Origin of the sequence: Bacillus sp. 17RED48, from assembly GCF_019837545.1 — a bacterium.
Lineage (GTDB): Bacteria > Bacillota > Bacilli > Bacillales > Bacillaceae_G > Bacillus_A > Bacillus_A wiedmannii.
Genome location: NZ_JADAXG010000002.1, coordinates 976,276 through 1,033,946 on the forward strand (window position 1 = coordinate 976,276; position 57,671 = coordinate 1,033,946).

General features: G+C 34.0%; 48 protein-coding genes and 4 pseudogenes (2 of these 52 only partly in view). 16 read left to right on the forward strand and 36 right to left on the reverse strand.

Annotation, left to right across the window (positions count from 1 at the left end; translation table 11 throughout):
• The 3 genes in view from ILT06_RS11890 to ILT06_RS11900 are tightly spaced (at most 8 nt apart) and all read right to left on the reverse strand, a layout consistent with a single transcriptional unit that may run on beyond the window.
• On the reverse strand, positions 1–739 hold the 5' portion of the coding sequence (locus ILT06_RS11890) for a MerR family transcriptional regulator (RefSeq protein WP_222655117.1). Its footprint begins 5 nt before the window's first position; the window shows 739 of its 744 coding nt (coding positions 1–739); it begins with the start codon at positions 737–739; the stop codon falls past the left edge of the window.
• A gap of 8 nt (positions 740–747) precedes the next feature.
• Entirely contained in the window at positions 748–999 is a 252-nt protein-coding gene (locus tag ILT06_RS11895; protein WP_222655118.1) for a hypothetical protein, read from the reverse strand.
• A 3-nt stretch (positions 1,000–1,002) separates the two neighbouring features.
• Positions 1,003–1,341, reverse strand: a complete 339-nt coding sequence (locus ILT06_RS11900; RefSeq protein ID WP_222655119.1) for a DUF4870 domain-containing protein — start codon at positions 1,339–1,341, stop codon at positions 1,003–1,005.
• Positions 1,342–1,528: 187 nt separating this feature from the next.
• On the opposite strand from ILT06_RS11900, the gene dndB reads away from it, so the two are divergent.
• Genes dndB through dndA form a run of 5 tightly spaced genes read left to right on the forward strand, consistent with a single transcriptional unit; the run spans position 1,529 to position 7,705 of the window.
• Positions 1,529–2,623 (forward strand): DNA sulfur modification protein DndB, encoded by a 1,095-nt coding sequence (dndB, locus tag ILT06_RS11905; RefSeq protein WP_222655120.1) that lies wholly within the window; start codon positions 1,529–1,531, stop codon positions 2,621–2,623.
• Between the two features lie 2 nt (positions 2,624–2,625).
• Positions 2,626–4,194 (forward strand): DNA phosphorothioation system sulfurtransferase DndC, encoded by a 1,569-nt coding sequence (gene dndC / locus ILT06_RS11910; protein ID WP_222655121.1) that lies wholly within the window; start codon positions 2,626–2,628, stop codon positions 4,192–4,194.
• A 15-nt stretch (positions 4,195–4,209) separates the two neighbouring features.
• Entirely contained in the window at positions 4,210–6,201 is a 1,992-nt protein-coding gene (gene dndD, locus ILT06_RS11915; protein WP_222655122.1) for a DNA sulfur modification protein DndD, read from the forward strand.
• Positions 6,198–6,578, forward strand: coding sequence for a DNA sulfur modification protein DndE (dndE, locus tag ILT06_RS11920; protein ID WP_001109534.1), 381 nt, complete (start codon positions 6,198–6,200; stop codon positions 6,576–6,578). Before dndD (ILT06_RS11915) ends, dndE begins: the two co-directional genes overlap by 4 nt.
• A gap of 5 nt (positions 6,579–6,583) precedes the next feature.
• On the forward strand, positions 6,584–7,705 hold the full coding sequence (dndA, locus tag ILT06_RS11925; protein WP_000966081.1) for a cysteine desulfurase DndA: 1,122 nt from the start codon (positions 6,584–6,586) through the stop codon (positions 7,703–7,705).
• Between the two features lie 126 nt (positions 7,706–7,831).
• On the opposite strand, the gene ILT06_RS11930 is transcribed toward dndA, so the two are convergent.
• Genes ILT06_RS11930 through ILT06_RS11945 form a run of 4 tightly spaced genes read right to left on the reverse strand, consistent with a single transcriptional unit; the run spans position 7,832 to position 12,610 of the window.
• Positions 7,832–8,296: a DNA phosphorothioation-associated protein 4 gene (locus tag ILT06_RS11930; protein WP_000091210.1), complete on the reverse strand. Its 465-nt coding sequence runs from the start codon at positions 8,294–8,296 to the stop codon at positions 7,832–7,834.
• The gene (locus ILT06_RS11935) at positions 8,293–10,311 is read right to left on the reverse strand and encodes an AAA family ATPase (RefSeq protein WP_222655123.1); all 2,019 of its coding nucleotides are present in this window, start codon (positions 10,309–10,311) and stop codon (positions 8,293–8,295) included. The genes ILT06_RS11930 and ILT06_RS11935 overlap by 4 nt, the downstream gene beginning before the upstream one ends.
• A 3-nt stretch (positions 10,312–10,314) precedes the next feature.
• Positions 10,315–10,488 (reverse strand): hypothetical protein, encoded by a 174-nt coding sequence (locus tag ILT06_RS11940; protein WP_002203413.1) that lies wholly within the window; start codon positions 10,486–10,488, stop codon positions 10,315–10,317.
• Between the two features lie 13 nt (positions 10,489–10,501).
• A complete protein-coding gene (locus ILT06_RS11945; protein ID WP_222655124.1) occupies positions 10,502–12,610 on the reverse strand; it encodes a DEAD/DEAH box helicase family protein in 2,109 nt (702 codons plus the stop codon).
• Between the two features lie 235 nt (positions 12,611–12,845).
• On the opposite strand from ILT06_RS11945, the gene ILT06_RS11950 reads away from it, so the two are divergent.
• Genes ILT06_RS11950 through ILT06_RS11960 form a run of 3 tightly spaced genes read left to right on the forward strand, consistent with a single transcriptional unit; the run spans position 12,846 to position 15,435 of the window.
• Positions 12,846–13,025 (forward strand): DNA modification system-associated small protein, encoded by a 180-nt coding sequence (locus ILT06_RS11950; RefSeq protein WP_001037504.1) that lies wholly within the window; start codon positions 12,846–12,848, stop codon positions 13,023–13,025.
• Positions 13,026–13,043: 18 nt separating this feature from the next.
• On the forward strand, positions 13,044–15,059 hold the full coding sequence (dndD, locus tag ILT06_RS11955; RefSeq protein ID WP_000897698.1) for a DNA sulfur modification protein DndD: 2,016 nt from the start codon (positions 13,044–13,046) through the stop codon (positions 15,057–15,059).
• A gap of 4 nt (positions 15,060–15,063) precedes the next feature.
• On the forward strand, positions 15,064–15,435 hold the full coding sequence (locus tag ILT06_RS11960; RefSeq protein ID WP_000013617.1) for a hypothetical protein: 372 nt from the start codon (positions 15,064–15,066) through the stop codon (positions 15,433–15,435).
• A gap of 31 nt (positions 15,436–15,466) precedes the next feature.
• Here ILT06_RS11960 and dptH read toward each other — a convergent pair whose 3' ends face one another.
• The 8 genes from dptH to ILT06_RS12000 all read right to left on the reverse strand — a co-directional run bounded on the left by dptH (position 15,467) and on the right by ILT06_RS12000 (position 29,486).
• Positions 15,467–20,629, reverse strand: coding sequence for a DNA phosphorothioation-dependent restriction protein DptH (gene dptH, locus ILT06_RS11965; RefSeq protein WP_222655125.1), 5,163 nt, complete (start codon positions 20,627–20,629; stop codon positions 15,467–15,469).
• Positions 20,610–22,007: a DNA phosphorothioation-dependent restriction protein DptG gene (gene dptG, locus ILT06_RS11970; RefSeq protein WP_001094290.1), complete on the reverse strand. Its 1,398-nt coding sequence runs from the start codon at positions 22,005–22,007 to the stop codon at positions 20,610–20,612. Before dptG ends, dptH begins: the two co-directional genes overlap by 20 nt.
• 3 nt (positions 22,008–22,010) lie before the next feature.
• Positions 22,011–24,278 carry a DNA phosphorothioation-dependent restriction protein DptF gene (gene dptF, locus ILT06_RS11975; RefSeq protein ID WP_222655126.1) on the reverse strand — a complete coding sequence of 756 codons (2,268 nt, stop codon included), beginning with the start codon at positions 24,276–24,278 and terminating at the stop codon, positions 22,011–22,013.
• A gap of 249 nt (positions 24,279–24,527) precedes the next feature.
• Positions 24,528–25,475 carry a helix-turn-helix transcriptional regulator gene (locus tag ILT06_RS11980; protein ID WP_000041044.1) on the reverse strand — a complete coding sequence of 316 codons (948 nt, stop codon included), beginning with the start codon at positions 25,473–25,475 and terminating at the stop codon, positions 24,528–24,530.
• A gap of 90 nt (positions 25,476–25,565) precedes the next feature.
• Positions 25,566–25,982: a hypothetical protein gene (locus ILT06_RS11985; RefSeq protein WP_000761576.1), complete on the reverse strand. Its 417-nt coding sequence runs from the start codon at positions 25,980–25,982 to the stop codon at positions 25,566–25,568.
• Between the two features lie 246 nt (positions 25,983–26,228).
• Positions 26,229–27,203: a tripartite tricarboxylate transporter substrate binding protein gene (locus ILT06_RS11990; RefSeq protein ID WP_222655127.1), complete on the reverse strand. Its 975-nt coding sequence runs from the start codon at positions 27,201–27,203 to the stop codon at positions 26,229–26,231.
• Positions 27,200–27,877 (reverse strand): response regulator, encoded by a 678-nt coding sequence (locus tag ILT06_RS11995; RefSeq protein WP_000921551.1) that lies wholly within the window; start codon positions 27,875–27,877, stop codon positions 27,200–27,202. Before ILT06_RS11995 ends, ILT06_RS11990 begins: the two co-directional genes overlap by 4 nt.
• Positions 27,878–27,896: 19 nt before the next feature.
• Entirely contained in the window at positions 27,897–29,486 is a 1,590-nt protein-coding gene (locus ILT06_RS12000; RefSeq protein ID WP_000749626.1) for an ATP-binding protein, read from the reverse strand.
• A gap of 224 nt (positions 29,487–29,710) precedes the next feature.
• On the opposite strand from ILT06_RS12000, the gene ILT06_RS12005 reads away from it, so the two are divergent.
• Both ILT06_RS12005 and blaIII read left to right on the forward strand, forming a co-directional pair.
• A complete protein-coding gene (locus ILT06_RS12005; RefSeq protein WP_064473741.1) occupies positions 29,711–31,033 on the forward strand; it encodes an MFS transporter in 1,323 nt (440 codons plus the stop codon).
• 516 nt (positions 31,034–31,549) lie between these two features.
• A complete protein-coding gene (gene blaIII, locus ILT06_RS12010) occupies positions 31,550–32,497 on the forward strand; it encodes a class A beta-lactamase BlaIII (RefSeq protein WP_088047922.1) in 948 nt (315 codons plus the stop codon).
• A 217-nt stretch (positions 32,498–32,714) separates the two neighbouring features.
• Here the strand turns inward: blaIII and ILT06_RS12015 are convergent, their stop codons facing one another.
• From ILT06_RS12015 to ILT06_RS12025, 3 genes are all read right to left on the reverse strand, one after another.
• Positions 32,715–32,873, reverse strand: coding sequence for a hypothetical protein (locus ILT06_RS12015; RefSeq protein ID WP_002087303.1), 159 nt, complete (start codon positions 32,871–32,873; stop codon positions 32,715–32,717).
• 150 nt (positions 32,874–33,023) lie between these two features.
• Positions 33,024–33,185 (reverse strand): hypothetical protein, encoded by a 162-nt coding sequence (locus tag ILT06_RS12020; protein ID WP_179194465.1) that lies wholly within the window; start codon positions 33,183–33,185, stop codon positions 33,024–33,026.
• Between the two features lie 287 nt (positions 33,186–33,472).
• On the reverse strand, positions 33,473–33,997 hold the full coding sequence (locus ILT06_RS12025) for a hypothetical protein (RefSeq protein ID WP_088047923.1): 525 nt from the start codon (positions 33,995–33,997) through the stop codon (positions 33,473–33,475).
• A 382-nt stretch (positions 33,998–34,379) separates the two neighbouring features.
• Here ILT06_RS12025 and ILT06_RS12030 point away from each other — a divergent pair.
• A pseudogene (locus tag ILT06_RS12030) lies at positions 34,380–34,777 on the forward strand (tyrosine-type recombinase/integrase); the annotation flags it as partial.
• Between the two features lie 83 nt (positions 34,778–34,860).
• Here the strand turns inward: ILT06_RS12030 and ILT06_RS12035 are convergent.
• The 8 genes and pseudogenes from ILT06_RS12035 to ILT06_RS12070 all read right to left on the reverse strand — a co-directional run bounded on the left by ILT06_RS12035 (position 34,861) and on the right by ILT06_RS12070 (position 39,374).
• Positions 34,861–35,142: a hypothetical protein gene (locus ILT06_RS12035; RefSeq protein WP_088047924.1), complete on the reverse strand. Its 282-nt coding sequence runs from the start codon at positions 35,140–35,142 to the stop codon at positions 34,861–34,863.
• Between the two features lie 21 nt (positions 35,143–35,163).
• A complete protein-coding gene (locus ILT06_RS12040; protein ID WP_000639128.1) occupies positions 35,164–35,355 on the reverse strand; it encodes a DUF4176 domain-containing protein in 192 nt (63 codons plus the stop codon).
• 113 nt (positions 35,356–35,468) lie between these two features.
• Positions 35,469–35,660, reverse strand: a complete 192-nt coding sequence (locus tag ILT06_RS12045) for a hypothetical protein (RefSeq protein WP_071759192.1) — start codon at positions 35,658–35,660, stop codon at positions 35,469–35,471.
• Positions 35,661–35,671: 11 nt separating this feature from the next.
• Positions 35,672–35,764: pseudogene (locus ILT06_RS12050) on the reverse strand (DUF4176 domain-containing protein); the annotation flags it as partial.
• 13 nt (positions 35,765–35,777) lie between these two features.
• Positions 35,778–36,445, reverse strand: a pseudogene (locus tag ILT06_RS12055) (hypothetical protein).
• 231 nt (positions 36,446–36,676) lie between these two features.
• Complete coding sequence (locus tag ILT06_RS12060; protein WP_098111177.1) at positions 36,677–37,654, reverse strand: ornithine cyclodeaminase family protein; 978 nt, start codon at positions 37,652–37,654, stop codon at positions 36,677–36,679.
• Positions 37,655–37,673: 19 nt separating this feature from the next.
• The gene (locus tag ILT06_RS12065) at positions 37,674–38,726 is read right to left on the reverse strand and encodes a proline racemase family protein (RefSeq protein ID WP_142289392.1); all 1,053 of its coding nucleotides are present in this window, start codon (positions 38,724–38,726) and stop codon (positions 37,674–37,676) included.
• Between the two features lie 186 nt (positions 38,727–38,912).
• On the reverse strand, positions 38,913–39,374 hold the full coding sequence (locus ILT06_RS12070; protein ID WP_088047929.1) for a VOC family protein: 462 nt from the start codon (positions 39,372–39,374) through the stop codon (positions 38,913–38,915).
• A 147-nt stretch (positions 39,375–39,521) separates the two neighbouring features.
• Here ILT06_RS12070 and ILT06_RS12075 point away from each other — a divergent pair.
• Positions 39,522–39,707, forward strand: a pseudogene (locus ILT06_RS12075) (YflJ family protein); the annotation flags it as partial.
• A 162-nt stretch (positions 39,708–39,869) separates the two neighbouring features.
• Here the strand turns inward: ILT06_RS12075 and ILT06_RS12080 are convergent.
• From ILT06_RS12080 to ILT06_RS12090, 3 genes are all read right to left on the reverse strand, one after another.
• A complete protein-coding gene (locus ILT06_RS12080) occupies positions 39,870–40,823 on the reverse strand; it encodes a TRM11 family SAM-dependent methyltransferase (protein WP_088047930.1) in 954 nt (317 codons plus the stop codon).
• Between the two features lie 141 nt (positions 40,824–40,964).
• Positions 40,965–42,554: an N-acetylmuramoyl-L-alanine amidase gene (locus ILT06_RS12085; protein ID WP_222655128.1), complete on the reverse strand. Its 1,590-nt coding sequence runs from the start codon at positions 42,552–42,554 to the stop codon at positions 40,965–40,967.
• A 240-nt stretch (positions 42,555–42,794) separates the two neighbouring features.
• The gene (locus tag ILT06_RS12090; RefSeq protein WP_088047932.1) at positions 42,795–43,844 is read right to left on the reverse strand and encodes a M42 family metallopeptidase; all 1,050 of its coding nucleotides are present in this window, start codon (positions 43,842–43,844) and stop codon (positions 42,795–42,797) included.
• 126 nt (positions 43,845–43,970) lie between these two features.
• Between ILT06_RS12090 and ILT06_RS12095 the strand changes: the two genes are divergently transcribed.
• On the forward strand, positions 43,971–44,150 hold the full coding sequence (locus ILT06_RS12095) for a hypothetical protein (protein WP_063263308.1): 180 nt from the start codon (positions 43,971–43,973) through the stop codon (positions 44,148–44,150).
• Between the two features lie 21 nt (positions 44,151–44,171).
• Here ILT06_RS12095 and ILT06_RS12100 read toward each other — a convergent pair whose 3' ends face one another.
• The 3 genes from ILT06_RS12100 to ILT06_RS12110 form a co-directional block, all read right to left on the reverse strand.
• Positions 44,172–44,498, reverse strand: a complete 327-nt coding sequence (locus ILT06_RS12100; protein WP_064473732.1) for a nucleoside triphosphate pyrophosphohydrolase — start codon at positions 44,496–44,498, stop codon at positions 44,172–44,174.
• Between the two features lie 17 nt (positions 44,499–44,515).
• Positions 44,516–44,833, reverse strand: coding sequence for a hypothetical protein (locus tag ILT06_RS12105; protein WP_088047933.1), 318 nt, complete (start codon positions 44,831–44,833; stop codon positions 44,516–44,518).
• A gap of 112 nt (positions 44,834–44,945) precedes the next feature.
• Positions 44,946–45,734, reverse strand: coding sequence for an enoyl-CoA hydratase (locus ILT06_RS12110; protein ID WP_088047934.1), 789 nt, complete (start codon positions 45,732–45,734; stop codon positions 44,946–44,948).
• Positions 45,735–46,042: 308 nt separating this feature from the next.
• On the opposite strand from ILT06_RS12110, the gene ILT06_RS12115 reads away from it, so the two are divergent.
• Complete coding sequence (locus ILT06_RS12115; RefSeq protein ID WP_088047935.1) at positions 46,043–47,422, forward strand: O-antigen ligase family protein; 1,380 nt, start codon at positions 46,043–46,045, stop codon at positions 47,420–47,422.
• 36 nt (positions 47,423–47,458) lie between these two features.
• On the opposite strand, the gene ILT06_RS12120 is transcribed toward ILT06_RS12115, so the two are convergent.
• The gene (locus ILT06_RS12120; RefSeq protein ID WP_088047936.1) at positions 47,459–47,767 is read right to left on the reverse strand and encodes a putative quinol monooxygenase; all 309 of its coding nucleotides are present in this window, start codon (positions 47,765–47,767) and stop codon (positions 47,459–47,461) included.
• A gap of 269 nt (positions 47,768–48,036) precedes the next feature.
• Here ILT06_RS12120 and ILT06_RS12125 point away from each other — a divergent pair, with 269 nt between their 5' ends.
• Together ILT06_RS12125 and patB1 are read left to right on the forward strand one after the other, a co-directional pair.
• Entirely contained in the window at positions 48,037–49,452 is a 1,416-nt protein-coding gene (locus ILT06_RS12125; RefSeq protein ID WP_088047937.1) for an MBOAT family O-acyltransferase, read from the forward strand.
• A 24-nt stretch (positions 49,453–49,476) separates the two neighbouring features.
• The gene (patB1, locus tag ILT06_RS12130) at positions 49,477–50,667 is read left to right on the forward strand and encodes a secondary cell wall polysaccharide O-acetyltransferase PatB1 (protein ID WP_088047938.1); all 1,191 of its coding nucleotides are present in this window, start codon (positions 49,477–49,479) and stop codon (positions 50,665–50,667) included.
• A gap of 104 nt (positions 50,668–50,771) precedes the next feature.
• On the opposite strand, the gene ILT06_RS12135 is transcribed toward patB1, so the two are convergent.
• From ILT06_RS12135 to csaB, 3 genes are all read right to left on the reverse strand, one after another.
• Positions 50,772–53,360, reverse strand: coding sequence for an S-layer homology domain-containing protein (locus tag ILT06_RS12135; protein ID WP_222655129.1), 2,589 nt, complete (start codon positions 53,358–53,360; stop codon positions 50,772–50,774).
• A 724-nt stretch (positions 53,361–54,084) separates the two neighbouring features.
• On the reverse strand, positions 54,085–56,526 hold the full coding sequence (locus ILT06_RS12140) for an S-layer homology domain-containing protein (RefSeq protein WP_088047940.1): 2,442 nt from the start codon (positions 56,524–56,526) through the stop codon (positions 54,085–54,087).
• A 685-nt stretch (positions 56,527–57,211) separates the two neighbouring features.
• Positions 57,212–57,671, reverse strand: the end of a protein-coding gene (csaB, locus tag ILT06_RS12145; RefSeq protein WP_064473724.1) for a polysaccharide pyruvyl transferase CsaB. It continues 638 nt past the right edge of the window; 460 of the gene's 1,098 nt are visible here — the last part of the coding sequence; the start codon falls outside the window, past its right edge; the stop codon is at positions 57,212–57,214.

Sequence of the window (57,671 nt, forward strand, 5' to 3'; positions counted from 1 at the left end):
GGTTAAACTGCTGGATTGCTTCTTTTATATAGTTTTCTTCTTCAGTTGTGAAGAGCGTTGGGAATTCGGATAGTGGGAGGTTTGATTTTTGGATTATACTCTCTATATCACTTGGAGGTGTATCAAGATAGTTTGTTACCTCTTCTATTACATTGAAAAATTCCTTCAAGGTAACTTGAACGTCTTGATGACCCGGATCCTTCTCTTCTCCCTTATACTTTTTCAACTTCCCTATCACATCCATAAATCGCCGATCAAACTTTTCTTTTAATTCCTTATTACTATAAAACGCTTGAACACACTCATTTGAAAAGTGTTCCTCTAACCATTCTTTATTTTCTTTCTCCCATATAAAAGTTTGCAGAAAAGAAGAAAACAAAGCAACATCCACTCGTTCTTCCTTTTGAAACTTCTTCGTCATCTCATCCATATGCGAAAGTACCTTCGCAATTCTTTCTTGCTCCGCCAAAAGCATCTCTCTTTGAAAATGCATTTGTCTTAAAAATTCTTCTGTCTCTATATCACGCTGTAATATAATATTTTGAATTTCCCCAAGCGAAAAACCGAGATGCTTAAACGATTGAATTTGCTGCAGCACATACAAATCATCTTTCGTATATAACCGATGCCCGCCCTCAGTATAATCGCTCGGCTTTAATAAATTAATCTTGTCATAATAACGAAGCGTCCGCACCGTAACATCCCCAACACCTGCAAACTCACTAATCATCCACGCCATATCATCACCTACTCCGATAACTTCTCTTGCACATACTGAAGGATATGAGGAAAACTCATCTCATTCTGCCTACAATATTGAAACAAACCTACAGCAAGCAATACAAAAGGAACATTCCCTCTATAACGATTTTCATACTCGCTAATACCATCATAAAAGTACTCATACTTTCTTTTTCGTAAAATAATATAAATCGCAATAAACAACACCGCGACCATAATAAAAATTCGCTTTCCCCTTACCTCCACTTCTTGTTTCATCACCTATTCTCCTTCCACTACATACTTATCTTCTTTAAATAAAGGAATTCGAATGAAATAACGATATGGCTCGTCGCGTGTTACTTTCCACGCAACAATGATCACTTGAATTACCTCAAAGATAAATACAATCCAAAACAAAACATCACTAATACGCGAACTAATATTAAATAGAAAAAAGATTAATAAATGAAAGTTGAACGCCTTTCGGCAATGGTATTTGTACACCTCATTTTTACGTGCCAGTGTGATGTACATGAGTAGTGGCGAAAAAATTCCTATTGCGGCTGAGAGTAGTAGCATGATGATGGTGTTTCTTTTTTCTTTTGTGGTGGTTTTCATGAATGGTTTGGTCCCCCCTTTTTGATTTGTCTTCTTTAGGTTAGGGGGTGACGTTGGGGGAGATTCAAGCACCATTAATGGAAAATATTAAATTTCATATAATCGAGTTACTATTCTTGCCGAACGTTTGTATCTATTTTATAATAAAAAATATAAATTACGTACGTAAAGAATGGAGATGTAATGAATGGATTATGGTTTTAGCTATAACTTCCCCGCTTTACGTGGAAAGCAAGGTGGTAAGGAGTACTTTGTTGTAATGTGCCCTTTACGTTTAATTCCTAAGATTTTTCTATTTGACGAGGAAGAAATCCCTGCTGAACATCGTGCGCAAAGGATATTAAATAAAATTAGAATCCCAGAAATCACAAATTATATCATTGAGAATCAAAATGATTATGTTTTTTCATCCCTAACAGCATCTATAGATGGTGATATCGAATTCCAGCCATTTAGTTCCGATCAGTCGTTTCAAGATTTAGGACAACTTCGTATCTCTCTGGATTCTAAGTTCCTGATTAATGACGGACAACACCGAAGAGCAGCTATTGAAGAAGCGATTAAACTTTCACCAGAGTTAGGACATGAAACAATTTCAGTTGTGTTCTATCATGATCAAGGTTTAAGAAATTCCCAACAAATTTTCTCAGATCTTAATCGACACGCAGTTAATACAACTTCATCTATCGGTATTTTATATGATCATAGGGATAAGTTAGCATTAGTTACAAAAGAAATTGTAGAGGAAAACAATTTATTAGTTAGGTATACCGATAAAGAAAAAGTAAACCTATCAAAGAATTCACCAAAGATTCTAGCGCTCAATCATATTTTCAATACAAACCTTCGACTGCTAGGAAAAACAAAAGGTGACCTAATTACAGAAAATGAAGAAAAATTCTTAAAAGAATTCTGGAACATTCTTTGTGATACAATAGTCGAATGGAATTTAGTTTACAAAAAAGAACTAAGCCCCCGTGAACTCCGAATGAACTATATTGTTGGACATGGAGTATTTATTGAATCTGTCGGTTTAATCGGAAGATATGCTTTTGAAAACTATCCACATGATTGGAAAAAATACATTTCTCTACTATCCAATATCGATTATAGTCGTTCTAATACTTCGGATTGGCTAGGACGAGCTTTTAATACAAATGGTCGTATACAAAAGACAAAAGAAACTGTCACTTTAACTGCAAACAAACTAAAAGAAAAATTAGGCCTTCCTCTAACAGAAGGAGAACAAAAGATAGAAGAGAAATTCCAGTTAGGAGCATGATAATGTTAAATAATCTCATTACTGATTTAATAAATAATAAAAATGATTTTGTCTCTGATGCAAAAGAGCACATAAAAAAAGTTTATCGTGCTGACGACCGTCCTTGGGTTGTTGGTTATAGTGGTGGGAAAGATTCCACAGTTGTCGTTCAGCTTGTTTTTGAAGCTTTAAGTGAATTACCTACAGAACAATTACACAAGAAAGTATACGTAATCTCATCAGATACACTTGTAGAAACACCTCTCATTATTCAATCGATCAATGTTACGTTACATCGGATCCAAGAAGAAGCTTTAAAACGCGATCTTCCTATCGAAACACATAAAGTAAAGCCAAAACACGAACAATCATTTTGGGCTAATATTATTGGAAAAGGCTATCCATCACCAAACCAACAATTTCGCTGGTGTACAGATCGCTTAAAAATTGAACCAGCAAATGCGTTTATAATGGACAAAGTTTCTACGTTTGGCGAAGTAATTATGGTCCTTGGTGTACGCGAAAATGAAAGTGCTACTCGTGATAACGTTCTTAAATCCCATACTGTTGAGGGTAAAGATTTAATGCGCCATTCTACGTTAACAAATGCATATGTTTTTGCACCGATTAGACAATTTAGTTTAAATAACGTTTGGGACTACTTACTAGAGAATCCGTCTCCTTGGGGGAACGATAACCATGAATTAAATAAGCTTTATCAAGATTCAAGTAGTGGTGAATGCCCTCTTGTTGTCGATAAAACTGTTAAAGAAAGTGCAGGTTCATGTGGAAACAGTCGCTTTGGTTGTTGGGTATGTACAGTAGTAAATGAAGATAAAGCATTAAACGGCTTCATTCTTAGTGGATCCGATTGGATGAAGCCTTTATTAGAATTCAGAAATTGGTTAGCTGGAATTCGTGATGATAGAACATTTCGTATGAAATACCGTAAAGGTGGTCAAATTTACTTTAATCCGCTAAAAACTGAAGTAAAAGATGATACTGAATACGTAATCATTCCGAAAAAATCTAGTCGCCCTAAACAAATGATTAAATTAGAAGAATTTACAATTTTAGAAAGGGATGAACTAAAATCTTATTTAGCAATAAACAATATTGATTTAAGTTCTCCTGAGGATCCAAAAATTTTAGTAAAGCTTGATAATAATCAAATCGGACAGCTTGGTTTAGGTCCCTTTACACTGAACGCACGAAAAGAAATCTTACGCAGACTTCTTATTGTCCAAAGAGATTTACAACATCCTGAAGAAGAGGATTTTGAATTAATTAAAGAAGAAGAATTACGTGTTATTCGTCGTTACTGGTTAGAAAATGGTGATTGGGAAGATTCTTTACCTAGTATTTTTAAAGAAGTAATGGGATATGACCTAAATTGGGAGTATGATGATCGTCCATTATTTGATAATGAACAAATTACAGATTTAGAATCATTATGCAGCAAACACAACGTAGACTTTAAAGCATTAAAAAAACTTATATCACTTGAAAAAGATTTTTCTGGTTATAAAGTTCGTCGTGGATTAATGAATGAAATTGAAAAAGTACTAAAGCAAGACTACTTACATTTGTAGGGTGAGGTTAAATTTATGTTAATTGAACAACTAGAATTAGAAAATATAGGAGCATATACGGAAAGAAATACCTTTGATCTGTCTATCTCCTCCCCAAAAAAGAAAGTAATTTTAATAGGTGGAGAAAATGGTGCTGGGAAAACAACATTTTTAAATTCCATCAAACTAGGATTATTTGGCTGTTTTGGTTATGGCTATAAGACAGAGAATAATGATTACTATAAGCGCGTCCATGGATATTTAAATGCTTCTGCTCGTAAAGATGAGACAAATCCTTTTAGTATTACAATTACCTTTAGTGAAGTAGAAAATTACAAACGCCATGTTTATACATTCAAAAGATCTTGGAACATTTTAAACAGCGCCATAAAAGAAAAATTCACTATAAAAAAAGATGGTCATTATTTAAATGATGCTGAAAAAGATATTTTCGAATCAAGACTGAGAGAAAATTTCCCGCCTAAATTATTTGATCTATGCTTATTTGATGGCGAAGAAATTTCAAAAATAATAAATGAAAATAAATTATCCTCTTATTTAAAAGAATTATCTACTGTTATATTCAACTTAGATTTATTCCGAAATTTAGAAGGAGATTTAACTAATTATTTACAACAAGAAATTGATCAAAAACACCTTTCTTCTATAGAAAGTGAAATCATTACCCTTCAACGTCAAGAAAAAGAACAATCTGTAAACATTAAAGATCTCGAAGACACAATCAAAGCCGCTCAACAACAAATAGAAGAATCAAAAGAATCTTATTCTTTATTGAAAAAAGATTTTGAAACACACGGCGGTTTAATTAAAGAAGAACGAGAAACATTCAATAGACAAGTCTTAGAAATTGAGGCACATCGCAAAGCTAATTCTGAACAAGTCCGAGAATTTATTCAAACTCTTTTACCTTTCTACCTAAACAAAAACTTGTTACTAGCTACTAAAAATCAATTACAAAATGAAGAAAAACTATCATTAGCAAACCAATTAACTTCAGAGCTAACTGAGGAACGCACTCTTGAATTAGCTAAAAGTTTACCTGGAGTCTCATCTCCTAATGATTTAGCAGCGGAATTAAGAAAACAAATTTTCAATATTATTAAACCTAATGATGCGGATGTTGAGTATATCCATAGGGTTTCACCAACACAACGCACACAATTTGAAGTGGTGGCACAGCAAGTTGAAAAAGAATCTCATGACACATATATTCAATTGCTTCAAGAAAATAGAGAAAGCTTACTTCGAGCACAAGAGTTAAGAAAGAAAATTTCTACTAATGATTCTACAAATGAGTTTACACGAATGTTAGAAAATATGACTCAAACACAAGAGAAAATCTTTAAGTTGGAAAAAGAAGTAGAAGAAAACTTGAATATTTTAGAAACACGCCAAGAAACTTTAACAGCACTAAAAAATACAATTGATTCAAAACAGCATATTGTACAACAAAGCAATAAGACGAGAAATACATTCTTAATTGCCCAAAGCATTATGAAATTAAGTACAGAGTTCCAAATGTTACAACATCAAAAGAAACTACAACAAGTACAAATCGAGGCTACAAAAATGCTGAATAAACTAATGCGTAAGCATCAATATATTTCTTCTTTACGCATTGACTCTAGCACGTTTGAAGTAACTTTATATGATAATAATCGCGATCATGTGGCAAAAGAGACCTTATCAGCAGGTGAGAAAGAAATTCTCTTACTATCATTAATTTGGGCAATGTTCAAATGTTCTGGTCGTCGTGTTCCATTTATATTCGATACACTTCTAGGCCGTCTGGATCAAGCACATAAACATAATATTTTAGTAGATTTCATCCCTGCATGTGGTGAACAAGTCTTAATCTTGTCAACCAACTCTGAAGTTGATGAAAAACATTATAATTTATTGAAAAACTTTGTATCCCATGGATATTTATTAGAATTTGATACAGACCTACGAAAAGTGAATGTTACAGACCAATATTTCAACTTTAATAAGGAGCAAGAAAAATGAACTACCGTTTAAAGATTTCTAAAAGAGTATCAGATAAATTAAAAGAATTACAAGCTCCTACTAATTTAACGCCAAACATTTTAGCTCGTTTAGCAGTTGGATTATCTTTAACTGATCCAACTTCACCTGAGATTTCAATTGATAAAGAAACCGGCGGATTAGAAATCAATCGCCACACATTAACTGGAGAATATGATTTTATTTATAAATGTTTAATCACTCAGCATGCGGGACGTGAAGTGTCTGATACTGAATACTTCCCTACCCTATTCAACGCTCACTTAGAACGTGGAATTAACTTATTAGACAGCGAATATAAACATGCTGGAAACAACGAGAAATTCACAATGAACTTGCTAAAATACAGTAAGGAGTGATTCCTATGCTTTATCTTGATAATAGTGCCACAACACAACTATTACCTGAAGTTAAAGAAGCAATATTACCCTATTTACTTGAAGAATTCGGAAATCCTTCAAGTAAATATTATGGATTAGCCCAAAATGCTAAAGAAGCTGTCGAAACAGCAAGAAAACATGTAGCTCAATTATTAGGCTGTGAAACTGATGAAGTAATTTTTACTAGTGGTGCTACTGAAAGTAATAACTTTATTTTGAAAGGCATCACTCATTATCATAAAGATAAAGGCAATCACATTATTACTTCTAAAGTAGAACACCCTTCTATTATAGAAACTTGTAAATTTTTAGAAGAGAATGGCTATACGGTCACATATCTTGATGTAGATCGATATGGAAGAATCAATTTGGAAGAACTAACTAAAGCTATTCAAAAAGAAAAAACTCTTCTCGTTTCAATTATGTGGGGTAACAACGAACTTGGTTCTCTAAACCAAATAAACGAGATCGCAAAAATCTGTAAAGAGAATGAAGTATTCTTCCATACAGATGCTACACAAGTAGTTGGAAAAGTACAATTCTCTCTTTCAGACATAGACGGTATAAACTTTTTATCCTGCTCTTCTCATAAATTTCATGGTCCAAAAGGTGTTGGGGTAACCGTAATAGGTAAAGATAATTTAGGATTACCAATCCAAATTACCCCACTACTGCACGGTGGTGGTCAAGAACGTGATATACGTAGTGGCACACTACCTGTCCATAATATTGTTGGAATGGGAAAAGCTGCAGAAATCGCATATATTAATTTGGAACAAAACATTTATAAATTAGAGCAACTAGAGGTCAAATTAGCTGATATTCTAAAAACCAAATTTCAAAATCATCTTGAATTTAACAATGATATTCAAGATAAAATACCTGGAATATTAAGTGTTATATTTAAAGGTGTAAACAACGAAACACTTGTGAGAACCCTTTCTCCAGTAGCTGCTGTTTCTACTGGATCGGCTTGTAGCTCAAGTAAACCAAGTCATGTATTACAAGCTATCGGATTATCTATGGATGATTTACGTTCTACTATTAGGTTCTCACTTTCTTCTACTACTAGTTTAGAAGAGTTGGATGTTTTTAATAGTCTATAATATTCCACATCAAAAGAAGCGATTCTCTTAACGAATCGCTTCTTTTTAATCATTACTAAAAGGATTTTTACAAGCCAATACATAATTAATGTCATCTATATATCAGTGCCCTTTCCTAAAAGATGTTTATATGGATAAAATATTATAAATGTCTTTTAGGTTTTTCTTTTCTATGGACACTTCTTTTTCCATGCTTTTTAGAAAATCGAAATAATTATCTAAAGCATACCTTGGATTCTCCATTATTTTATCATATAAATATTCAAGCCCACCGGCTGCATATTCTTCATAAATTGTAATTTTCCGATCAAAAGCCTCATCATCTGTATTAATAATTGTAAGGTCTCCTGTTTCTGCTAAAGCAACAGCATTAATAACCGTTTCATCCGTTTCCGAATTAAAAACATTCCAATGTATTTGCTCCAGAGAACTAGTGAATGTTTTTCTTTTCTTATTCATAAATCCTACTATACCAGCTAACATAAATATATCTTTGAAACTGGAGAATATTCCTCCTAGTTCATCTCGATCTGTTAATACTTTATACATCTCTTCCTGATCTTTAGGCCTTCTAATTCTCCTACGGCTCATCTATTTTCAACCTCCTCAACCTCAGTAAACTCATACTGTTGTTCCTTATTAGTACGTGGATCATTGTAGACTAATCTATACTCTTTTCCTATTTTCCCACCCATTCTTTCCTCTACTTCTCCTTTCCATTGAGAAGTAGAAACAATAACAATTACCTGATTCGATAAATCTGGTATTCCCTTTGCTATTCTTTCGCGATGGTCAGAGTCTAATGCTCCAAATGGTGAGTCCATTACAATCGGATAAATCCCACCCTCTTCGAATTTACTTACACCATTTTGGTTGAACTGTTCTCTAGCAATATCCACAATAGCTCCTATAAAAGATAAACTAGTAATTTGTCTCTCTCCTTGAGACATACCAACTTTATTTCCATTATTATTTATAACATCTAACTTATAATCATCAGACAATTTTATGTTATAACCTTTTCTTAAAAAGTTAGAGTAAACTTTTGAAACTCGTTCTTGTAGCTGCTCTTTTACAATTTTCTCACGTAGCTTGTAAATCTCCATCATTGTAACAATTAATTCATCACACGCTTTAATTCTTCTTTCTGTTAATGCTGCCTTTTCTGCTTTTTGGTTTAGCTTTTCTCGCTCATTATTTTTCTGCTCTAGTTTTTCACTTGCTTCATTCAACTGATGCAAGATAACACCTAACTTCTTATACGTATCCTCTTTCTTTACAATTAGTTGTTCTCTTTTATTTTCAAGACTCACAATTTCTTCAGAGTCTTTATCCGAAATTTTATTCCCAATTTCTTCGATTTCTTCATTTAATAACCTTGCTCTCTGTTTTGCATTATATTCTTGTAATCGTAATTCATCCATGCCTTCAAATAATTGCCGTTTCCGATCCCGAGTTACTTTAATATCACTTTGAAATTCTGCAATAGCATGTTCCAAACTTACTGGTGCTAAGTAGTTTTTTGTGCCAATAACCTTATTATATTCCACAGCTCCCTCATTTAAATGTGTACCACATATACATTCCTTTTGTTCAATCAACTGATCAATAAATGACGCATTAATTCCTGTATAAGTATCTGTATTTAATTTTTTACTAGCTAGCAAATCTTTAGCCTTTTCTATTGCTAAAAAACTGAATGCTAAATACCCCTGTTTACTCATCAACTCCGCTAACTTTTTACGTGTACTCATAAGCAGCTCTTCTGTAGTATGTAATTCTTTATTTTTCAAATCACGCTGTTCCTGTAGATGTTTTGAATCTTCTATCTGCCTTAATCTTTCTTCCAGTTCCTTTATTTGTTTTTCTATTAATTTACAATACTGCTGAAACTCTTTCTCTTCTTCACTTAAATTTTCCTTTTCTTTATGTAATTTTTCAATTTCTTCAACTAGATTTACAGTTTCTATATCTCCATATTTTTTTAATTCTCCCAAAAACTTTTTCTTTGCTCCTTCTGTATGCGAAATAGAACGTTCTAAAATCTCTAATCCCATCATGGTTTTTATAGCTTCTTTTACCTCTTCAGTTCCAGATTCTTTTGATAAATTATCAATTCGTTCCCCGTCAAAGAAAAAATAGGACGAAAGTTGCTCAGGTAAAATTCTGTTAATCTCGATCCCAATATTAGCAATTTCAAGTTTTGATTGTCCACCATCTTTATACTCTAACTTTACCTCTGGTTCGGAATAACTAATATTATTAGCACTAACTCTTTTTGCTTTTACGCTTCTAGTAAGTGAATAATGTTTTTCATATCCGCCTAAGTCCTTCACTTTCTCTTTAAATTTAATAGTGACATAGGCATTCACTTCTTCATTTACTTTTAATTCATTTAAAGCATGCTCATTAATAACGTTACTCGAATTAGGCAAATTAAGTTTCCCGTATAAGCACCAACTGAATGCATTAAGGAGGGCCGTTTTCCCCGCACCATTTTCTCCATGAATAACTGTTACATTTCGAGTATTAGATTGTGAAAATTCAATAGTTTGTGAGTCATAATACTGTCTAAAGTTCCTTAAAGTAATAGAATCTAAAATCATGTTTTACTTCACCCTCTCTTTAACAATGTCTACTATACTATTAATAATTCCAGTTCCCTGTAAATTTTTCCGGTGCAAAATACTCTTTTCTGCCTGCAAAATTTCACTTAAAATTAGTACACGTTCTTGCGATAATTTACCCAGAATTACATCCACCTGTTCTTTTTCTTTAACCATATTATCCTCCTTATTATATATCTAATAAATTGTATGATTTTTTTATCTCTACTAATTGCTCATGTGCCTGTGAACTATTACGTGCCAAATTAGCAAATTCTACAAACCTTGTTAATTCACGTTTCACCATTTTTCGTTCTATATTAAAAACGCTTGGCTCCAAATATTCAATCTCATCAATCTCTCTTGGAATAACAATAAAATCATGAATATATGAATACCGCTTATTAGGGTGTTTTCTTAATACCCTTCCTCTCCTTTGAATAAACTCTCTTGGATTAGTACTACTAGCAAGAATATAAGCATTCTGGGTAGCTGGTACATCTACACCTTCATCTAAACATTTTATAGCTACAAGCGCTTGGAGCTCTCCTAATTCAAACCTTTTTAATAACTCTTGTCTCTGTAAACTATTTTCATTAGATGTAAATGTATGAGCTCTCATATCTAATTCATTCCCCAACAATTTCACAACTGCACTAACCTGTTTTTCGTTATCTATTGAGCTATCTCCACAGTATATAATATTATATTTAGATTCTTTATTTTCTCCTATCAATTCTTTTAATTTAATAAGTTTATTTCTTGCACTATTTAAAATCCTCGCTCTTTCAATCAATAATTTTTGTAATCCCTCATTGTCCTTTAAATCTAATTCTCCATTAGGACTATAAAATTTCGATAGTTTCCTTGTAATTTCATAGTATTTTTCATTTTCATCTATATCTAGATAAACCACATGAGGATAATAATAATATTCTGTTAAAAATTCTCCTATAGCTTTTTTTAAACCAAACTCAAAAACTACTTTTCCTCCGAAATATTTTAGCAACGCTCCAGTGCCTTCCTCATCATACCAACGATTAGGTGTTGCAGATAAAGCTAAACGATATGGGAAATGCTCTATAAGATTCATTCTATTATTAATAGCACCTAGATGATGGGCTTCATCCGCTACAAATACAACTTCTCCTTTTAATTGAGATAATAAATCTTGCATCGTCTTGCTTGAAAAAGTTTTATTTGTGGTTATTAAACAAAAATGATTAATAATACCATTTTTAAACGCACTAATATTGAACCTCAAATCCTCTTCCCATAAATTTCGAGATTGTTTCGCGATCAATGGGTTCATATTAAATTTTTTAATTTCTTTTACCCATTGATCTACTAAATGTGTATACGGACAAACTATAATCACCGCTAACCTGCTTGATAACGCTTTCCATAAGAATGATACCGCTGACAATGCCGTAATAGTTTTCCCTGTGCCCGTTGCCATCTCGAGTAGACCTTTACATTCGTTTTCAAACCAACTCTTTATAGCTTCCTTTTGATAATCTCTTATTGTATACTCTTTAGGAATATCGGGAAAATAGCAACGTTGATTATCTTCCTTAATAACAATATTAGACTGGATTTCTGGATCAACCTTCTTGATTGTATATTCTTTAAAGCTTAATAATTTTTCCTTAGCAGCTTGAGGAAAATCGATAACCTGAACTTTATTTGTTTTATTCTGCCATAACAAATCAAAATCTCTATCTTTTCTCTCTACTCTTATTAACTCGTTTTTGTTCCACGAGCAAAATACATCAATAGATTCAAAATTATTATATAGACCACCCTCTGTTTCATTAGCAGATCCGGAAAAAGCTATTTTATTTCCTTCTCCATCCTCCATAATACCGATTTTCTCATGATATAAACCATAGGTAGCGCTATTTGATAGAGTAGCAATTTTTATCTCTAACCTTGCACTTGCTATTAACCATGCTAAATAATTTAGTCGTTCTTTAACAACTAAATCTACTGGCTGATTTAAAGCTCTTAATAAGGATTCCTCTATCACTTCATTACGTGCTTTATATCCTGATTCGATCGCTTCAATATCCGCTTTTTCAAGATATGGTGAAGCAATCAAGTACATTTTTCCGTTATTACTAATCATCTCATTTAACCCTTTCCCTACAATAGCTAAAGAAGAACTCGTAAAATAACCTACTGCGCGCTTATATATCTTTGTCTGAGATAACGTAGGTACATAAAAATCATTTACAATATCTTGTTCTTCATCACCAGATCTATATTGATAGCTAATATCTAAATCTTTGAAATTCATATTTTTCCTCCCTTCTAAAGAAGAATTTTACTTACTAAATTTATTTAAATGCAGAATTATAATATGCTTTATGTTCTCTAATATATTTTATCAAAAATTATCCTTCTCCACTATCTGTTCAATCACCTCTTTTGCAATAAAAGTTAGGTAGTATATCACTTAACTTTTATTGAAATATGTTACAATTACATACAGGGTATCCCTATACTTCACGCTCATATTAAAGGTGGTAAAAATGAATAAATTAAAAGAACAAGAGCTAGAATTACTAGCAAAAATTTGTAAAGAAAATGAACTATCAACAAAACTAGCATACGACTTGCTACGTTCTGCAGAAAAATTTTCATATGAAAACACGAGTGAAAATCATAGAAAAAAAGATTACCTAGATTTAATTGATTTTTATGCAAAATAAAGTAAAGGTGACTACATAATGTTATTTAAAAAACTTATTTTTGATAATTATAAAACGTATTATGGGCATCAAGAAGTTGACTTCTATATCCCAAAAGAGGTACGTGAAGAAGGCGAAAAAAACATTATTTTATTAGGCGGCCTAAATGGGGCTGGAAAGACTACAATTTTAAAAGCAATTTTATATGTTCTATTCGGAAAAAGAGGGTTCTCACCTGCCGAACATAAGCGTGTATTTTCTAATGTTATTAACAATACCTTCTTCGATGAAGGTGGGAGAGATTGTTCTGTAACTCTTGCTATTGAAACGGATAAAAATGAAGAATGGACTCTTAAAGTTAAATGGGGATTTGATCACAACAAAAGGTTGATTAGTGAAAACCGTGATTTAACTGTAAAAAAACCTGGCGCAATGATTGGTAAAACTGTACGTATTGATAATATAGATACTTTTAACCGCTTTATGGATAAAATGATTCCATATCATGCTGCACCATTTTTCATTTTCGATGGTGAAGAAATTAAAGACATCATCTTACGACAAAATAGTGAGGAAATGAAAGAAGCTATTCACAAAATTACTGGAATGGAAACCTATAAATTATTACTATCTGACCTCTCTTCTATTAAGACTGGCATAGAGAAGAATTTAGCAAAAGCGGTTGATCAAAACAAAATAAAAAGTTTAGATGCTAATTTAAAAGAATACGAAGAGCAAATCCAACATTTAGAAAAACGAAAAGAATTTATCTCTTCTGAACGAAAGAAATTAGATGATCTAATCAATGAAGTAAAAAAAGAACGTAATGAAAAAATTACAACTAATTCTAAATCAAGAGAGGTTGTTGTAAAAAAACAATCTGCTCTAGAAACTGAATTACGTTTAGCAAAAGAGACATTTGAAAACTATTTTAATAGCAACGCTGTGAATATAATTTTAAAAGAAAAAACTAAAAAACTTCAGGAACAATTAAAATCAGAATATAATATTCGTCAGAAGAAAATAATACAAGATGCTTCTTTAATGCCTTATGAAAAATTTATGGATGAATTACTAAACCAACCATTCACTCCTCCCCTTTCAAATGAACAATTAAATCAACTCAAAGAAATTGGGAGAGAAATTTGGGTTAAGGAAAATAATATCGAAAAAGATATACCTGAAAATCACATAGATATTCACGACATTTCAAATAAAGACTATAACTACCTTGTAAATCTCCCAGCTAGAAATAATAGTTATGTTATAGATTTAATAAATAAAGTTGAAAAACTGAACCTTGAATTAGAGGCATTAGAGATTGAAATTAGAAATGCACCTGAAACGGTTGATATTAGTCAAGAAAATGAACGTATTGATATCCTAACAAAAAAATTAGGAGAACTTAACTTAAAATATAAATCAATTATTGCTAAGTTAAATAAAATTAAAGAACAAAGAACAACCGCTGTAAACCAGCTAACTCGCCTTTCTGATCAAGGTGCTGATTATGATGCTCTAAACAAACGATTAATTTATGTCAAAAAGTTGATCCATACCATGAATTCATATGTACATGAAATGACTAAATTGAAAGCAAGCTTTATTCGTGAAGAGTTTTCTTCAATGTTAAGTCGATTATTCCGTAAACAAGATGAATTTGGAAAAATTGAATTCGATATTTCAACGTATACAGTGCGATTGTACAACGATCGTAATCAAGAAATTAGTATTCAAGATCGATCTGCTGGTGAAATGCAAATGATTTCCTCGTCACTAATTTGGGCCCTAACAAAAGCCTCTGATTTAGCTCTTCCTATGGTAATCGATACACCACTAGGACGTTTGGATAGTTATCATAGAAATCATTTAATTAATCATTACTACAAAGAGCTTAGCGAGCAAGTAATTATCTTATCTACAGATACAGAAATTACCCAAGACTATATTAATTTCATGCAAGAGCATTCATATAAGCAATATATGCTTGATTATGACCAATCAAAGAAATATACAGTTATTCGGGATGGATATTTTGATTTTATAAAGGTGTGATATTATGGCAAACAGAAGAATGAACCTCTCAGGAACAGGTAAAGAAACGCTTGACCTACTCTGTGAAGTACTTGAGATTGATCGACCACAAGGTATAAAAATAGCATTAGCAAAAGGTATCGCTAACGCTACTGGAAAAATAAATGATGACTTTAAAGATGGAAAAACAAAATGGACAATCCCAGATAATATTATTAAAGATAAAGAGTTTTTACTTTTTAAACATTTAATTATTAATGAAATGCAAGTTACTTTAAATGAAGATGAAATCACGCAAAGCATGATCCTTTATATAGAATACGGGCTAAAGATCATCAAACAAGAAATAGACAATTTATCTTCATTAGAAGATTATCGAATTATTGTATTAAATTAAAAATAAAAGGAACCACCGAGGTGGTTCCTTTTTATATTCGCTTAGATAAAGATATAATATCAACCACCGTTACAGTTGGTTGAGACAATTCACCATTTACTTGTAACACAGGGCCATGTACAATACACTGACCTTTTTTCAATGTTGAAAGTCTATTCTCCCATTCTTTTTTCTCTGAAGAATCGTTAGATAGACTAGTGGCAATTGTAGAAATCTCTTGTTCTGGTGGCGCAAAATAAACCTTCTGTGAGGCATTTTGTAGCCTTGCTAATTCATCAGTAGCCAATTGAGATTTTAAAAATTGAGTTGCATACCATGCAGACCATCCAAATTTACGTCCTTCTTGTAAAATTCGTGCAGAAGGTGATTTTTCCGTATGATCAAGGTTTTGTGCTTCATCCATTATGACAGGCATTGGATTATTTTTATTTCCAAACCTTACAGAATAATTCCAAAGGTCCCATAAAATAAATTCTGTAATCATTAATTGAACATCTCGAGGGTATCCAGTCAACTGAATAATAAAAATCTCACCATTACTATCTACAATATCTTTCCAATTTATTGTATTTTCATGGCTAAATGGATTACGATCAATAAGTGGTCGTATTTGAGATAAAGCCGTCTTAGCATAGCTAGAACCATCTTCTTCTAAACATTCTCTAAGCTTTATTAAGCCCATATCTTCTCCGTATTTCTCTAATCCATTAAGAGTACCTTCATAAATTGCATTTAATTGCTGCACACCTAACGTGCTATATACAGCAGCAAATACACTCTTAATCCTTTCAGCAACATCCGTATTAGATTCTGGAAGTGTAATCCCTCCAATATCTCTTTCATTCTTTTGAAACGGATTTATTGGGAGTTGCTCACTATATACAATCTTTTGTTTTAACTTTGTACCCATTGCTTGTATAAATTCATCTTCTAATTGATTTGGTAAAAATCCTTCTGTATAGTCAATAACAATACTTGGAATGCCTTGCTTCGATTTTTCTAATAACAAGCATTGCATGAAATATGTCTTACCTTGTCCGGATTTACCAGATATCAGCAAATGTCTATTCGCCAATCCTTTATTACCATATTCCCAATAAATCTCTCTATTCGAGTTCTCTGCCTTCCCAATTAGAATTCGAGATTTTTCTAGTTTTTGTGGCTCTTTTTCTTTTATTTCTTCACGAACTTCTATTGTATTTTCGCTTTCCTCATTAGAATCGATAAATTCAGGCTGTTCTTCTACCTCTACATCAATCACCAATTCATTTTCTTCTGAGTTTGCACTTTTTTCTTCACTATATACACCTGCATATTTATAAGAAAGTAACTCTTCCTTTATAAAATCACCTTCTGTTTCTTGTATCCAATTCTTCATATCTTCCATTGGTTGTATAAGACCACTATATCCATCAAACTCTGGAAGGCTTAATAAGGTAATCCCTTCATCCAGTTTAGCACTTCTATGATAAGCGTCTCGCTGGAAGGATAAAATAGCTCCTTCACCAATCGATGATTCTATTCCATTTGAAATTATAAATTCATCTTTCAGCAGTTTTTCAACCACTTCATTATTCAATCCATAATTTTTCTCTTCCCAGAATCTACTTTTGAATATTTTATTAGCATTAGAAATATAAAGTTGAGCAAAGAAATTACGATAGAAACGGCTAGCAAAAGAATTAGTTGTTAATGCATCATTGATTAATTTCTTCGTATGCTTAACTTGTTTTCTTGCTTTTTCTAATACATCATTTTTATTAGCGCCAATTTTCACTTCGACAGGATAAAAATGCATCATTAAATCATTCTCTACTTGTTCTAAACCTATTAAAAGTAAATCATCGCTATGAACGCCATTTCTTCCTAAGTTTTTAGTTGTAAATATACCATCTGCTTTCTTTAAATTAACAGTACCAGCCACTCTTAAAACTTCTTCCAAGGAAATCGGTACCCATAAAATATCACGATGTTCAAAGTAAGCTAAAGAAAACTTTATAGCAGAAATGATACTCAACTTTTCTCTAGAGTAATGGCCCTTACTGCCAATAACACGAAGTAACCATTCACCATTAAAAGTATTGAATGCTTTAATAGTACTCTCTACATTTTCTTTTTTACTCTCTACTTGTTTTTCCTTTAAAAATTCCTCAATAACAAAATGATATTGTTGCGATTTATCCGTTACAGTAATAGCATCATACCTACTTGAAGATGAATATTGATCACTATAATGAATAACGACTAGATTTTGCTCGTAATCATTAAAGAACTCCAGATCGAAACTTGGGTCTACAAATGTTACCCAATAAGATGATTTGAAAATTTCTTCTAGAGTTTCTTCATCAGCACTCGTTGTTCTAGAGAAAATCGCTTCACCTTTTCGATACGTATTATTTCCACCATTATGAAGGTTTGCGCACAATTCATTAAAATAATACGTTGTTTGTGTTAAGAGATTCTCTTCCTCTACAGCATATGCTTTAACACCGAAACCACTCTTATAATTTTCATTACTCTTCATTGAAGGTACTGTAGTGTATAACCCCTCAATTGCCAAACCTGATAACATTTCATCCATAGATTGTAACGCATATCGCTCTTGCGCCTGCATTTTATAGAAAGAAATATGTGCATACTTATATTCTTCGCCTATTTCTTTTTTATAATAAACTAGCTTTTCACGAATAAATCGTAATATATCCTGAGATTCATGCTGCTGTTTTGCGCCTAAATTAATATTAAACTTTGTTTGGAACTCCTCTACTGATTCTATTCTTGAGAAATTATCAAATGCACTGTCCTGGCCCTCTTCTTTATAGAGGGTCACTTCAACAGCTTTTAAGCCTTCAGGCCCTTTTGATCTAATTCTTTCAAGCATCCAATTTACGATACCTCTAAAAGTTTCATGATCATTTTCAATATTAATTAAATTAATTTGCAACGGTGCCTTAGAGTACTCACTAAACAAATAGCCAAAGTGTCCTTCAAATTGCTGAATTTTATCCTCAATTACTTTTGCTAAATATTGATTAGCATCCGATACTGACACTTGATTAACTGGTTTAAAGTCCATCCACTCTAATGCGATATTCTGATTATCTGGTCTATACAATTGATCTCGCTCATTATAAATATATGGAACTAGTCCATCTGGTTTTAATCGCTGTAAAATACTATTATCTACTTCTTCATTTGAAAGTAAATTATTCAGTTTTAGTTGGAAAGCGACCATGACTGGATGAAATGGTGTAAATTTAATTACATTATTCCCCATAACTGTCCCTAACTTAAATAAATCTCGTCCGCGTTTGCCGGCCTCATGTCCTTCTTCAAAACTTTTAATCTCTTGTATAAAAGCATTCAGATATTCCTCTGCTCTTTTAACTAGCTCGTCACTGTAATAACATAAGCTTGGTATACCTTTTTTAATTTTAAAGTAAGTTAAAAATCTACTATAAGCTTCTCTTAATTCATCGCTAATGGACACTTCTTCAGGGACCAATGCATCAGATTCTACTACGGCACATCTAAGCCCATTTTCAATCCATTGATACTCCCACTCGAATAAGTTCTTATATTCCGGGCTTAAATAAAATTCCCTATTTCCAAAACGCAAACGATTATTTATCCATTCAAAATCTCTTTGCTGCTCACGCTTTAATTTCCAAATTCGCGCGCCATTAATTGGAGTAGATTCTGGTAACTCATTTTTCAATATAAATGGCATGATTGTTCCATTCTCCGTCAAGCGAATGTTAACTCTCATCTCTTCTTCATCATTATACGCTTCAGGTTGAGGGAGAATAGTAAGTTCATCATCTACGCTACAATCAATAGTTGCATTTTCCTCATAGACTTCCACTGAATTTTTGTTATAGCCTTGTCCAAATGAAAGCTCGTTATCTTCATGTTGAAGTTCAATTAGACCCTTATTAGGTGCAATCAAATATGTCGTTTTAAAAGCATCTAATACATATGGTTCAATTGGTAGTACAACAATAAATAATTCTACACCTAAATTTGATTTATCTTCATGCTTATAAGACAACCTAGCAAATGTAGGGTGGTTACCATCAGTTTTTATAACCGCACTAAGATTTATCTTCCCTACTGATACTTCTACATTTTTCTTAAAAGCTAAGGGTATTTTTACATATTTGTTCGATAAACTTTTAACATTTCCACCTTGAATTGAAAATGCAGCATTTAAATTTACTTCTTCTTTACCTTCTGGATTAAATATAACTAGGTGTCTTTTTCTTTCTCCTGATGCAGTCTCTTTTTGAGGCTTATCCCAAAAATACAATCCTTCTTTAACCGTTAGCTCTTTTAAATTAATTGATGCCTTTTTACGACCATCTATAAAATCCTTATGGAACCGATGAACATCAGCAAAATTAATTTCTTGCCAATCTTCTCGTTTTAATTTACTAGCTCCCTCAGGAGTAAACTTCTGCTCTAATTCCTCTGCTCCTAAACCAAAGTCATGAATTTTCCTAACAAATTCATATAATTCCCTATTCGTACTTAAACGTTCTTTTTGCTTATTCCCTTTAAAAGTAGCTAATTCTTCATCTTTAAAAACTGCAAATTTTTGATAGTCTTTATCTTCAATCGTGCCTTTTGCAAGCGTAGAGAAGATTTCTTCAAACTCAAAGAATGTAACTTGTTGGTGTGCTTGTTCTTGCTTAATCATCTCCATGTTTTCTATAAGGATAATTTGAGCAGTTTTATCTAACGTACTACTTTCAATTTCTTGCTTTAATCCCTTTACTATAGAATTTGGATGCAACGGCATTCCATCCTTTTGGAGGTCACTACTTCCACCTTGAATTGAATCCAACTGTTCTGAAACTACACTCAATAAAGCAGTGTCTTTCCATACACCTTTTTGTTCACCAACTTGATTTCGTAAAGTAACTAAGAAATCTGGTTTAACATTTTCATTTGTATAAGCAATAACAAGTTGAACATTTTGTATTTCAATTGAAAATGTTTTATACGCTTCACCTAATTCATGCTTATAAACAAATTGCTTAACATTCTCTTGCTCTTGGAATGCTTCTACTAAATTCTCTACATCCTCTACTTTATCCAGCTGTAAATAAAATCTATCCCCAGCTTTTATTGAGCGATTTTTAAAATCTCCCAGTAATAAATCACATATATAATTATAAAATTCGTTTGACATACTGTGCATCACCACTATCACTTTTTTTATCTAGAATATTATGAGAATCAAATAGCTCTATAATCATCTTTTTCGAATGACGATCAAAAGCCACTCCTCTTTTGGAAAATTCTTCAAACAAACGATTTAACGGCATTCTGTCTTCTTTTACACATACAGCTGTTAAAAGTAACAGCATTTCATGACTCATATTAAAGACAGCTCCAATGCTACCTCGATTTTTTAGAAAAGCATCTGCTCCTAAATCTTCAATGTTCTCCCCGAACTTTTTACAAGCGTCTGCATTTGTTCCCTCTCTTAAGCAACTAAACAATGTTTTAAAAGCCTCAGAAATATTTTCAGGCTCATCTTTAGGTGTTACTCGCTTCGCCCAAAGATCACTATACTTATTGATCCATTGTTTACAATCTGCTAAAAATTGCTCTGAAACATTTGGACCTTTTTCATCTATTAAATCTTTTAATGCTCTATAATTCATAAATTTAAAGCTTTTCTTTTCATCAACTAATTCATCCTGAAACTCGTTATGACTTAATTGAGACATCGTGTGCATGTGCACAAATAAATTAGGTGCTTTATCTTTTACTCTTCTAAACCCTTCTAAATCATCCGCAGCTTGTCTTCTCTTACTAATAGATTCCCATTCTAAAGCAAAATATAAAGGATTAGAATACGAATAATCAGCTTCATCAAATTGTTCAAACTTCACAACCAATTGACATACATACATAAAACTATAAAAATGCGTAAGTAATGGGAAAGATTTTAAGAAGTAATCTTTATATTGGCTCAAAAATAATAAATCTTCCTGATATGAATTTGCTAAAAACTCCATTAAAGGTTGATATTGCTTAACAGGCTCTTTAGTTGGAATATCTAATTTATTTAATATTAACTCTGTTAATATATCTTCACTTTCCTTATTGTCAAATACAGAACTAATACTAGCTTCATCATAAACGAGAACATCTTTTACAAATTGTCCGTATTTTAACAACTCATTCTTCTCAGGTGCAGCCATATAGTTAAATAAATATGGATGAATAGGTTTAATTTTATTATCTTGACCAAACAAATATTGGTTTAAAAAACGATCTAGATCATACTCCGCTTCCTGTGTATATTCAATTTCTCCCATAATTTGATCCACAAAAGGATTCCTAGAAGAAAATAGTTCTTCTTCACCTTTGTTCTTCTTTTCAGCCAGCTTTAAACCACAAATATTTCGAACATACTCCCCTAAAACTTCATTAAAGTTTCCACGAATAGCTTTCGTTCTCTTTGTAACAAAAGGAAAAATATCTACAACTTTACCAACATCATGCCTATCTTTTCCCAATAATTCTTCCAATTCTTCAATTTTTAGTAATGTATTCATCAATTACTGCTCCCTTTCAAACACGAATGCACCAAAATCATCTCTATTTAACTTATAAAAGCGAGAGTCATTAGGGAAATGTATCAATAGCTCATTTTCTTTCTCTCCAAATTTCATGATTTTCTCGACAAACTCTGTAAATTTAATCGCATCTTCTTCATCTTTTTTATTTGGACAATATCCTCGACAAACTTTTACCAGTAAATTATAAAGTTGATAATCAATATCCAACTCAATAGTATTTTTAATATCTCCATTGTGATAAGCTAACACAAGTGATGATTTAAACGACTCCAATACATCATTTTGGTTAAATTTTAAATGCTCAATTGATGGCTTTAAATTAAGTTGTTGAGCTAATCTATACTTATCGCTTGGTTTATTTAAATAAATATAACCCTTTTTCGGACTTCCCTTCCATTTAAATAACGCCTCTTTTATCTCTTCATAAAAGACTTTAATTTCTTTTTTATTACCCGAATTGAAATCAAACAATTTGTTTACATATCTATGATACGTCTCATCCTCAATCTTTTGAGAGAAATCTTCATTCGTTAAATATGTAATTCGAATAACAGTTTCCGAGAAACCAATAAATGATGGACCGTCCACTTTTTCTTCAACAATAAAAGGATCTAGCCAGCCTCTACCTTGACCAGATACTACACAACGATTTAATACCGTATCCCATTCATTTAAAGTACTTAAATCGATAATAATTTGATCGATATAAGATGATCTTCTATGAACTGGGTCTAATTCATGTATATATTTCAAAATAGGTGAACGCTCTTTACGTTTAAACATAAGATTAGGAACCGCTTGCTCTAACACTTCAAATTCAGAAAGGGCCTTAATTACTGCTAGTTTATCTGGAATAATAATATCAGCTACAAAATTTAAAAATGCACGAGCCGATATCACTAACTTAAATTTCACTAACGTTTGAATAACTAAATTAACAATTTGTTTTTGTACGTAAGGTTCCTGAATAAATTCATAATTCTCATGAATCATTGTTCGAACATTACTATTTACATCTTCTTGATAGGCCAAATAAAAAGGATTTTCCTCTTCTTTACTAAATATTTTATTTAATAAAGTTAAAAAGAACGTTGATCGCGGTCCTTTTTCTGTTAGTTCATACGAATGATAATCACCGAAACTAATTAGATCAAAATGATCTTCACTATAACAAGTAGTGATGCTTGAAGAAAATAGACCACTGCCGTCAACAAATTTATTTAAAGCTTCATATGTAAATTCTTCATGGTTTAACGTTATAAAGTTGTGAAGAACTCCCATATTGATTGCTAAAATAACTTTCTTATTCGATTGCCCAATCGATTGGTCGGAGAAATCTTGAAGTATTTCTTCTAAAGTCTCCATTGCATTTTTATTAGGAGAAAAACTTTCTGTAGCATCATTAAAAATTTGATACCCTTCTAATAATTCCGGTTTATTCTCTTTTAAATATGCTAATAAATGGGATTTCCCATCTCCAACACTACCACAAAGAAGAATTAAGCTAGAGGAATTAAGTTCCTTATTTTTCACCAAAATACGCTCTAAATCAGTTTGAATCTTTCTCTCTACGTGCATATATTTTTTAAATTGACTAAATGCATTTGCGTTTTCAATAGCCTCTTGTGATGAATCTTGTAGCCTTTTTAGCTCTCTTAATAAATAACTTTCTCCCTCAGGAAGGTCTTTACAAAGGATGCTCTCTTCCGCTAATTCTTCAATAATAGGTTCTTCTTTTTTTACATCATCCTTATTAGTAATGCCTATTAGTTGCATTACTTGTGCTTTCACCATTTCTTGTATATCTGCTTCATTGCTTTGCGCTGGTCTTGGATGCTCATATGCAGGTATTTTTAATTGTTCAGGTGAATATACTTCGTATAACCAAACAGCAATATTATGCATGACTTTATGCAATTTAAAAGCTGCACTAATATCATTAAAAGAGCCATCATGCGCTGCTTTATTACCCGTAAAACGAACTGTATCAAAGTCCCTCTGCACTTCCGCTGTTATATAACCTTCTTTTGCAAGATAAGAAATTTTATCATAAAGTGATGAAATATATGGCACCTTTATATCTTCTTGAGCGAATACCTCATTCAATATAGCTTCAGCAAATAACCTAGCCTTCACAATTGCACTTGCTGGGTCTTCATATATTAACTCTTCCATTTTTTTTGCATTAACCGCTGCAACTTGATTAATATGCTCTATAAAACTTAAAAAATATTTTTCTTCAGACATATTTACTATCCCTCACGCCATCTCATTAGTATTTTAATAATATTTTATCATATTCTTTTATAATTAATTAATAACCATGTGCGAATTACATAAAATATCCAAATATACAACCATACTCCCAATTATTATCTATATTTTATATGAAATTTGTAAAATTATATGTGAATCTTAATATATATTCATAGTAACACTAAAACCGGTACTTATAACGTCACTTTTAATTTTAATTCTTACATCCATTCCATTCATTTAAAATGAACCATACATCTCCAACAACTTCCTACCTTCCTCAACAACCTCTTCCCGTAATTTTCTAGGCTCCAACACCCTAACCGAAGCACCCATCCCCAAAATCCACTTCTTAATCGACTCTTTCCCACTCATCGTTGCCCGGAAAAGAATGCTACCATCCTCATTATGTTCTATCATTTGGTTCTCTCCCCAAATAGATTCTGGTACGGTTACAGCAAATGGTGGATAGATGAGTAACTCTACTTCTAACGGTTCTTTCATAATGCCGAACTTCGGAAATTCTTCTCGGATATCAAAATTAGCAGGTATTTCATATGTATCATACAAAGCTTTAATATCTTTTATTCGAGATAATTTAAACATACGTTTTTCCTTTTTACCATTACACAGGGCTAGGCAGTAAAAGAATTCGTTGTAGTGCACAAAGCCGTACGGATCGATAATTCGTTCTGATCTTTCACCAGACAGTTTTTCATACTGGATTTTTACTTTGCTTCTTGTAAATAGCGCTTCTTGTAGTTGTACATATTTTTGATTTTCATTCGAAAATGCATAATTTGGCTTCGATCTTTGCACAAAATATATGTGGCGGTCTTTATTCGTTTCGACTTTCCGAACGGCATTCAATTTATCTAACGCTACTTGTGCGTCCCGTGAATAAATGTCATTACCCTTTGAAACTAGTTTTTGAATAGAGAATGTTAACGCATCTAGCTCTTGTTGAGACATATTTTTAATAGGAAATAACGATGTATTTGAAAGAGAGTAGCCACCGTATCTGCCTTTCGTTGTTTCAATTTTAATACCAGCCATTTCAATATCATCACGATAAATGCGGACCATCCGCTCTTTTACTTCTAATATCTCTGCCAGTTCACTAATTCTCATTTTCCCTCTCGCATGCAGGAGCTCAATCATGTATAGACAGTTACTTAATTTACTCATATAATTCCTCGTTTCTATTCATCCAGCCTCATTCAAGTATAAAAGAATAGAACTATCTTTTAAATTATTTCTATAATTACTTCTAAAAAGTCAATATATTACCCCAAAATGCACAATAGCACACCCCTGACATACACCATCCTCAAAAAGATGTTCTGGCAAAGTCCTTGTATCACAAAACTTACACTGCTGATACCGCCTTTTTCTAAACTCAGCCACCATAATAATACTCTCTTTAATTTCCACGGCTTTCTCACTGTCACTTAATTCCTCTAGATGTTCCCATAATAATATATGATGCGTAAACCGTGTCATATCTGGTACGACAGAACTATTCCATACCAATCTATGAAACCCTATTTCTAATCCCATTTCTCCTGCACGAATAAACATGTTCGGATCAAAATCCAGCCCTCGAACTGCGAACTCGACATCTAGCTCTTTCAACTCGCAAAGCTCCAGTTGTTTTGATATAAATTGTTGTATCTCTGTTTTTGCTAATTTCATTAGTGATGAATCCCCTCTACATGTATTATTAATTTTGTATTTTAATAAAAAGTTGTAGCAATAATGACATTTCATAACTTGTTATCACAAAATTATAACTCAAAATCCAGTACTATTTACGTCACATATACCATTACTTACAAATAAACCACTAGAAGGGAATTAGTCACTAATTTTAACCACCCTCTCTCACAAATAATTGTCACTATATATACAAAAGAAAAACCATACGCCATACCGTATGATTTAATAATTTCTATTATTCCCCACTAGTTCCCCATACTCCTGACTACTTTTCTCAAGAAACACCCTAGTCTCCCCACTCCCCTTATAAAAACTCTCCCAACCCCGCTCCCTCAAAATCCCCTTCCAACTATCACTCTCCACCATCCTCTTAATCACACCATCCCAATAAGCAACCTCTTCCTCCGTCATATCTTTCGGGCCCATAATTCCTTTCCAGTGCTGGAATATGACGTTGATTCCTTGTTCTTTCCAGGTTGGGATTTCTGGTAGTCGGTCTAGCCGTTTTGGTGCGGATACGGCTAGTATTTTTATTTTGCCGGCTTTGTATTGTTTTTCGGCTTCGGATAGGGTCATGGTTGCGACGCCTATTTGTTTGTTCGTTAGGGCGTTTATGATTTTTTCTTTGTTTTCGTAGACGAAGAATTGTAGTTCGGCAGGGTTTATGCCGAATGCTTTGCTTACTTGTACGAATGATAGGTGATCGTCGTTTCCTAGGCCTGGGGCAACGCCGATTTTGAAATTATTCTTGTTTTGTTTTAGTTGTTCCATGAGTTGTTTTGCGTTTACTATGTTTGATTCTTTTGATACGACAACGACTTCCCAGTCTGATGCAAGTAGCGCGAGCGGTGTGAAGTCTTTATATGTTAGTTTACTGTGGCCTAGTAGGTTGTTCGTTATGAGTAAGCTTGAGTTAATCGCCAGTACATGTCCGCCTTTTTGTTTCGTATATTTCCACCCAACATCACCGCTGCCACCTACTTTGTTTGTGACTGTGATTGGTTTTGTGAAGATTTTTTCTTCTGTTAGTGTCTTTTGCATCGCTCGCGCTGTTAAGTCCCACCCTGCTCCTTGAACGTTTGGCGCAACGATTTCTACTTCTTCTATGTTCACTTTATTCTTGTGCGTTTTTTCTACGGAACAACCAGCTATTACTCCTGTCATGATCCATATACATAGTAATAATCGTTTTTTCATAACCCTCGTCCTATTCGGTATTTTCGTTCTGGTCGTCCGATAATGCCGTATGTGTACTCTACTGTGCATTCGTTTGTCGCTACTAAGTATTCTAAATATCTTCTTGCGGTTGTTCTGGAAGCACCCATTTGTTCTCCCATTTCTTCTATTGTAATTCCCTCTTCGAATCCTTTTATAATGCCTTTCACTTTTTGCAGTGTTAACGGATCCACACCTGTCGGTAAGTTTTTTATGTCCTGTGTTTGCGAAATGCCGAAGAAGTTATCGATGAGTGCTTGATTCACTTCATTGTTACTATGTAATAGTTGTTTCTTTCTTTTATAGTCTTCAATTGTGCGAACGAATTTTTCTAACGTGACCGGTTTTATAAGGTAGTTGCTTACGCCATTTCGAATTGCTTTTTCTAACATATGGTTTTCGTTCGCCGCTGTCACCATAATGACGTCAACGTTTGGAAAGTCTGCATGGATTTTCGGTAATAAGTCTGTTCCGATTCCGTCTGGTAAGTAATTATCTAATAGAAGTAAATCGATTTCTTCCCTTTGTAGTAGTTCCATCGTTTCTTTCGCGTTCAATGCTTTTCCGATGACTTTTACGTCCTTTATTTTTGATAAAAACTCTTCCTGAATTTGCGCGACGCGAAAATCATCTTCTGCAATTGCAACCTTCAACATATGCCCATCCCCCTGTTTGTCATGTACTTTCTCTCAATGTTTTCGGAAGGTAAATTGTAAAAATAGCTCCCCCATTTTTCTCGTTTTGAATTTCAATTGTTCCCCCTAGTAGATCTACCATTTCTTTCACGTTTGCTAGTCCGTAACCACGATCATTTCCTTTCGTTGAAAATCCTTTTTGAAAAATAGTCGTGATTTTTTCAACTGGTATCCCAGCTCCACTGTCTATCACTTCAAACACAATGTCATTTCCAATATCCGTAACAAAGAAGGAAACACTCTTTTCCTCTCGTTCACTCACCGCATCAAACGCATTGTCGAGTATGTTTCCAAGGATTGTAATAAGGTGCGAAACTTTTATATGGTCTGGTAACGGATGAAGCGCACTATCTCCTTCAATATGAAAATCAATTTTCTTCTCAGACGCTGTTCCGATTTTTCCTAATAAAATAGCTTGTACTTTCGCATCGTGAATTTGATGAAATAAAATATGGTTTTGGCTTTGATGAATATTAGATTCTTGTTGGATAAATTCAATCGCTTCCTTGTAATGTCCTAACTGAAGTAATCCCGATAAGACGAAAAGCTTATTTGTAAATTCATGTGTTTGAGCGCGTAAATCCTCAGAATACTTTCTTACCTCAGATATTGTATTCACAAGGTTTTGCAGTTCTGTTTTATCTCTAAAACTACACACAACGCCTACCGTACTATTATTTTCGAGTATCGGTGTCATGTTTAAAATAAACACTTTATCTTGAAACGCGATTTCTTGATCGTTTTCTAGCACTCTTTCCATATTAAATTCCGGTAAAACTTTTGAAATGTGCTGCTGCATATAATCACCATTTACATGTAGCATCTCTTCTGCCGACGTGTTCATCATCGTAATAAAACCATTTTGATCAATGGCGATAATTCCTTCTTTTATAGATAGTAGTATCGCACTTCGTTCCCGGTATAACGCTGCGATTTCATTCGGCTCTAAACCGAGTGTATCTTTCCGAATGCTACGTGCTAAAAGAATGCCACCAACAATGCCCGCTACTAATACAGCTAAGGAAAAGAGGATAATTTCTTTCGTTCTGCTTAATATGTTAGATTCAATACCTTTTATTAAAAACTCTACTGTCACAACGCCTACGACTTGATCGTAGTCTCCGTTATGAACAATAATGGGCGCCTTCGCCATTAAAGCAGGACCACTTTCACCATTTCCTTCAAGCGTATAATAGCCACCAAAAGTGAGTGCTTCATAGTTATATGGATTGTTACTCTTTGTGCCAATTAACTCCGAATGAGAATGGGAATACATAACCCCAAAGCGATCTTCTATAATGACATAATCTGCGCCAGCTTGCTCACGAACTTGTTCCGCAATAGATTGAATCGTACTTTTATGCTCGTTATTCTGAAAAGCATCTTTTATAGCTGGCATAAAAGAAAGCGACTTCGCTGTTTGTAGCGCTAGCTGCTCCACTTGGCGCTTCGTATCAACGGACTGAATGTACACAAATATTCCCGCTAATAGGAGAACGACAAATAAAATTAACGCAATAATTAAGCTTACTATTTTCGTTTGTAATGACACTTTGCGTGATTTCTTCATGCTTCATATCCTTTGATAAAATATTCTAAACTATCAATCTCCTTTTTCTATTATTATGACAAAACTAATAATGAAGCAACTATTAAAACTCTCCATGTACATAAAGTACAAAAAGAATAAAATTGTCATAATATTGAGATTTCATTCTATAGACAGTACAATTCAACTACAATAAAAACGCTTTCATATTTTACTTTTATTTCTAAGCAAGAGGAGGAATGATTATGGCTCAAGCAAAATCAAATCGAGTCGCCGGAAATATTTTCAAAGGTTCAGTCGGCAATTTAATTGAATGGTACGACTGGTACGTTTACTCTGCTTTCGCTGTTTACTTCTCAGCAGAGTTCTTTCCTAAAGGAGATCCAACAAGCCAATTACTGAACACAGCCGCTATTTTCGCAGTTGGATTTTTAATGCGCCCTATCGGAAGTTTGCTAATGGGACGTTATGCAGATAGGCACGGACGCCGGGCAGCATTAACGCTTTCTATTACGGTTATGGCCGGTGGTTCTTTAATTATCGCCTGTACACCTAGTTACGAAAGCATCGGTATTATGGCACCAATTATTTTAGTTCTTGCCCGTTTACTTCAAGGATTATCACTCGGCGGAGAGTATGGAACTTCCGCAACATATTTATCTGAAATGGCCAGTAGTGGACGCCGTGGTTTTTATTCAAGCTTCCAATATGTAACGCTCGTTGCTGGACAAATGGTTGCTTTAGGCGTTCAAATTGTTCTTCAGCAATTACTAAGCGAACCAGATATGAAATCTTGGGGATGGCGTATTCCATTCATTATTGGAGCGATGGGCGCAGTAGCTGTATTATGGCTTCGTCGCACGATGGATGAATCGGAACAGTTCGCAAACATAAAATCACAAAAACGCGAAAGCGCAGGAACTGTTCGCGCTCTTATGAAACACCCGAAAGCAGTATTAACAGTAGTCGGCCTAACATTAGGAGGCACTGTCGCATTCTATACGTACACAACATATTTACAAAAGTTCATGGTAAACACAGTCGGTCTTCCGAAAGAAATTGTAAGCTGGATTAACTTTGTCGCACTACTTATTTTCGTCGTACTTCAACCAATTGCGGGGCTACTATCCGATAAAATTGGACGTCGCCCACTATTAATGGCATTCGGTATTCTCGGAACATTACTAACAGCACCAATCTTCTTCTTTATGGAAAAAACAACAGAACCAATCGTAGCATTTTTACTCATGATGGTCGGGCTCATTATCGTTACTGGCTACACTTCCATTAACGCAATTGTAAAAGCAGAACTCTTCCCAACTGAAATTCGCGCACTAGGCGTAGGTTTACCATATGCACTAACCGTTGCGATATTCGGTGGAACAGCCGAGTTCATCGCTTTATGGCTAAAGAGCATCGGAATGGAATCACTATTCTACTTCTACGTAGCTGGATGTATCGCGATAAGCTTTATCACATATTGGCGTATGGATGAGTCATCGAAGACTTCGCAGATTGAGGCGGAGCTTGGTGGTGGGGATACATTAGTTAATAATAAATCTAGCTAAAATGATGTATTCTATAATCTTCGTTTATCTGAAAAAGCATAATTCATTAATATGCAATTTAAAAACCTCTACTTATATGTAGAGGTTTTTGTATGACGAAAAAACACGTAGTTCCATTGTTATTTTACAAATCCCAAATTCTTCCTCATCTTGAAGTGGAACAAATTTATTACTGAGAGTGTCTAATAAGTGTATTTCTAATATGAGTTGTCCAGATTGGATACAACATATCCCGTTTGACATCTATTTTTATGTATTATAAAAAAATGAAAGGACTTATTATTCCCAAAAGTAAAAAACATGTATTGTAATACTTTCACAGGTGAACCATTACAAGTGGAAACAAAAAAGAAATAACGCAAACTGTGACTTATCAATCATATAAACGTTTTGGATGTCCTTTAACCTGTGAAAATTTAGCTGCAGTAGTATTGTTACCCTATGCCATCTTTAATTGCATTGGTATTTAGAATACCTAGACAAAATCCATATATTCTTGAAAGAGGTTGAAAATTTATGTTCGTTTTAAACAAGTTCTTTAACATTTTACATTACAAAAAGATTGTGCCTGTAGTATTACTTTCATGTGTATCACTTATAGGATGTTCCAATAGTAACACTCAATCTGAACCACCTAAACAAACGAATCAAGCTAATCAAATTAAACAAGAAAATACAGGTAACCAATCTTTCGCTAAACTTGAAAAAGAATATGATGCTAAGCTTGGTATTTATGCACTGGACACAGGTACAAATCAAACTGTTGCTTATCATTCAGATGATCGTTTTGCCTTTGCATCTACATCTAAATCATTAGCTGTGGGCGCTCTTTTACGCAAGAACTCATTAGAAGCTCTTGATCAAAGGATTACGTATACTCATGAAGATCTTTCTAATTATAATCCAATTACTGAAAAGCATGTTGATACAGGACTGACGTTAAAAGAACTTGCAGATGCTTCTGTTCGATATAGTGACAGCACAGCACATAATTTGATTCTTAAACAGTTAGGGGGGCCCTCTGAATTTGAAAAAACCTTGAGAGAAATGGGAGATATTGTTACTACTTCAGAACGATTTGAACCTGAATTAAATGAAGTGCATCCAGGAGAAACACATGATACCAGCACACCAGAAGCGATAGCTAAGACACTTCAATCATTTACATTAGGAACTGCACTTCCAATAGAAAAACGTGAACTATTAGTAGATTGGATGAAGAGAAATACAACTGGAGATAAATTGATTCGTGCGGGCGTACCAAAAGGATGGGAAGTAGCTGATAAAACAGGCGCGGGATCTTACGGAACAAGAAATGATATCGCAATTATTTGGCCACCAAATAAAAAGCCGATTGTTCTTGCTATACTTTCTAATCATGATAAAGAAGATGCTAAATACGATGATAAACTTATTGCAGACGCAACCAAGGTCGTGTTAAATACCTTAAAAGCTACGGAATAAATGATAATAGATTAAAAGTTTTCTATTTTAGGCGGGTGTTTTCATCAACTAAAAATTTAATAGTGTCCCAAAAACGAAATTTGGTGCTAACTTGTAATAAAAAGCTCATTTTTATTGTTTGGGGATAAATGATTCTTTAAGCTTGATGGCAATTTGGTGCTATCCCTAAAACATCTGGACTTTAATAGCCAACTAAAAAATGCAAACAAAAAGACCTTTAATCAGTGGTTTTGTTTGCATTTCCTTTTTCTAAAACTACAGAAAAGATAAGTACTATAGTTAACACCATAATAAACCTTACTTCACTTCCATCACTTACAAAAAATGAATACAAAGTATAAATTAAAATTAATATTCCATAAATAACTTTGTGCAATGAACTCCCCCCTTTTTGCCGTATATATTTTAGTCTAAAAATTTAATTCAAGCCCTATATCAAAATGAAAATAAAAAGCACCTGTGATATACACAAAGTGCTTTTCTCTTGTCAATTTATCTATTTTCACTATATTTATCTATTTTCTTTTTATAACTCAAATTTCTTCGAATCATACTTTTCTAGAGTTTGCTGCCATTCATTTTGTTCATATGGAATATACTTATCTGTCTGTACATCTTCAACATTTTCTCCACCTGTTAATAATCTCCTGTACTTAAAAGAGTGCCTTGTTAATACTGTTGTAATCATTTTGTATTGCCCTCCTTTTGTTTGATTACTTGTATCATAAAACAAGTATCTGAAGTTGATATGTAGTCCATCTAGAGTGTATGTAAATTTAGAAAATCTCTAATAAAATGTTTATGTTGTAACGTTACCACCAAAACTAGTGCTTCCAACACCATGATTTGAAGAGACAGTAACCTATATTCTAGCCTCAATTCCTCCTACAGTTCTATATTGAGTAAAACGAGTTAATCCCTACAATATAAAAAGAGCACCCCTTTTGGATGCTCTTCGCTATAACTATATATTATTTAATTTCCCTCTTTTGTTGGTACCATTTTTCCTTCTTGAGAGTCTGTACCCTCTGTTCTTTCAACAGTTTTTGCATGTTCTGGTTTTTCAGGGGCTCCCATCTCAAATCCAGATTGAGAATCTGTACCTTCTTTTGCTGGTACCATTTTTCCTTCTTGAGAACCTGTACCTTCTGTTCTTTCAACAGTTTTTGCATGTTCTGGTTTTTCAGGGGCTCCCATTTCAAATCCAGGCTGAGAATCTGTGCCTTCTTTTGTTGGTACCATTTTTCCTTCTCGAGAACCTGTACCTTCTGTTCTTTCAACAGTTTTTGCGTCTCCTTTAGGAGTTGCTGGCACTGCATCTTTAGGTAAATCAAAGTTTTGTGAGAAAGACGTTGTTCCATCTGCACTTTGTGTAATTACTTGATTTGGACTATTTTCATTTGACTTTAAATTGTCCATTTTCGCATCATCTGCACCTACTGCACCTCCCGCTACCAATCCTGTACTTAAAAGTGCTCCTGCTAATAATGTTTTAATCATTTTTCATTACCTCCTGTTTATTTGTAATATTCATCAAAAAAGTATCTAGAGTTAATGTTTTAGTCATTATCTTTATCTACTTGCTTTTTGATTACATTTAGCATAAGACAAGAATCTATAGTTGATATGGACTGTATCTGGAGATTATGTAAAGAAAAATAGATGATCAATTGTATATCCTAATGGATGCTTAGACAAAATTGAAACTTTATATGAGTTTGAACAATTGAGTTCCCCTTTGTTTTTGGGTGTAAGGTTTTTAGCTGGAGTGGAGTGAGGACTAACCTTTTCTAATTTGAAAGCAAACTTTTTATTATTAGTTTACATTCATTTCCCCTAAATCATTAACTTCGAACCAAAAACCCTGATATCCTTAATTTATATAATAAAAGTAAAACGAAAAAAAAGAAAAGAATTCAAAATCAAAGAAGGAAAAACAAAGAAAGAACGCATGATTAATCTTACTTCTATTTTTGATGAAGTCTATTCGTATGCCCCCCCCTAAAAAATACATGGTTATTCCCATCCCGAAAGGGAGATCAACCCATTAGTAAAATCCAGGCTTATCGACAATTGCAAAAAGCCGGAGGTTTTGCCAGTGTAGAATCCATTGGTACTCACACCATGCGAAAAACCTTCGGCTATTGGTTCTATAAACAAACAAAAGATGTTGCTATGTTACAAGAAATTCTTAACCATAGCACACCACACATCACCCTGAAATATATTAAAATTAATAAAGAAGATAAAGATAATATTCTTGATACATTTCAAATTTAATTTACTTAAAATTACTATTTCAATCATCATAAAAAAGACCTTTTATTTTAAAATAAAAGGTCTTTTTTATAAACATATATGTATTAAGATTTATATTTTTTTACTGTACAAGGAATAGTTACAATGTACAAATCTATAGCATAGATTGTAACCCAGATACCTTTACCTTCAGCTTCTAACTTTTTATCTAGTTGAGACAAATGCTCTGAAACTTTTCTTTTTCCCCATCTTCTAGGAAACCATTGAAAAACCTTAGGAACATTATATTTTTTATTATACCAAGTATTCAATCTCCAAAAAATGAAAAAAACCAAAACAATGATTATGATACGAAAAATATCAGAATATGAAATTCCAAAAACCATATTATATTTTCTCCATTTCCACTAAAACTCAGATAATTTACTTCTTAATTCTAATTCATCCTCTGTTTCGAAACCCTTAAATAATAAATGAATTATTTGATTATGATTAAAAAACACATTATATTCTTTTGATAAATTACCATGAGGATATGGACAAGAAACATAATCCCATAATTTATTATCAGCTTGTTGTTGCTTTCTTCCATAAATCATAAGAGGTTGATTAATTTCTTCTATGTAATCCTGTAAAATTATATTGTGGAAATTCCCCTTTAAATCCTTATTGATTTATTCATATTTTGAATTCCCCTATCACATAAGTAATATCATTTCTTATTAAATTTACTGTGCACCAGTTCAAATAATTTATTTGCACCAAGTGAAATTGCGCCAATAATAAGAACACCCATAATAAAATAAATCTTTTTAAATAAGTTGTAAGGAGATAAAATAGCAACTACAAGAAGTATTATAATTGCAACGAATGTGACTAATTTCCCAACTTTAAATGCTTGCATATCAGCTTTCCTCCTTCTGGATAAAAACAGCCAATATAGTCATACATCACAGGTTCTTTAACCATAAGTTTTTGTTTCCTTCCATAAATCACAATACTTAGAATTCAATAAACCTCTTTAAAAGGTTTCATGTGTTCTACCTCCACCTTCTATATGCTTCCTTAAATAATAATACCTATGGAGTTCCATAATGAAATGAAACAACATAAACGAAAGCATTGAATATACACACATTAATACAATTGCTACCAACTTTTGTGTTGCAAAACCAAGACTGATATTAGCAATGAGTTGACCCAATCCTACAAAAGCCACTACTCCGAAACCAGAGTTTTTTTCGATGACTTTGATTTTTTGATTGGTTCCTGAAGTTTTTTAATATGATTTTTATAATAATGATTCAAAGCAAAAATATACAAACCAACTGAAAAAACAAAATAGATTGGAGTTTGTAATCCTAACATTCCATATGCAAACTTTTGGGTTATAACTAATAATCCTACTGAACATACGATGCCAAATACTCCACGAAATAGAGTGTATTGTAATTGCCGTTTCCGAGGATTTATAACAATCCATATTGTCCATACATTTAAAAAAACAACTGGTGGAACTATAATATACATATATAGTGGTTGAAAAGGATTCGCAAAAGCAGGCAAAAGCACAAATATATCTGCTATCCCAATAACAAGAGTAATTATAGTCGATCTTATATCATTTACAGCATAAAAAGCCATATAATATTCAAAAGCTTTTTTATTAAAATCTGTATTCCTTTTCATGTTAATTAAATCACCCCGCTACCGTTGACCAAGCTTTTTTCATTTCCCCTTTAATACATAATGAGTAAAATATACATTGGTTAATTTTACTAAATATATTATAATACTTTATTGTGAATTTTTAAACATTTCATCTTTCTATTGAATATTATCAATTCTAATCATGAAATACTCTACTCTTTCTTGCTTTACAAGATTTTACGCAAAAAAAGACCACCAAAAGGCAGCCTCTCAAAAATCAATCCTATTCCCCACCCCACGCTCCACCGCTTTCTCATACAAATACTTCGCAACAATAATGTCTACCACCGCCAAACCAACTGATTTAAAAATAGTAATCTCTTCATCGTTTTCGCGGCCGGCTTTTTCTCCGCTTATGATTTGTCCGAGTTCGGCGTGGATGTCGCTTGCTTCAAATAAACCTTCTTGTATCGGAACTTGGAGGTCACCTGTTTCTTCTAGTGCTGCTTCTTTTGATTCGACTACTACTTTATTTGCGCCCGCGATGGCGCGAGATGGTAGTTCTTGCATGTTCGGTTTGAATGAGCCGACGGCGTTTATGTGGACACCTTTTTGTAGTTTTTCTGAGAAGACTGGTGTGGATGCGTTCGTAGTTGTAACGATGATGTCTGCTTCGCTTATTGCTTCATTTGCATTTGTGTGAACATATGCAGGTTTATTGAATTTCTCTTGTATATATTGAGCAAATGCGTGTGCTTTTTCTTCTGTTCGATTGTATAAAATGACTTTCTCGATATCTCTAACTGCGAATACAGCTTCGGCAATCCCTTTCGCCTGTTCACCGGTCCCGATTATGCATAAAGTTTTTGCATTATGACGAGCTAAATGTTTTGTCGCTACTCCTGATAGAGCCCCTGTTCGAATCATCGTTAAGTAGGATCCCTCTAAAAGTGCGAGCGGTTCTCCCGTTTGAAAGTCTGATAGCATCACAATCCCGTTTATCGTTTTCTTTCCTATCTTTTTGTTCTCGGGGACTACTGTTACGACTTTTAAGCCAATTGCCTCAAGCCCTTCCGCTACTGAAGGCATAATTAATGCCGTATTTTGCTCGTTCGCAAATGGTAATGAGCCGCGAATTGGTGTGATCGTTCTTTCTGCGGAAAATTCTTGTAAAGCAAGCGCCGCGTATTCAATGACTTCATTCATATTTACTAAGTTTCTTTGTTCGTTCGCGCTTATGACTAGCATATCTTTCCACCTCCTCCTCTTATCCTAACAAAAATCCCCGCCTCAAATCATCTCTCGGGTCTACAACGAACTGATGAAATCCTGTAATAAATGCATGCCCCGTTACTTTCGGAACGACAGCTACATATGTATCTACCGCTATTACCGACAATACTTTCCCCTCGAATTTCCCGTCAGTAATGCATTCGTGGACGAAAATTTCTCCCTTTTGTAAGGCATCTCTTTCAAAAAGCATTGCGATTCTTGCGGAAGTTCCTGTGCCACAAGGAGAACGATCAACTTGCCCGTCAGCAAAGATCGTTACATTTCGTAACGTAGCGTCTTCTCCTTTCGGTTCATCTGAGAAAATAACGCCGTATATTCCTTTTAAGCCTTCTTCAAGTGGATGCTTTACTTCCATTTTGCTCTCGATGTAGTGCTTAATTTTACCGCCCCACGTTTGAATAGCAGCTAAGTCTTTGAAATCGACTTTCAAACCAAATTCTTTACTATCTACTACCGCATAAAAAGCTCCGCCAAACGCGATATCTACTTGAAATTCATAGTTATCTATTTTAATAGGAACATCTTTCTTATATACAAATGAAGGAACGTTTTCAAATGATACAGACTCTACTTCGCTCCCGTTATATGTTGCATACGCAATCACTTCCCCGGCAGGGCTATCAATAATGAACTTTTGTTTCTCACCTGTCACTTCAAACATACCTGTTTCAATTCCGACTGTAATAACAGCAATAATACCGTGCCCACACATCGTACTCCAGCCTTCATTGTGCATAAATAATACGCCAAAATCAGCATGAGCACTCGCAGGCGGAGTAATGATACAACCGTACATACCGTGATGTCCTCTCGGTTCATACATAAGAACTTCGCGAAGATGATCCAAATGTTCCATACAATATGCGCGTCTTTCTAGCTGCGTTTCTCCTTTTATTTCTGGCACGCCGCCTGTAATAATTCGAAGTGGTTCCCCAGCTACGTGAGCATCAATTGTCGTGTACACTTTACTAACCTTCATTTCTACCTCTCCCCTATATGTTGATACTATTTTCATTGCAAATATCATGCCAACGCATAGGGTATAAATTTGTATACGTTGTGTAAAAAAGCATACACTACTGTCTATTTTTTTATACAGTAGACAGTGCGCGATTATTAGCCTGCGCAAAACAAAAAAGCCATAACGTCACTACTTGAGCAACATTATGGTTCCTTTCTTAATTATTTCGCGGGATTTGGGCCAAAATCAAATTTATATTTCACTCGGCAATTTTTCCCACTCACTTAAATGCATGACATCTTGTTTTACGTTTTTCTTTTCAGGAAGTAAACATAGAAATTCTAAAGAATTACCGTCAGGATCATAAAAATAAAGATTCGCAGTAGGTGTCCACGTCTGAACCATAGGCTCAGAGGGTTCAAGACCGAAAGCCGCCCTTGGGTTTATTCCTTTATTAAGAAGCCATTCTCTTGCATGAATGATTTCTTCATAGTTAACCTTGAATGCAAAGTGACTTTTATGGAATTCCTCTTCTGATACCTCCCAAATACCCAACATTTGTTCCTTCTTATTATCTTTATCAAACCAAAAGAATGCTACACGGCGTTCTTCAATTGTGCGAGCATGAAATAATCCAAGTTTCGTATAAAATTCTTTTGCTACTTCTAAATTTCTTGTTTTAACATGTGTTTCATATAAAGTACCTGGAAACAAAGCATATTCCCCCTTAATATTTTTAGAAATTCTTACTATAAAGCCTATTTTAATAACCTAGAAATAGAAGTAATATCATATTCCCCTTACATGTTTTTTCAATTTTGTAGCCCTAATACTGAATAAAAAAGAAAATTCTCTCACCCCGCCACATATACTGTTCAAAAGCAAAAAGGAAGTGATCCAATGTACTACGGAACAAAAGGATGGTACGTAGCCGAACTAAAAAAATTAGGCGTACGCTATCATGAAGGACGAAAATTAGAAAGTTACCGCGGACACGTCTTACGCAATTTATTACTTGCACAACAAGAGAAATTAAAAGAACAGTAATATAATAATGTAACGATATCGTCGATTCTCGGAATATATCGGCGATTCGACATAGGATATCGACTTACCGACAAATCCCCCTAATTCATCTATCTACACTACCAACCAATCACACATCAATACCAAACAAAAAAGGTCACCCAAACGGGTGACCTTCCTTTCTTATTCACAAACAAGAATTTGTCTAGTAAATGATCCTTTTCTTGTAATACAGCGATCTGTAATTTCAAATCCTGCTTCATGAATCATGTCGTCCATTGTTTCCATCGTGACAACGACTACCTTTTTAGCGATGCGGCGCGCACTTGAAAGAATGGAGAACTGATCTTCTGGTGTTGCATGCGTAAATAAGTCGTACGGCATATCGATAATGGCAACGTCGTAGTTCTCAGTAATTTCCTCAATTGGCCCTATTGTTACTGTCCCTTCAAATCCGAAATGTGCGATGTTTTTTCTCGTTCCAAGAACTACAAGTGGATTTATATCTCTACCAACGATGTTAATTCCCATAGAAAGTGCTTCTACTACTACTGTTCCAATACCGCAGCACGGGTCAATTGCTCGTACTCCATCTGGATTTGGTACAGCGATATTTGCAACTGATCTCGCAACACGTGTGCTAAGAGATGTCGAATAACTGTGCGGTTTTTTTATGTGATGATACCAAACTGGCTCACTTTCTACATAGTGTCCGAAGTACCAGCGTCCTCCAAGAGGAACAATCCCGAATACACGCTCTGGATTACGAACATCCGCTTCTCCTTCAATATGCATACCGAGGTCGCGTTCAATGAGACGTCTTTCCCCATATTCAATTTTATTTTCTTTGCCGAGATCATTGATTTTAACGAAGATAACTTTAAATGACGCCCCCGCCAAATCAATTTGTTCTACTTGTTTTAAAATACTTTCTAAGTCGTCTCCTTCATACATAACCTCAACGCGCTCTTTAATAAATGCACTTCTACTCGGGGCAATTTTGACATCACTTTTCAAAATATTAACGTGAGACTCCATTCCAAAGAACGAGCGCATCTCCAAGTAACATAAAGCACGCTCCTCCTCACGAAATGCATACGTATATATACATGCAGGTGTTTTACTATGATTATTCAATCTATTATCATCCTCTATATCGTTATAATTGCAATTACTACAATACTTTTTCATATAAAATTAAATGATATCACATGCCGGAAATAAAGAGAAACGTTAATAAATAAAAGAGACTGCCTATTGGCAATCTCTTTTGATTCCTTAACGGAAAGAAGATACTTTATTACCCTTTGCTTCGTAATAATCTAAAATCCCTTGATAAATCGCTTCTGCTGCATCTTGTCTCTGTTTTGGTGTAGCAATTTTATCTGCATCGCTTTTATTATCTACAAATGCTAGTTCTGTTAATACAGCCGGCATTGTATTTTCTCTAGTTACGTATAAGTCCTGATGTCTTATACCACGATCTTTTGTTCCAAGTACTGCTACAAGACGGTCTTGAATTTTTTGTGCTAATAACTTACTGTCTTCTACATGCGGATTCGTTACTTTTGCTCTTGCTGACTGATAATATAACGTTTCTGTACCTTGTCCATTTTTCTTTTCAGAACCATTGGCATGGATACTTACAAAAATATCTCCATTATGTTCCTGTGCAAATTCTACACGTTTCTTTAATGAATCAGGACCACTTGTTCCTGGACGTGTATTATCTGTACGAGTGAACATAACAGTAAATGGTGCCTTTTGCTCAAATATTTTCTTTAATCGTAATGATACGTCTAATACAGTTTCACTTTCTTTCTCATAATAACCAGGATTACCCGAGTCAATTCCACCGTGACCTGGATCAATAATAATTGCTTTACCTTCTAAGAAGTTCTCTTGTTTTACTGGGTTTAATTGATTTTTATCAACCCACTGGAAACCAGCGCCTACGCGGATACGAATCCAGCTGCCACTCTCCTCCATAATCGTTACTGTTTGTGCATTATATGTACCTAGCACTTTAGAACTATGTGAAGCTGTTTCATATGCAGTAAAGTCTTGGTTAATTGTCTCTGTTTTTTCTTGTAGAGGTGTCCACTTCTCACCTTTACTTGTTACAATTTTCAACCAGCCGTCTGCTCTTTGCTCTTTCACTTCAACCATTTGTGGCTTATGCTGAACGTCAGTAATACCAGATGATAATGATGGTTGATGATATGTAATAAAGTTTCTGTTCATATACATTCTTTTTGATGTATTTGTTTTATTTCCATCAGCCTTCGCAATGAACTGAGCTGCTTCTGCACGAGTTACAGTTCCTTCAGGATTCCAGCCATTTCCCGTACCATTAGAAATCTCTAAGGCTACTAAAATATTAGCTTGTTTCTTACCCCAATGAGGTTCCAAATCTTTAAACTGTGTTGGAAGTTCTCCAATAATTTTCTTATCTAATGAGTACGCTTGTACTAACATAGATGCCATAGATGCACGGTTCATTTTATTGAATGGATTAAATTTACCAGTACCATCTCCATTAATTACACCTGCTTTTTCCACTGCAGCAATGTACGGTGCTGCCCAATGGCTCTGTGCGTCTTTAAAAGATGGTTTTGCTTTTGGATCAATCGGTAAACCAAGAACGACTGCTATGATTTTTGCAGCTGATCCTCTATCTACTGCTTCAGATGGAGAAAACGTTCCATCTGGCTTTCCATCAAGCGCTTTTTTTCCTACTAAATAATCAACTGATTCTTGCGCCCATGTAGGAACATCCGAAAAATTCTTCGCTGCTGCGAAACTACTTACTGGAGACGATAATAAACTTGCGGCTAAAATACCTGCCGCGACTGCACGATACTTCATAAAAAATAATACTCCTCTCAACAATCACCTTTTAATAACGCGTAATCTTAATATATAAATTTCGATAAATCCGAACAAAAAAAATTAATGCGCCTCTATCATTCTATAATACTCGAATTATGTAGTAAACCTACTTTCTTAATATTGTAAAATAAAATACAATTAATTTACTTTTTGTTAAATAAAGTCGATTTCTCTACAAACAAAAAATAGGCTACTAGAGGTAGCCTATTTCTTTTCTTACTCTGCAATCATATCTGATAATACATATGCATAAACAAGTGCTTCTGTATGAGCAATCGAACTTTCATGTGTACGCTCAAATGCATGAGAAGAATCAATACCCGCCCCAATTAATGCATGTTTCACATCAAATCCAGCGCGAATCGCAGCTGATGCATCCGATCCATAGTACGGATAAATATCTACTTTATATTCAATATGATTCGTTTTCGCAAGCTCTACTAAATGTTTACGCAGTGCATAATGATACGGACCACTAGAGTCTTTTGCACAAATAGATACAGTATACTCGTCAGATGCTTGTCCATCACCTAGCGCTCCCATATCAACTGCTAAATATTCAACCGTTTCTTCTGGAATGTTAGAGTTACCACCGTATCCAATCTCTTCATTATTAGAAATTAAGAAATGAGTTGTATATGGTAATGTTATGTTTTCATCTTGTAATCTTTTAATTAATTTTAATAGAATCGCAACACTTACTTTGTCATCTAAATGACGTGATTTTATGTATCCACTCTCTGTAATTTGAACGCGCGGATCGAATGAAACGAAGTCTCCTACTTCAATTCCTAATTCACGTACTTCATCAGCTGAAAAGACACGCTCATCAATACGAACTTCAATATTTTTCTCGTCGCGTTTCGCTTCACCTGCATCTTTATATACATGCACAGATGTTTGATGCATTAAAATCGTTCCTGTATACGTCTTACCGCTTGATGTTTCAATTTCGCAATATTCCCCTTCTACAGAGTTCCAGCGAAATCCACCAATCATAGAAAGACTTAGACGACCGTCAGGCTTAATTTCTTTCACCATCGCCCCTAACGTATCAACGTGTGCCGTTAATAAACGGTGCTGTGCATCATTTTTTCCTTTTACCGTTAAAATAAGAGCGCCTTTATTGTTACGCTTCGTTTCTACATTCCACTCACTTACATAGTTTTCAATAAAACGAATGATTTTCTCTGTATTTCCAGATGGACTTGGAATAGAGACAAGCTCCTTAATAAGTTCCATCGTTTCTTTCGCATGATGTGCCATTGTCGTTCCCTCCTCATTTTCTCTATTATTTAGTATACCGAATTTACTATAAATCCTCTACTCATATAGCTTAATTTTCTAAATTGCGGTAAAATTCTTTTTAGTATACAAAAGGAGTTATAAAATATGAATATATCAAAAAAATATATACACATTGCACTCATTTGGTTTTTAGCATCATTATTTTGTTTACAAGTTTCTTATGCAGTTCACACTACTACTTCTATTACCATTGGCTGGGTATTAACAGCTATCTTCTTCATTATTAGTTTAATTGCAACAAAAAAGCATAGCGTCACTCACTAACGCTATGCTTCCCTTACAAAACTATTCTTCTGAAACATCCAACAAATAAATGCCTCTTTCAAATCCACCGCGCTCTATTTCTTTTTTCTTACGAAGACGTTCTATATCTTCAATTGTTGCACCTTCTGCACGCGCTAATGAAATGATTACTTCCAGTGCATCCGCAAGAGAATCTAGCGCATGTTCACGCTCTTTCATAGAAGCAAATTCACGAATTTCTTCCGTTCCAATTTTCGCTAAAGCTTGTATGTATGCTTGTCCTGTTAATTTTTGTGCTGTATATGTTTTTCCAGACATCAAAATCTTCTCTGGAACACGATCTCTTACTAACTTGTTATATGCTGACATCATTCATCCTCCTATGTTTAATAACATCCGAGCTCTGCTTTATAGAAAAACCATTTTTTCTTCACGCACGCACTAAGCATATCAATTCCTGACCCATGTGCCCTTACGTGAGGAAAGAAATAGTGCTCTAATTCTTCTTCCTTACCATATAGAGTTTCGTACTCAGCTGGAATTGCTTCTTTTTTCACATCTATTTCTTTCGTCACTTCGCCAGAAAACGCAACGCTTGGATGTCCTTCAAAAAACAATGCAGTTCGCACAGCCATAGATGGTGTACTATGCAAAGCATAATATGCTATGACAATCATGCCGATAACACCAATAATTTTCTTCATATATTACTCCTAAAAAAAAGTGCTAACACAATTATACTAAAATGTGTTAGCACTTTCTCCCCTTTACCTTAAATTAACCGGCAGTAAAACTACCATTAATTCAAATTTCACTTTATTCCCCTTTAAATGCAGGCAAACGTTTTTCTAAAAATGCAGCAATGCCTTCTTTATGATCCGCTGTTTGTCTCATCGCATATTGGCCGCGCTTTTCAAGTTGCAGCGTTTGTTCTAAATTGGAGCGATTTACTTCACATAAAATTTGCTTCGTTTGAATCATCGCTTTAATCGGCTTTTGTGACCATTCACTAATTTTTTGCTTCACAGCCGTTTGGAAATCCTCGCCAATTACTTCATCAATTAAACCGATATCAAGCGCTTCTGTTGCTGATAATTTCTTTCCTTCCCAAATAATTTGCTTCGTCATATTTTCACCGACACGCTTTTGAAGGAAGAAATGGCCGCCACCATCTGGAATTAAAGCGATTCCAATAAAGTTCATCGCAATAACGGATGATATATCTGCCATCACATAGTCAGCTGTTAACGCAATACTTAACCCAAGACCAGCAGTTGGTCCATGAATAGCACTAATAACAAGCTTCGGCATCGTATATAAAGTCACAACAACTTCAGAAATGGTATTCATAATGCCATCAAACTTGCTTTCATCATTACTTGAAAGCATCGATTTAATATCTCCACCCGCAGAAAAACCACGACCACTTCCGCATAACACAACAATGTGTGCAGAACTCTCCGCTACTTCTTTCAATTTTTGTAATAACTCTTTTAATGTTGGCTCATCTAATGCATTTAACACCTCTGGGCGATTGACCATAACCGTTGCAACGTGCCCTTCATATTTCACAACGACAGATTCTGTTTTACTTGTTACTTCCATTATATATACCCCTCTTTTCTACATAAAGATTATACTTATATAATTATAGAAAGGTGGTGAAAAACCCTTCTTTTTTCTCAATTTTCTGTCTAATAATCTCGTAATTTGTATATGACCTTGTATAAAACATACAATTCCGTTGAAAAATATAGAAATTAAAGTCGGTTTATCACCTCTCTTCATCTATTTACCATTACAATGAAATGGTGTATTCTTAAGTCTGATATAAAAATTAAATATAGAAATTCATTCTCCTTCCTATTTATATAGAGGTTCTGAAATAAAGGAATGAAGAAATGGAGGAACATATGGTTACTAAGTTCAAACAGACGGATAACTACTTCCCGCATTTCCTACTGCTATTCATTGTGTTTCAACCAATTTTAGATTTATTAACATCTTTTTCAATCTATGTATTACACATGAGCGCAACAGTCGGAATCGTAGTCCGTTTCGCCTTTATGCTTCTTGCATTAGGTTATCTACTTCTTCATCATAAACAACAAGGCGCGAAAAAGTATATTCTTTATTTATGTCTATTTGGCATTGTACTCGCAATTGGCCTTGTGAATAATTTAATGGTCAAATCTCCAGTTTCATTTGGAGAAGAAGTGAAATTTATTTTGAAAAGTGTATATCCAATTGTACTACTGTTTGGATATATTATCGCACTAAAAGAATTAAAAAATAACGAATATGTATTTCATAAAATCATTACGTATTTCTTATATGCAACGTTAATTTTAAGTATTTCAATTATCGCGGCTATGGCAACTGGTACAGATTTCCCAAGCTATCCGAACTCAAAGATCGGTTCAAGAGGATGGTTCTTTGCTGGAAATGATTTAAGTTCCATTTTTGCAATTATGTTCCCAATCGTTGTCTTATACTCAGTTCATAAAACAACTTCTTTCTCAAAAGCGTATTACTGGATTCCAACTGTAGTTGCAATGTATGCAAGCATTATGATCGGAACGAAAGTAGGCTATGGTGCCATCGTTATTACACTTGGTATCGCCCTTTTCTTCTTATTCATTGAATATATGATACATCGTAAAAAAGAAGGAAAAGGATTCACATATCTTGTAAATACAGTTGTTGCTGCTGTCGTATTAGGAGGGTTACTCGTACTTACACCGCAAACTCCTATCGCAAAAAACATGACCATCCATTTACAAATATATGAATACAAAAAATCAGTACAAGAAGAAAAAGACCGGAAAGAAGGAAAAGTAGTTACAGAAGAAGAACATAAGCAAGGCGAACTAACAGACTCTGAAATGAAAAGTTTAATTTACAGTGATCGCGACAAGTTTTTAAAAGTATATAAACAATACTATAAAGAAGCACCACTATCTCAAAAACTATTTGGAATGGGGTACGCTGGTAACTATACAACGAAAATGAAGTTAGTCGAAATGGATTTCCATGACCTATTCTTCGCATTCGGAATTGTTGGCTTCCTTATGTACTTACTGCCGCTTCTTTATTTCGGTATAAAAATATTCATTCGCTTGATCACAAACTTCAAGAAACTATTTAGCGTAAAACATATGCTACTAGCTAGCACACTCGTCTTATCGCTCGGTATCGGCTTTATGTCTGGACACGTATTAACAGCACCAGCCGTTAGCATTTTCTTTGTTGTGATACTCGCTTACTTAATTGTTGATTTAGAAATAGAATAGAAAAGAAGCAGCATCCATCTGGATGCTGCTTCTTTTCTACTCCAACCCTTTACCGCCTCTAGCATTCAAAGTGCTAATTCTTTCTGCTCCAGTAATTATTGGTTTTGCTCGCTTTATTAAATTTTGTGTAGACGCTAACGTTAAAGATGCTTTATGTGCTTCTTCATTACTCCATACTTCAAAAACATATATAGCATTCGGCTCGTCATCAGAAGTACTTACAATATATACCTCACAACTATGAAGTGCGTTCATCGATTCCGCAGCCTCTAGCAAAATATTCGTTAATTCTTCCCGATTACGTTCTTCCACAATAAACTTACCATACAATCCGAATTTACTCATTCTTCTCCCCCCCTAATTATGCCACTTCTCTTATCTCAAAATTAATAATTCCCATAAATCGCTCAAATACCTTCTTTTCCATTTAAAAAAACACTTAATGGCACACCTTTCTTATGTATGAAATGAGAAACTACTTATATAGAATAATTATTTTAATCGAATTATTAACATGATAAAATATTAAAGGCACTATTATATAAAAGAATATATAATAGATATGTCGGTTTTTTTTGCACGAAATGTATTTCGAAAAAAGTGAGGAGAGTCCTTTGGTATTTAGTAGTTCGATTTTCTTATTTATCTTTTTACCTCTCGTATTATTTCTCTATTTTATAGTGCGTGCCGAGCTACGTAATTTCGTATTACTTGCATTTAGTTTAATTTTCTATGCATGGGGCGAACCGCGTTTCGTTCTTTTAATGCTCTTTTCCATCGTATTAAACTACTGCTTTGGCCTACTCGTGCATCATTATGATAAACGAAAAAATATGAAAGTCACATTTTTAATTATGGCTGTGGTCGGAAATATTTTATTACTGTCTTATTTTAAATACATTTCATTTTTCACAGACATGTTAAACACCGCTTTACATTTATCTATTCATGTGGAACCTATTCCACTACCAATCGGAATTTCATTTTATACATTCCAAGCGATGTCCTATGTCATCGATATATACCGTAAAGATGGGGATGTTCAAAAAAATCCACTTAACTTAGCGCTATATATATCTATTTTCCCTCAGCTTATTGCCGGACCAATTGTTCGTTACAATATCGTCGCTGAGCAAATTAAAACGCGCATCCATTCTTTTGAACGATTCACAGAAGGTATTCAAATTTTCGTTCTCGGATTAGCAAAAAAAATATTAATCGCCAACCAAGTAGGATTTGTCGCCGATAAAATATTCGCCTTACCACCATCTGAAATAAGTGTTGGAACGGCATGGATTGGTATTATCGCCTACACCCTCCAAATTTATTTCGATTTCTCAGGGTACTCTGATATGGCAATCGGAATTGGAAAAATGTTCGGATTTGATTTCCCAAAAAACTTCAACTACCCGTACATCTCTAAATCTATTTCAGAGTTTTGGAGAAGATGGCATATTACACTTGGTTCTTGGTTCCGCGATTACATATATATCCCGCTCGGCGGAAACCGCGTTTCAAAACTAGCGAATTATCGTAACCTCTTCATCGTATGGGGATTAACTGGTTTATGGCACGGGGCGAGCTGGACATTTATCGCCTGGGGCTTATATTACGGCTTTATTATTTCAATTGAAAAAGCTGGATTCGAAAAAATATTAAACAAACTATGGAAACCGCTGCAACATGCATACGTATTAATAATCGTTATGATTGGCTGGGTCTTCTTCCGAGCTGACAACTTCGCTTACTCGTTCCAATACTTAAAAGCGATGTTCGGTATAGGAGGACAATCTTTCAGCGATGACAATACAATGTTATACGTACATGAATACATTATCGTATTTCTCATTGCCTTTATCGCAGCGACACCAATTTTAAAACGAATAAAAAACATATTAGAACTTGCGCCAAAAACGTATATGTTCACGATGCAATTTGTACGTCCTATATTATTGCTAACATTATTTATGATTTCGGTTATGTACTTGATTAACTCAACATATAATCCATTTATTTATTTCAGGTTTTAACTTATGTAGGAAGGAAAAGTTATTATGAAAAAATTGGGGAACCTCATCCTGTTAATTGGTTTTCTCACCATTATCTTTTCATTTGGCATACTATCGTTACTCAAACCAGACCGAGCCATTTCACCAGTTGAAAATCGGCCGCTCGCTCAAAAACCAGCACTGACGAAAGAAGCTCTCCTAACTGGTAGCTTTTTTAAAGATTTTGAAACATACACAAATGATCAACTAATCGGACGAGATGAATTTATTAAAAGCTATACAATTGCCCAAATTAATATGGGCAAATCTCTCATTAACGACATTATTTTGACTGATGATAAATGGCTCCTTAAAAATCCAGCGTGGACGAAAAAGTATAATGAAATTGATCAATCCATGCCCGCTATAAACGACTTATCTCAGTTTTTAAAAGAACAAAACGTCGAGTTTTACTTTGCTTTACCACCGTCAAAAACGAATGCATTATCATTTAAATTACCTTCTCATATTCACACTTATGCACAGGACAATTTAAATTACTTTCTAAAAAAACTTCCAGCTGACGTAAAGCCAATAAAACTGATGGAACACTATAAACAGAACTATACGAACGAAGAAATACAGGACATGTATTTCAAAACAGATCATCATTGGAATATGGACGGTGCCTTCTTAGGCTACCAATATATAATGAACACAATCGGGCAACAATCTTCTATATATAAAGGAAAAGAAATAAAAAAAGAAGACTACACTCGTACATGTGCGCAAAATAAACATTTAGTCGGAAGCTTCAACAACCAACTATACCAACTCATCGATGCAACTGGTGAAAAATTGTGCTACTACACACCGAAAGGCGGTTTCAACTTCACAAGCGTTACCGCAAAAGATGTGAAAGGTACTGTTCATCAAAACTTAGATGACATATACGGCGTAGAAAAACAAAAAGATACAACATCATACGCAGGATATTACACGGACGACTATCCAGAAATCGTCACCGAAAATAACAATGCACCAAATGAAGTACGCGCCTTAGTCCTAAAAGACTCATTCGCAAACGCAATCGTGCCACACTTAGCACAAAGCTTCAAACACACATCTATCCTCGACCTGCGTCACTATCACGAAAAAGATGTATATCAATACATGAAAGACAACAATATTAACATGGTATTGTTCGTGTATAGTGATTCAAATTTGAGTGGGGATATGTTTAAGTTTAAGCAATAAAAGAAGCCTCTTGTAATTTTTACAAGAGGCTTCTTTTCGATATTTATGAAAAAAAATCAGCGGGGATGAATCCCCACTGATTTTTCATTTTATCTATAATCAACTTATAGATTTGGGTTGTTAAGCACGTTCACGTGTACAGCTTGTGAACCGATTTCGCTTGTTAGAACATCTTTCTCACCTAATACTTTGAATACTAATGTACCTTTGTCAGTGTACTTAGTAGTTAAAGTATTGTAGATGTCTGCACTGAAGTTTGGAAGTGCAGAATCACTTGTTTGAGATACTGTTACATGACCAAGCTCTTGATCGAATAAATCGAAGTGAGCATTGCCATTTGTATCAAGGTAAAGTTTACCTTGGTCGTCACCAGATTTCACAACGCGTACTTTATGTTGTGTATCTTTCGTTAAGTTAATACCTTTTACGATATCATCTTGGTTACTCTTCTCAAGTTCTAATACAGTACCGATATTAATTTTCTTCTCAACGAAGTTTTCTGTTTGAACTGGTTTGAAGTTTACAGATTTAATAGCGATCTTCTCTTGAACGATTTCAACTGTTGCTTTACCAGCAGTTGCACCATTTTTCGTTAAGTGGATATCAACTTTACCTGGTTTTAAACCTTTAACAACAACTTTATTTCCAACAATTTTAGCTTCAGCTACAGCTGGATTTTTAGATTCAACTACATAACCTTCTAAGTTTTCAGGATCAGAGTATACGCGATCTGAAGTGTACTTAGATAATTGATATGCAACTGTGTTAGAAACATTTAGGCCAAGTTTTGTATCAGGTGATTGGCCGTATTGACCTACTTTAGATACAAGTTCGAAGTTTTTGAATGCAACGTTACCTTCTGTTACGTTCACATATAATGAACCTAGAGTTTCACCGTTAGCATTTTGGAAGTGAACTGTACCTTCTCCTACTTCGTTACCTGTAACACCAATAGTTTTTGTACCAATTGAACCAGAGTCAGTCGTTACTACTTCTAATCCACCTTCTGCAACTACACCAGTTTTTGGAAGAACTTCTTTAATTGCAGCTACGTTAGCACCAAATGGATCGCCATATTGGTCAGTTGTTACGAATGTAACAGGTAATGTTTTATTTTGAACAACTTGTAATTTATCTGGGTTAGCTTTTACTGATTTTAATGTACGAGAATCAGTCGTTACTTTAAATTTAACATCTTTTGTAACGTCGCCTACTTTAATAGTAAGTGTAGCTTCACCAGCAGCTTCAGCCGTAATATAGTTGTTTACTACAGAAATAATACCGTGGTTTGAAGATTTAATGCTGATTGAGTTTGGATCAACAACTTTATCTTCTCCAGCAATTGTAGCAACTACGTTATGAATTTGTGCTTTTTCACCAACAACTAAGTTTTGGCTATTTAGCTTAAAGTCTTTTCCAGTAAGTTTATTACCGTATACTACACCGTTTTTATCTGCATCTACCGCAAATACAGTGTTTTTAATTGCAGAAGCTGGTGTATCAAGGTTTTTCACTGTAATAATACCAGTGTTAGAAACTGTTAAACCACCACGTTTTGTAACTTGTACTTCTACTTTATAGTCACCGTGTGAAAGACCAACACCAAGTTTACCTGTAGAAGAAGTAGAGTTTCCACCCTCAAAGATGTTTGCTGGTGAACCGTCTAAGTTATTTGCTACAAATTTGACGTCATGGTTTGCTAAGTTTAAGTACTCAACATCAGCGTTACCTTTTTCTTCGTTTAATTTGAAGGCAACTGCTTGACCAGCACGATCATCATCAAATGTAAGTTTTTCAACTGCTAATTTTTTCACTTCGTATACGAATTTCGTTACGAATGATTGATTTTTCACTTTTACAGTAAGATCTTTATTTGGAGCTACTTTACCACCAAGTGTTACAACTGCAGAAGTACCGTCAGCACTTGCTTCGATTGCAACAGCTTTGTCTCCTTCAAGAGTTACATCATCAGCAGCAAGCTTATCTAAACCAGTTCCTGTTAATGTTAATTTCGCTGGTTCAGAAATTTTCACATCAGTTACATATGCTTGTGCATTATCTTTTTTGCCATATTTTTTATCTGCTACTGCGATAAATTTAGCTGCTTCTGCACGAGATACAGATTTATTTGGCTCCCATTTGTTTCCGCCTGTTCCTTCAGAAAGTCCAAGATTGATTAGGATGTTTGCTTTTTCTTCACCCCAATGATCTAATAAATCTTCAAATTTTGTAACTAACTCGCCGTTAACTTTATCTTTTAAGTTATAAGCACCTACTATCATAGAAGCGAAAGAAGCACGGTCAATCTTTTTATCTGGAGAGAAGTTTTCTTTACCATCACCTCTAACAACACCCGCTTTTTCAACAGCTGCAATGTATTTAGAAGCCCAATGATTTTTAGCATCTTTGAAAGATGGTTGTGCACCCTCTTCAACTTTTAAACCTAATGTAATTGCCATAATTTTCGCAGCAGAAGCACGGTCAATTTCTTCAGCTGGAGCGTATGTACCATCTGGCTTACCTTCGATTGCACCTTTATCTACTAAGTAATTGATAGAATCTAATCCCCAATGACCAGCTGGAACGTCTGGGAATGATTTACCTGCTGCTGCTACTGGAGATACAACACCTGCTACCATTGCTGCTGTCATTGTACCTGCGATTACTTTTTTGTAAGAGTTAGTCTTTGCCATTTTATAAATTTCCTCCTTCAGGAATATGCTACTAGTTTCATATCATATTAAATTTGAAACTAGCTAGTTAGAAAAACCATAAAACAATAAAAACACAAACAAAAATACTATAATGAAAAGTAGTTCACATAACAAAATGATACAAACCGCTAGATGTAAATATAAGGTTTAAATACCATTTTCTGAAACAAGTTCATCATACTATACAAAAACATTCGTTATCAAGAACTTTCTCAAAAGAAGATTCGACATATTCTGATATTTCAGTCTTTTAATCGTATCATTATTATATTAATAATACTCAAATATAGAAATGAACAAACTGTTTTCCTATAAACCACCCTCACTGCGCTTCGTATATTTTTCATATCGAATACACAATTGGAATTATAGCATATATTTCCACTTCATCACTTAATTATTTTTTACAATAAATACAATTTTCAGACTATATCCGACTAAAAATATTGTATTTCGACATTTTCTTCTTCTTTTCGAATGATTTTTTAACAAAAAAAGGTTTTAATTTACAAATAATTTACATATCGATGAGGTATTCTTCTATTTTTGAAAACGTTTTCGATTTGTTTCTCAATAAAACTTTTCTTTTCAATTTCAAATGTACACGAAATAAGATCAAAATAAAAAGCCTATGATACTCATAGACTTTTGTCTATTTTCTCATAGGCTTTACTAATCATTTCATGTATCGAATGATTTTAAATTAGTTTTTTGCTGCTTCTTTAATAGAAACTGTAACTTGTACAGCTTTATCAAATTTTACTTCTTGTGTTTTTCCACCTTTTTCAACTGTCAGGTTTTTCACATAGATAGAAGTTGCACCTTTTGCACCAACTGTACCGTTTTCAGCTACAACATTTGTGTCAGCAGAAACAAATTCTACATTAGCAACTTTTGCATTTGCTGTAGTTGCAGGTACACCATCAACAGATAAGATATTTAAAAGTTCAGCTTTTAAATCAGCATTTGGAGCTACTTCTTTAAGAGATGTACTTGTAAATTCTACCGCTAATTCTTTAGCAGTTGGTGCTGTATCAACAACTTTGAATGAGTGAGTTGTGATTAGCTTACCGTCTGCTATTACAGTTGCTTTGTATGTTTCACCAGCTTTTGCTTCATTTCCTACAGTAATTGTGCCAGTAGTATTATTTACAGCTACTTGACCTGGAGTTGCATCTACTACTTTACCATCTTTATCTGTAGTAGTAACTGTAATTGTAGCTGCTTCTTTCTCTTTTAAAACTAAACCATTAGCATCTACTGGAAGAACAGAAACTACCATTTCATTCTTTTTGTTTTCTTCAGTAACATATTTATCCAATTCAGTTTCTAAGCCACGAACCTCAAATTTAGAGAATACGCCTGGAGCTTTTAATTCTAAAGCTAATGTAGATTTTACTTCTGTTTTACCAGATTTAGCTGTTAATTCTACAGTATATTTACCAGCCGCTTGACCATTTGCATTTAAAACTAACTCTTTATTAGCATGAGTTGCTTTTAATTTTTGATCTTGAACTGCTTTACCATCTTTATCAAATACTTTCACTTCTACAGGAGCTGTAAACTCTTTGCCATATTGATCTAATACTGGAGCTTTTACAGCTAAGTCAGTTACATCATTTGTAGAAAGTACTAAATTAGTTTTTTCTAACTTAATCTCTTTTAATGCTTTTTGAGCGAAAGCTTCGATTTCAACTGTTTTTGAAACAAGCTCTTTACCATTTGCATCTTTAACAGTTACTTTTACTGGCGCTTTTCCTGCAGCTAGTACAGTCACTTTGCCAGTAGCTTTATCTACTACAGCTACCTCTGTATTTAATGACTCATATTCAGCTTTAACGTTTTTCACCACGTTATTGAATTGGTCTTTTAATTCTACTTGAACAGAAACGTTGTCACCTTCATAAACTTTATTGTTTTGTTTGAAGTCTTTAGAAGTGAAATCAGCTTTATCTGCTGCTACTGTCCAGTTAGAAATTGAAGCTACTGCAGTACCTTCAGCAGAAACTTTTACTTCTTTACTTTCAGCTACCACTTTACCGTCTTTTTTATATACAGCTTTTACAGTAGTTGAAGTACCTTTTGCTAAAGTGATTTCACCTTTTGCATTAATTTTTTCAGCAGCTGGAGTTACGAATTCAATACCTGTTGGTGAAACAACTTCAGTACCGTTTTCATCTGTAACTTTGTATTGTAATTTAGTTGCCACATCAGCTACAACTGTTTGATCAGCCATTTCGATTGTTTTTGCTTCTAAAGAACCTACAGTTACTTCTGCTTTACCAACTTTGTTTACATCTACAGTGTAAGTTTGTTTAGCAGCTAAGTTGCTATATAATTCAACTGTCGCAGATTTTTTATCATCTGATAATTTTACATCTTTAACTAATACTTTATCGTTGTTAGCTTTGTTAGCTACTTTAACGTCTTCTTTAGTTAATTTTTCAACAGTTTTGCTGAATTTAACTTCTACTTTTTGAGTTGTAACTGCTTTAGCAGATTCAACTGTTACTGCTTCGTTACCGAACTCTTTGTCAGTCTTAGCAATGAATTTAGCAGCTTCTGCACGAGTTACAGCTTTATCTGGCTCCCAACCATTACCAGTACCATTAGTGATATCTAAAGCAACTAAGATGTTAGCAGCTTTTTTACCCCAGTGCTTTTCTAAATCAGAGAATTTAGTTTCTAATTCTCCGCTTACTTTGCTTTCTAATTTGTATGCTTTTACGATCATTGTTGCCATAGAAGCACGATTAATTTGGTTGTTTGGATTAAACTTACCAGTTTCATCCCCTTGAATTACACCAGCTTGTTCAACAGCTGCGATATATTTAGCAGCCCATGAATCTTGAGCATCTTTGAAAGTTGGTTTTGCACCATCTTTAACGTCTAAACCTAATGTAATTGCCATGATTTTCGCTGCAGAAGCACGGTCAATTGCTTCAGTTGGAGCGAATGTTCCGTCTGGCTTACCTTCGATTGCTTTTTTTGCTACTAAATAATCAATGTACTCTGCACTCCAAGAACCAGGTTGAACGTCTGGGAATGATTTTCCTGCTGCTGCTACTGGAGAAACAACACCTGCTACCATTGCTGCTGTCATTGTACCAGCGATTACTTTTTTGTAAGAGTTAGTCTTTGCCATTTTATATATTTCCTCCTTAGGAATGTAATACTAGTTCCATAAGTTTTTAAATAGATATTCTATTTATTTTTGAAACTAGTAGATATAAATGTGGTTAACGTATTCTTTGTACAGAATAATAGAATATCCTATATTACAGAATCTTAAAGAAATCATACACTCTTTTCATCCAATTTAAAATCTCAAATTCGACAAAAAAGTGAATTTTCGAAATTCTGAACGATCATTTTTTCGACTTTTATTTTAAAACATCCAGATTATAAAATCAGAATATTTTAAACAAATAGTAAAACGTGTCAGAATTACATTTTCAACAATCTTCTTATAACCATTTACAACTATAACAGAAAAACAATTCCAATTTAAATATTTAACTATAAAGATATTACGACATTAATCGACAGCTTATTTTTATATAATTCGACACTTTTCTTACCTTCTCATTTTTCAAAATTACCAAACCTATTTTCTTATAATTTACCAAATAAAACACCAAATCCTAATATTCTCTATATGATAATGTTAGGATTATTAAACATACATCTTATCTCTCAAACTTCTTTTTTTATGAGCATAGCTTTCAAATTACTTGTAAAATTCGACATTTTTCTACAAAGATTCCTTTTCTTTCGACATTTTCTATTTTTCAAATAATAAAAAAAGAGGATGTCCTCTTAAGTTAAGATTACATTCCTCTTTTTTCGAACTCTTTTGAATTCAAGTCACTTATGATGTAGCGAGACGCTGTTGAAATTTGTTCTCGCAATTCTTCTACTCTTTGTTCCAATGTTGCTTGTACATATTCTTTTTGTTCTAGTTGTTTCGTTGCCACGTTATACAAAGTTTCAGCCGTCCAGTCACCATCTACGTTTCCGATAATCGGCTGATTTACTTGTTGTAAAAATGAATCGATCTTTGGATCATATGAAATACCGACCATAGGAATATTAGCAACCGCTGATAATATAAGCGCATGAAGTCTCATACCTATTAGAAGTGAACATTCCGACAAAATTGAAATTTTCTCATGGATATCCAGCTTATACGGAAGCATATGGGCTTCTTCTCCCATTAAGTTAATAATATCGCGTGATGCATTTTGATCAAATGGTCCATGCATTGGTACGAATAAAATATGATATCCT

Coding starts and splice junctions, on each gene's coding strand:
- ILT06_RS11960 (WP_000013617.1), top strand. CDS start 15,064: ATGGCAAACAGAAGAATGAACCTCTCAGGAACAGGTAAAGAAACGCTT.
- blaIII (WP_088047922.1), top strand. CDS start 31,550: ATGTTCGTTTTAAACAAGTTCTTTAACATTTTACATTACAAAAAGATT.
- ILT06_RS12120 (WP_088047936.1), bottom strand. CDS start 47,767: ATGAGTAAATTCGGATTGTATGGTAAGTTTATTGTGGAAGAACGTAAT.
- dptF (WP_222655126.1), bottom strand. CDS start 24,278: ATGTCTGAAGAAAAATATTTTTTAAGTTTTATAGAGCATATTAATCAA.
- ILT06_RS12140 (WP_088047940.1), bottom strand. CDS start 56,526: ATGGCAAAGACTAACTCTTACAAAAAAGTAATCGCTGGTACAATGACA.
- ILT06_RS11945 (WP_222655124.1), bottom strand. CDS start 12,610: ATGAATTTCAAAGATTTAGATATTAGCTATCAATATAGATCTGGTGAT.
- ILT06_RS12045 (WP_071759192.1), bottom strand. CDS start 35,660: ATGCAAGCATTTAAAGTTGGGAAATTAGTCACATTCGTTGCAATTATA.
- ILT06_RS12105 (WP_088047933.1), bottom strand. CDS start 44,833: ATGAAGAAAATTATTGGTGTTATCGGCATGATTGTCATAGCATATTAT.
- ILT06_RS11900 (WP_222655119.1), bottom strand. CDS start 1,341: ATGAAAACCACCACAAAAGAAAAAAGAAACACCATCATCATGCTACTA.
- ILT06_RS11930 (WP_000091210.1), bottom strand. CDS start 8,296: ATGAGCCGTAGGAGAATTAGAAGGCCTAAAGATCAGGAAGAGATGTAT.
- ILT06_RS12005 (WP_064473741.1), top strand. CDS start 29,711: ATGGCTCAAGCAAAATCAAATCGAGTCGCCGGAAATATTTTCAAAGGT.
- ILT06_RS12085 (WP_222655128.1), bottom strand. CDS start 42,554: ATGAAGTATCGTGCAGTCGCGGCAGGTATTTTAGCCGCAAGTTTATTA.
- ILT06_RS11980 (WP_000041044.1), bottom strand. CDS start 25,475: ATGAGTAAATTAAGTAACTGTCTATACATGATTGAGCTCCTGCATGCG.
- dndD (WP_222655122.1), top strand. CDS start 4,210: ATGTTAATTGAACAACTAGAATTAGAAAATATAGGAGCATATACGGAA.
- dptH (WP_222655125.1), bottom strand. CDS start 20,629: ATGTCAAACGAATTTTATAATTATATATGTGATTTATTACTGGGAGAT.
- ILT06_RS11895 (WP_222655118.1), bottom strand. CDS start 999: ATGAAACAAGAAGTGGAGGTAAGGGGAAAGCGAATTTTTATTATGGTC.
- dndE (WP_001109534.1), top strand. CDS start 6,198: ATGAACTACCGTTTAAAGATTTCTAAAAGAGTATCAGATAAATTAAAA.
- dndD (WP_000897698.1), top strand. CDS start 13,044: ATGTTATTTAAAAAACTTATTTTTGATAATTATAAAACGTATTATGGG.
- ILT06_RS12090 (WP_088047932.1), bottom strand. CDS start 43,844: ATGGCACATCATGCGAAAGAAACGATGGAACTTATTAAGGAGCTTGTC.
- ILT06_RS12065 (WP_142289392.1), bottom strand. CDS start 38,726: ATGATATTTGCAATGAAAATAGTATCAACATATAGGGGAGAGGTAGAA.
- dndB (WP_222655120.1), top strand. CDS start 1,529: ATGGATTATGGTTTTAGCTATAACTTCCCCGCTTTACGTGGAAAGCAA.
- patB1 (WP_088047938.1), top strand. CDS start 49,477: ATGAAAAAATTGGGGAACCTCATCCTGTTAATTGGTTTTCTCACCATT.
- ILT06_RS11985 (WP_000761576.1), bottom strand. CDS start 25,982: ATGAAATTAGCAAAAACAGAGATACAACAATTTATATCAAAACAACTG.
- ILT06_RS12000 (WP_000749626.1), bottom strand. CDS start 29,486: ATGAAGAAATCACGCAAAGTGTCATTACAAACGAAAATAGTAAGCTTA.
- ILT06_RS12115 (WP_088047935.1), top strand. CDS start 46,043: ATGGTTACTAAGTTCAAACAGACGGATAACTACTTCCCGCATTTCCTA.
- ILT06_RS12040 (WP_000639128.1), bottom strand. CDS start 35,355: ATGATTTATGGAAGAAAGCAACAACAAGCTGATAATAAATTATGGGAT.
- ILT06_RS11940 (WP_002203413.1), bottom strand. CDS start 10,488: ATGGTTAAAGAAAAAGAACAGGTGGATGTAATTCTGGGTAAATTATCG.
- ILT06_RS11995 (WP_000921551.1), bottom strand. CDS start 27,877: ATGTTGAAGGTTGCAATTGCAGAAGATGATTTTCGCGTCGCGCAAATT.
- ILT06_RS12135 (WP_222655129.1), bottom strand. CDS start 53,360: ATGGCAAAGACTAACTCTTACAAAAAAGTAATCGCAGGTACAATGACA.
- ILT06_RS12095 (WP_063263308.1), top strand. CDS start 43,971: ATGAATATATCAAAAAAATATATACACATTGCACTCATTTGGTTTTTA.
- ILT06_RS11950 (WP_001037504.1), top strand. CDS start 12,846: ATGAATAAATTAAAAGAACAAGAGCTAGAATTACTAGCAAAAATTTGT.
- ILT06_RS12035 (WP_088047924.1), bottom strand. CDS start 35,142: ATGGTTTTTGGAATTTCATATTCTGATATTTTTCGTATCATAATCATT.
- dndA (WP_000966081.1), top strand. CDS start 6,584: ATGCTTTATCTTGATAATAGTGCCACAACACAACTATTACCTGAAGTT.
- dptG (WP_001094290.1), bottom strand. CDS start 22,007: ATGAATACATTACTAAAAATTGAAGAATTGGAAGAATTATTGGGAAAA.
- dndC (WP_222655121.1), top strand. CDS start 2,626: ATGTTAAATAATCTCATTACTGATTTAATAAATAATAAAAATGATTTT.
- ILT06_RS12025 (WP_088047923.1), bottom strand. CDS start 33,997: ATGATTAAAACATTATTAGCAGGAGCACTTTTAAGTACAGGATTGGTA.
- ILT06_RS12100 (WP_064473732.1), bottom strand. CDS start 44,498: ATGTCAGCATATAACAAGTTAGTAAGAGATCGTGTTCCAGAGAAGATT.
- ILT06_RS12060 (WP_098111177.1), bottom strand. CDS start 37,654: ATGCTAGTCATAAGCGCGAACGAACAAAGAAACTTAGTAAATATGAAT.
- ILT06_RS11990 (WP_222655127.1), bottom strand. CDS start 27,203: ATGAAAAAACGATTATTACTATGTATATGGATCATGACAGGAGTAATA.
- ILT06_RS11935 (WP_222655123.1), bottom strand. CDS start 10,311: ATGATTTTAGATTCTATTACTTTAAGGAACTTTAGACAGTATTATGAC.
- ILT06_RS12020 (WP_179194465.1), bottom strand. CDS start 33,185: ATGATTACAACAGTATTAACAAGGCACTCTTTTAAGTACAGGAGATTA.
- ILT06_RS12110 (WP_088047934.1), bottom strand. CDS start 45,734: ATGGAAGTAACAAGTAAAACAGAATCTGTCGTTGTGAAATATGAAGGG.